This is a genomic window from Pantoea sp. S61, assembly GCF_016625145.1.
GTDB lineage: Bacteria > Pseudomonadota > Gammaproteobacteria > Enterobacterales > Enterobacteriaceae > Pantoea > Pantoea rwandensis_B.
This window is the reverse complement of record NZ_JACVUO010000024.1, coordinates 1-57,671: the sequence shown is the minus strand read 5'-3', so window position 1 is coordinate 57,671 and position 57,671 is coordinate 1. Positions and strand designations below refer to the sequence as shown.

The window sequence follows — 57,671 nt, the reverse complement described above, 5'->3', positions numbered from 1 at the left end:
TCTCTGCGTCTTTCCAGTAACCGCAGGAATACTGCATAAAGGGATCGAGCATCAGTGAAAAAAGATCGTTACCGAGGTCGTAATGCTCTTTCCCGACAATCCAGGCACGTTTTTTCGACTGTAAATTGGTTAAACGCGCGGCCGCAATACGCAAGGTATCTTTAAAATGACGCGGGAGTTGTTTATCCAGATGGTGTTGCAGAACGCGATGGAAAAAGACATCTAATTGTTCGCATTCCCACCAGCCATCCATATAACTTTCGCCCAGACCTAGCGATCCTTCCTGCAAAACACGTTTGAAAAAATCCGGATGCTTGACCTGAATATCCCAGGGGCGTGTGCCATTGACTGCAACATCAGCGCGTTCCAGTAATTCGTTGACGATGCGAAACCAGTGGTTTTCTTCAAGGCTCACTTCTTCTATACACGATGAACTCATAGCTTCTCCATCACCCTTCCGATTTGAACCTGTGGAAATAATAGTCAATTTCCTAAGGCCTGTGAGAGAACTCACGGAAAATCCGTGCGCCAGATATCCGACGTTTTACAGAGGTATGAATCTGAATAGAAATGTCTGTCATCAATCAGGAGAGGAAGATCGTGCAGACGCCATCCCAGCGACAGAGTCGCTTAAAATTAATGCAATTATGTTATTGATTTGTTGCAGAAATGCTGACCCACTGAGTATATGCTCACGTGGGTCAATATTCAACGGGTTATCGTTAGTTTGCTAACGATATTCGTTGCATCAGTGATTATCTTCGCAGGGACGGGAGGTGTGAGCAATATCACTTTGTGCGTTTAGGCTTCGTTGCCAGATGAAACCGGCCCATGCCAGAACTACCGTGGCGACCATCACCAGTGTGGTGTTGTAAAGCGCTTGTTGTAATCCGGCCGAGACCAGCAGGCTGGCAATAAAGCATAAGCCCAGTTGCAGCAGGTTTTGGAGGCCTGCCGCCTTACCTGTGGCATGTGGGAAGGGCGCTAATGCAGTGGCCACCACAATCGGATAGATGGCGCCATTAGCCAGTGCCATGCCGCAGAAGGGCAGCAGCAGTGCAATCAAAGAGGGCGCGGGCATCATCGCGACGACAAACAGACTCAAAATGCTCAGGCTGTAGAGCACCAACAGCCATGGCAGCAGTTGTGACCCTTGATAACGGCTCAGCATCGCACGGCAACCAAAGCCACCAATCAGAAACGCAATGGTCTGCGGAATATAGCTCAGACCAATATCGGCGGGGGTTAAACCCGCTGACGCCAGGATGAAGGGCGAACCGGTTAACCAGGCAAAGAAACTGGCAGAACACGCCGAGTAAATCAGCACGTTGCCGCTGTAAACACGCGTGGTGAGCAGATTCAGCCAGCCGGGTTGCGGGGTATGATCGGCTTTGGTTTTTTTAGGCGCGGCAAGTGGCAAGGTTCCGATGATCAGCAGCACGGTGATGATCGTCAGCGCGATAAAGATGCTGCGCCAGTGGAAATGGCCCATCAGCCACGCTCCCAGTAAAGGGGCCAGCGCGGGGGAAAGGGCAACCAGCGGCATAATGGTGGCGAACACTTTGTTAGCCTGGGCTTTAGGATAGCGATCGACCACCAGTGCCTGCCAACTGACGGCAGCGGCGCACACACCAACTGCCTGCACAAAGCGCAGTGCCAGCATCATGTTGACGTCCGTCACCCATAACATCCCCAGGCAACCCAGGGCAAAAATCGTCAAACCTGCCAGTAAAATCGGTTTACGTCCAAAACGATCTGACAGCGGTCCCCAGAATACCTGCGCGCAGGCAAATCCACCGAGAAACAGACTGAGGCTGGCGCTGATGGTGCCCGGTGCGGTGGCGAAGTCGCGTTGCATGTCCCCAAAGGCGGGCAGATACATATCCGTAGCGAGGAAGCCGAGCATACTGAGCACAGCAAGGTAGGGAATAAATCCTTTTGACGACAACATAGTGATTCTCATTGGCAGACTGAACGCCGGGGAGTGTAAAAGAGTGCGTCATTCTTTGTGAAACGCTAATATTTGCGCAGTGCTGTTAAAATTTTTGAAGGCAAAAATATGTGGTCTGAATATGCGCTGGAAGTGGTGGACGCTGTCGCGCGCAATGGCAGTTTTAGTGCTGCGGCCCAGGAGTTGCATCGCGTGCCCTCTGCCGTCAGCTACACGGTGCGTCAGCTGGAAACCTGGTTGGCCGTGCCGTTGTTTGAGCGTCAGCACCGTGAGGTGGTTTTAACCCCTGCAGGCGAGCATTTTGTGCGGGAAGGGCGATCTGTTATCAAAAAAATGCTGGCAACCCGCAGGCAGTGCCAGCAACTGGCGAATGGCTGGCGCGGACAACTCAGTATTGCCGTGGATTGCATTGTAAAACCACAGCGTACCCGGCAACTGGTAAAGGACTTTTACCGTCATTTCCCTGATATGGAATTGATTATCAGCTACGAGGTATTTAACGGTGTATGGGATGCCTTAGCGGACGGGCGGGTCGATGTGGCGATTGGCGCCACTCAGGCGATCCCTGTAGGCGGACGTTTTGCGTTTCAGGACATGGGTGCCCTTAACTGGCGTTGTGTGGTCAGTCCCGACCATCCTCTGGCCGCGCATGCTGAACTCAATGAAGAAGCGCTGCGTGCCTGGCCATCGCTGGTATTGGAAGATACCTCTCGCGCATTACCACGACGCATGACCTGGACATTGGATAATCAGCGGCGTTTGGTGGTGCCAGAGTGGGAAACGGGAATGGACTGTTTGCAGGCGGGATTGTGCGTGGGCATGGTGCCAGGCCACCTCGCGCGACCTTTACTCGACAATGGCGCGCTGGTGGAGTTATCACTGCCGCAGCCGTTTCCGGAAAGCCCCTGCTGCGTCAGCTGGTCAGAACAGCGTGCGTCACCCGCGCTGGAGTGGTTACTCGCCTATCTCGGCGATGCTGAAACGCTGAACCACGAATGGCTCAGCGAAAATCAGCATTAACGGCGGTAATCGCGGAATGGACCGTCCGCCACAGAGCGGCGCTCAATCAATGTTGGCTGCACTTCTATGGTTTGCGGCTCTTCGCGTTTGCTGGTGATACGATCCAGTAACATTTCCAGTGCTTTCTCGCCCAACTGAGCCTTCGGCTGGTGGACCGTGGTCAGCGCCGGGGTGAAATAGCGCGCGTTGCGCACGTTATCATAGCCAATAACTGAGATATCCTGCGGCACGCGCAGCCCCATCTCATCGGCGGCACAAATCGCGCCCATCGCCATGATATCGCCACCACAGAACACGGCGGTCGGACGCTGTTTCTGATTAAGGATCTGCTGCATCGCCTGATAACCTGATTCTGGCTCGAAGTCGCCCTGAACCACCCATTCCGGCCGCACAGTCACACCGGCTTCGCTCATCGCCTGCAGGAAGCCCGCATGGCGCCCCCCGCCGGTGTTGCGCTCCATTTGGCCCGGAATGGCACCAATATCACGGTGACCGCGCTCAATCAGGTAACGACCCGCCAGATAACCGCCGTGGAAGGCGTTATCCTGCACGGTATCGGTGAAGTCGCCGCGTGAGGCGCCCCAGTCCATGACCACCATCGGGATATTGCGGTTCTCTTCCAGCATCTGCAGTAAATCGTCAGGATACTCGGAGCACATGACTAACAGACCATCCACACGCTTTTGCGCCATCATCGACAGATAAGCGCGCTGCTTTTGCAAATCGTTATGTGCGTTGCCCAGAATCAAGGTATAGCCGCGTTCGAAACAGTGGTTCTCAACGGCTTCAATAATTTCGGCAAAATAGGGCGCTTCACTGGAGGTGGCCAACAGTCCCAGCGTTTTGGTGTGATTCACCTTCAAACTGCGCGCAACGGCGCTCGGCGAATAGTGCAGCTCTTTGATCGCTTCCCATACGGCGTTACGCGTTTCCTCTGCGACAAAACGCGTTTTGTTGATGACATGCGAAACGGTGGTAGTAGATACACCGGCGCGTTTCGCTACATCTTTAATTGTTGCCATGAAAAAGGTACTCCCCGGCTTATCGCAACTTACTGATAAGTATATTGTTAAACGTTTGCGTCTGCGAAGGGTTTTACGCCCTAAAAAGGGGGCAAATCTGCCGTTTCAGGCAGGGAAAATCACTTCAGCAGGCTGTAAATACAGCATGCGCAAAATCAGTTGCGCAACGAAAGGCGGCGATTCTAGCAAGCCAACGCGGATAAGACGAGATTTTTGCCCACCGCTGTGCGAAAATTGTTTTAACCCTAATAAATGTGTGACTAAGGAGTAGTGATGAGTACAGATTTAAAGCTGGCGCTAATGACCACGGTTGGCGCACTTTTGATGATTATTGCGTTTAGCTTCACTGCCATTCTTCATTGATTCAAAACGCATCAATAAAAAAAGCCGGCACTGATTAAGCGTCCGGCTTTTTTTGTGGCGAGAGCCACAGGATGTTGTTGCGCAACAATTAGCGAATAGTTTTTGGTGTCATCATACGGCGCGCACCCACATAGTGTTTCTGCCAGTAGTCTTCGCCTAATGCACTAATTTGAATGTCTTTACCGGTGCGTGGAGACTGGATGAATTTACCGTTGCCGAGGTAAACGCCCACATGGTCGGCAGTCCCGCGATTATTGATGCGGAAGAATACCAAATCCCCTTTCTCCAGCATCTCACGCTTAATAGGTGCGGCATCGTGCAGGTGATACATCTCATTCGCCGTGCGCGGGAATTTGTATTTCACCAAATCCTTATACGCGTACCACACCAAACCACTGCAATCGAAACCGGTATGAGGTGAGGTGCCCCCCCACTGGTAAGGCTTGCCCAGTTGTCCCATCAACTTCGTCATCGCGGTTTCGCGTGCCTTTTGGTAGCGCAGGCGGTGGGATTTACTCATCTTGATACCGGTGAGTCCCTGAACGTCATCGTCCATATCAGGGGACTTTTTCGCGAGACGTTGATGGCCATACTTTTTCAATGGCAACTTCAGCAGGGATTTTTTGCGGCTGGATTTGTTTAAGGCGGTTTCGGTTTTACTCTGCTTTTTCAGCTTGAGCTTCTGCACGGTAGTCAGGCGAGACTTTTTAGCCGTTGTTTTAACCGGGCGTCGCTTGCGGCGCTCATCTTCGCGCGCACTTTTTTTCTCGGCGTTATGCAAACTGGCATTAATCGGGGCATGCTGGGAAGCAGAAGCCACGTTAAAGAACAGTTGGGCAAAGGCCAGTATGAAAAGCGTAATCAGTAAACGCATAGTCCGGTTACAGGTTAAGCAGTCTGGCAAAAAGCAGGCTGCGGCAGAGTAAGAGAAATCTGATCAACGATCAGCGCCGAAGCAATTCTAATCCACTTTTTTTCCAAAAGGTAAGGCCTTTTTCCATTAATCTGTTACCAGGCAGATAATGTCGCTAAATTGAGCGATTTCAGCTGTTTAACGCAGCGAAATTATTGCTAATTATTAATTTGTTCATGCTTATTAATGATAGGAAAATGTTATCTATCCTGTTTGCACTTAACAAACATGGCGATCAGCCGGTCGGTAACGCAAAATCCCGTTTTCAGTGTGGGGCTGAAGTCGCTACAATAAACAAACACGAAGTGAAGGATTAAGGAAGGCAATAATGAGTACTGTTGAAAAAATTCAGCGCCAGATCGCAGAAAACCCGATTCTGTTATACATGAAAGGTTCCCCGAAACTGCCAAGCTGCGGTTTCTCTGCACAGGCTGTGCAGGCGCTTTCTGCCTGTGGTGAGCGCTTCGCGTATGTTGATATCCTGCAGAACCCGGATATCCGCGCTGAAATGCCGAAATTCGCTAACTGGCCAACCTTCCCGCAGCTGTGGGTCGATGGTGAGCTGGTGGGCGGTTGCGACATCATCGTTGAGATGTTCCAGCGTGGCGAATTGCAGCCGCTGGTAAAAGAAACCGCTGAGAAATATAAAGAAGCGGAATAATTGCGAAGGCCGACAAATGTCGGCCTTTTCTTTGAAGATCTATCGTTCAATCAGCCCATCAGGCAGAGCCGTCGTCCTCCGTCTGTTCTTCACTGAAAGCCAGCGGCCAACCTCCCAAACGTTTCCAGCGATTGACCAGCTCACAGAACAGCGTGGCTGTTTGTTCAGTGTCGTAGAGCGCCGAGTGCGCCTGTGTGCTGTCAAACTCCATTCCTGCGGCTTTACAGGCTTTCGCCAGCACGGTTTGTCCCAATACTAAACCGCTCAGTGCTGCAGTATCAAAGGTCGCAAAAGGGTGGAAGGGATTTCGCTTCAGGCTGGCGCGTTCGGCCGCTGCCATCACAAAATTCAAATCGAAGGTGGCATTGTGCGCCACGATAATCGCGCGATTGCAGCCATGATCTTTGGTGCCTTTACGTACCATCTTGAAAATGGCATGCAGCGCCTCGTACTCGCTTACCGCACCACGTAAAGGGTTGGAGGGATCGATGCCCGTAAACGCCAGCGCCGCAGGATTGAGGATCGCGCCTTCGAACGGCTCAACGTGAAAGTGCAGGGTTTCATCACGGTGTAACCAACCGTCCTCATCCATCTTAAGCGTGGTCGCTGCAATTTCCAGCAGCGCATCGGTTTGCGCGTTAAAGCCGGCAGTTTCGACGTCAATAACCACAGGATAAAAACCACGGAAGCGTTGATGAAGAGCGTTTAAGGCGTTCGATTCAGACATCAGGATCTCATAGCAAGAAATGGGGCAGCGCGCATTATGGCAAAAATTACGGGAGGGTGCAGCAGGAGAGGGAAGTCAGCCTGCAAATTAGCAGACTGACTAACGGCATCAATGACCGAGGCCGTGACCAGCGTGTTTGTTTTCGATCAGCTCGATTTTGTAACCATCGGGATCTTCAACAAAAGCAATGATGGTGGTGCCGCCTTTAACCGGACCGGCTTCACGCGTTACGTTGCCACCGACACTGCGGATACGTTCACAGGTCTCTGCAACGTTATCGACGCCCAGCGCAATATGGCCATAAGCATTGCCGAGGTCATATTTATCAACGCCCCAGTTGTAGGTCAGTTCGATCACCGCGCCTTCACTCTCTTCGGTGTAACCAACGAAAGCCAGGGTGTATTTGTATTCGGTGTTTTCGCTTTGACGCAGGACGCGCATGCCCAGTACACGAGTATAAAAATCGATAGAACGTTGCAGATCGCCAACGCGTAACATGGTGTGAAGTAAACGCATAACATCCTCTTTTGAAAAGTCATCAGGGAATGACAAAGACTAGCAAGTATAGCCAGTTAATGCCCTGAAGAAACAGCACTGCCGCACATCCGGTGCGGCAGCCAGGTTCTTACAGGGTTGGGTAATCCGTATAGCCCTCAGCGCCGCCGCCGTAGAAGCTTTCCGGGCGCTGTGGATTCAGCGGTGCGTCTTGCTGCAGACGCTCAACCAGATCCGGGTTAGCAATAAAGTCGCGACCAAAGGCCACAGCATCGATCAAGCCGCGCGCAATCAGATCGTCGGCTTTTTCAACGGTGTATGCACCCGCACCGATGATCACGCCCGGGAACAGCGCACGAACTTTGGCACGGAAAGCATCGCTGTAAGGCTGGCCACCGGCCCAGTCTGGTTCGGAAAGGTGCAGATACGCCAGGCCACGCTGCCCCAGTTCGGAGATGTACCACAGCGCTGCTGCTTCTTCGTCTGCACCATTTTCCAGATTCTGGAAGGCACCAATTGGCGAAATACGGATGCCGATACGATCGGCAGACCAGTTCGCAATCGCCGCATCCACCACTTCCAGCGCAAAACGACCACGCTTCTCGATCGAGCCGCCGTATTCATCGGTACGCTGGTTAGAACCCGGCGCCAGGAACTGGTGCATCAGGTAGCCGTGGGCAGAATGCAGTTCCAGCAGGTCGAAATCGGCTTCACGCGCGTTCGCTGCCGCCTGGCCGAAATCTTTAACGATCTGCTGAATTTCTGCCACGCTCAGTTCACGTGGCAGTGAGGTGTCTTCACGGTAAACGGTGCCATCTTCAGCGCGCAGTGAAGTACGAGTACCGGCAGCAATAGCTGAAGGCGCTACGGGCGCTTTGCCTTCAGGCTGAACGCTGTTGTGCGAAATGCGGCCGGTGTGCCACAGTTGCACCGCGCTGTGCCCCTTCGCGGCGTGAATGCTTTCGTTGATCACTTTCCACGCGGCGATTTGCTGCTGAGTATGCAAACCCGGTGCGCCAGCATAACCTTTCGCCTGGAAAGAGATCTGCGTAGCTTCAGTAATGATCAGACCGGCGCTGGCGCGCTGCTGATAATATTCCGCCATCAGCGGAGTAGGAATGTCGCCAGGCTCGATGCTGCGCAGACGCGTCAGCGGTGCCATGAAGACACGGTTAGGTACGGTAATCGCGCCCACTTTAAGTGGGGAGAACAGCTGTTTACTCGCCATGATGACTCCTGTAAGTAGACCGGTCGTCTAGAAACTGCGGTTTTTAAAAATCAGTGGCCATTCAGCCACTGTTCAATGGTTTCAAGTGCCAGGCTTATCGGCCCTGGCTCTCGTGAAATTTTGCTTTGTAAACTGGCACCCAGCCATAATAAATAACAGCGCTGGGCCAGTTGCTCGGGCGTTTGTCCGTAAGGTAGCGCCTGTTCAGCAGCGACATCACTCAGACAACGGGCGTAAATTGCGATAGTTGCGCTGGCACCGTGTTGTAACGCATCGCGCATCGGCTCTGACAAATCACACACTTCCGCGGATAACTTGACGCCGAGGCAGCCTACTATATGACCCTGCTCGATAAACAGCGTTGCGCCATAGCGGAAGTGCGCCAGCAAACGTTCCCGTGCCGATAACCCCGGCTGACTTAACTGCTGTTCAATCTGTTGCAGATAGTGAACGAAATAGCGCTCCAGCAACGCGACGCCAAAAGCTTCTTTGGAGCGGAAGTAGTGATAAAACGAGCCTTTCGGCACTTCCGCCAGCGCCAGCATTTCGCTGAGCCCCATTCCGGTAAAACCGCGTTGCAGACAAACCCGCTCGCCAGTAGCGAGCAGATGTTCACGGGTTTCGTTGCGTTGCACAGTCTTGTTCATGGGCCACACAGTATTAGACCAGTCGGTCTAATGCAAACCTTATCCGGCATTTTGGCACGATCTGATCATGTCCAGTTGCGGTTGGTACTCTTGTGTCTGGATGTTGAACATGCCCAAAACCGTATGGAAAAGATTGTCTTGCGACACTTTCTCACTCGCAGCCTGCTGGCGTAAACAGGACTCATTAATGTGGAACGCCGACGCATAGCCGGGTGACATCCACATCAGCAGTGGGATGTGCGTCTGCTGTGAAGGGGCAAACAGATAGGGCGCACCGTGAAGATACATACCATGTTCACCCAATGATTCACCGTGATCCGAGAGATACACCAATGCGACGTTAAAGCGATCGCTTAATGCTTTGAGTTTATCAATGGTGCGGCTCACCATATCGTCGGTATACAGCAAAGAGTTGTCATAGGTGTTTACCAGCGCCTGATGATCGCAATCCTGAATCTGGTTGCTGTCGCAGGTAGGCGTGAAGCGACGAAATTCTGCCGGATAGCGCTGATTATAGGCCGGGCCATGGCTGCCCATTTGATGCAAAACGATAATCCCGTCATTGTGTAGGCTGTCCACGTAGTGATCAAAACGATGCAGCAGAACATCATCCAGACAGAAACCATCGTGACAATATTGCGACAAATTCCACTTCGTCATATCCGTGTGCGGCACGCGATCGCAGGCACCTTTACAACCGCCATCGTTTTCACGCCACAGCACGCTCACCCCGGCATGTGCCAGAATATCGAGTACGCCTTCCTGGTGATGGGCCAGATTGGCATCATAATGTTCACGCGGCATATTAGAGAACATGCAGGGTACGGAGATGGCCGTTTCCGTGCCACACGAACTGGCATCGGGATAGTAGATAACCTGCTGCTTTTTCAGCTCAGGGTTGGTTTCACGTGCATAGCCGCCAAGAGAAAAGTTCTCAGCACGTCCGGTTTCGCCTACCACCAATACCACCAGCGTTTTCTTCGGTTCAGCCGCGATCAGCGGGCCTTTTTTGGCATCCTGGCCAATTTTGACCAGCGCCTGGCTGCCTTGCAGATAACGCTGATCGACGTAATGGCCGGTACCGCTGACGATATTGGCTGGGGTGATCATCTTCACCAGCCCTTTATTGTTACGAATGAGCGAGGCGTAATCTTTGTAGAACAGCACCGCCATCAGCAGAATCAGCAGAATGGCGCCCAACGCCCCGGCCAAACGTTGCAGCAGGCTCCACCACCAGCGTTGTCCGGTTTTAATCCGCACCATGCAGATGGCGGCGACGGGCACCAATCCCATCAAAATCATCCACACCACGTAGCTGCTGCTGATCAGCGCACCGGCCTCCTGAGCATCTGATTCAAACACGTTTTCAATCATGTTGGTGTCGATCACCGTGCCGAAACTGTGCATAAAGTAGTTGGCGGCGGCGCTGACCAGCACCAAAAGAATCAGCAGCGGCTTGCGCACATAGGGCCATGCCAGCAGTGAGAAAATCAGATAGAAAGCCGAGGCCAAAACCACCGGAATGCTGGCCGCAAACAGATAATCGTGCAGGCGATCGTAAGGGATAATTTCCCATGCGCGTAGCAGAAACAGGGCGTTGAGCACGAAGGTAAAAAACAGGGCGGCAATCAGATTAAAACTGCTGGTGTGGCACTGTAACTTGTTAGGGAATTTCATGAAAACTCAATGGCTGGATGGAATGTGACAATCGTATGAATTCAACATGAGGAAAACCTTAACGCTTATTAAACAGTACCCAACCAAAGGTTTCTGCGCTGGCTTCAATGGTAAATATCCGTTTCCGTGGCAATAGCTGGATGAAATGTGGGCGAACTGCGTATACGCTTTGCACAATGTCACTATGCTGTTATCAATATGAAGCTTGTTGTTAAACCGGAGTGGATGTGGCCGAGCAATTAGAGTTCTTCCCTGTTCCCAGCCCGTGTCGCGGCATATGCCAGAGTGACGCACGGGGCTACTGTCGTGGCTGCCTGCGAAGCCGTGAGGAGCGTTTTAACTGGATGAAGTTTACCGATGCGCAAAAACGCGATGTGCTACGGCTTTGTCGCCAGCGTTGGTTGCGCCTGCACCGACAACAAAAAGTCGATGAAAATCATGATCCGGAACAACCCTCCCTGTTTTAAGAAAACGATGATTTGCCTTTCCGTTATACTCCCAGATTCGCTTTCGTGTTCAAGGGAGTTAACCGATGTTACAACCGCAAACTATCGCCCCGCAGGGACCTCAATTCTCACCGTTGATCATCGGATACTGGCGTCTGCTGGAGTGGGGCATGACGCCGCAGCAGTTGGTCGCTTTTATCGAGCATCATCTGTCGTTGGGCATCACCACGGTCGATCACGCTGATATCTATGGTAACTATGGTTGTGAAGCCGCCTTTGGTGATGCGCTGCGCCTGGCGCCCGGGCTGCGTGAAAAACTGCAGATTGTCACCAAGTGCGGCATTGCGACGCGTGCTAAGCCTGAACATAAAATCGGCCATTACATCACCGAGGCCAGCCACATCTTGCACAGCGCAGAAAATTCGCTGCGTTACGTCAACACCGATTATCTCGATTTGCTGCTGATCCATCGTCCGGATCCATTAATGGATGCAGATGAAATTGCCGAAGCCTTTATGGCACTGCATCAGAGCGGCAAAGTGCGTCATTTTGGGGTATCGAACTTTACCGCCTCCCAGTTCACGCTGTTGCAATCACGTTTGCCGTTCAGCCTGGTCACTAACCAACTGGAAATCTCGCCATTGGAGCAATCAACGTTGCTCGATGGCACGCTCGATCAATGCCAGCAGGTGCGTATCCGTCCAATGGCCTGGTCATGTTTAGGGGGCGGGCGCCTGTTTAACGATGCGCAATATCAGCCGCTGCGTGATGAGCTTGAGCGGGTAAAACAGGAAATCGGCGCGAGTAGCATCGAACAGGTGGTGTATGCGTGGGTGATGAAATTGCCAAGCCGGCCATTGCCCATCATTGGATCCGGTAAAACCACGCGCGTCAGCGAAGCGGCAGGTGCTGGCCAACTCGCGCTTGACCGTCAGCAGTGGTTCCGCATTCGCAAAGCGGCGATCGGTTTTGATGTGCCCTGAAGCGTAAAACTACGTCAAATTACGGCAGCCTGGTCCATTCCGGTCCAGGCTTACAAAGCATTTCAACCGTAAGGAGACGTTATGAAGAAAATCCTCATCGCCACGCTGGCGTTGGTTTGTGCTGCTGGGGCACAGGCCGCCTCTGAAGAGGTGACCTTGCATGAGGTCACCGCACAGGGTATCGGGGCAGCCATTGGTAAAGTCACTATCAGTGAAACGCCGTATGGTTTGCAGTTTGCTCCCGCGCTGACGGGCCTTAAACCGGGTATCCACGGTTTCCATGTGCATGCCAAAGGCAGCTGTGAGCCCGGGCAGTCGGATGGCAAAACCGTTGCGGCCGGCGCAGCGGGTGGGCATCTGGATCCACAAAATACCGGTAAACATCTTGGACCTTACGCCGATGGCCATTTGGGCGATCTGCCTGCCCTGTATGTCACTGATGATGGCAAGGCCGATTATCCCGTGGTTGCGCCACGAATTAAATCGCTGAGCGAAGTCAAAGGTAAGGCATTGATGGTCCATGTGGGTGGCGATAATCATGCTGACCATCCACAACCGTTAGGCGGAGGCGGTGCCCGATTTGCCTGCGGTGTGATTTAACGTTATGGACGGCAGGCCATCTGCCGTCTGCCTCTTTTCAATGCCGGAAAAATTCTGACCCACTTTCCCGCTTCACTCCGCGCGATATCCGTCCTAGGATGTTGATTCAGGAATAGAACCTCTCAGGGGCAGGAATGAAAACGCGTGGGATTTTGCTGTTATGTGTATTACTCGCGGGATGTGATCAACCCAACGAAACGCAGTTGAGATTAGATACCAGCCGCCAGTTACAGCGCACCATTGACACCAACCCACTGCGTGCAAGTTGCGAAGATATCGCCCGCGGTCGGGAATGGCTGACCCCGCACACGCTTGAGCGTTTACAGGCGCAGGGTTGTCAGAATGTGCTGCGCAGTGCCACTGAAACCAATTTCCTGCACACCGAATTTTTTCATCGTTCGTTAACCACCGTGTGTGGCTCAATCCGCGGCAAAAGCTTCACCGGTACGTTTCTCGATCGTCGCTTTATCTATTCGTATGAAGAGCGATACCTGGTGATTGAGCCGATGACCGAGCAAGATAAAACTCGTTTTGAAGGGCACAAAACCTTGCAGCAGCTGCAGGACGATTTCAACCGTCAGACCACGCAGTATTGCCAGTAATCAATCCGGCACCGCCTGACTCAGTTGCGCCAATGAGCAGCGCAGACGCCATAAAATGCCCGCCAGTGTATTGGCCTCGCTATCAGGCTGCTGCTCAAGTTGCGCAATCATACCCTCCAGCTCATCGAGCGTGGCCTGCAACGAGGTGTGGCGCACGCCGCGCAGGCTCATAATCCGTTGTAAATCCTGCAAGCTACTATCGCGCATTTGCGCCAGAGTGCCTGAAGCGGGTCGCCATTCGCGTAATTGCCAAACGATGTGAGAACAGTTGAGCAGTACCACGCCCCAGCGCAGCAGCCAGACACGCGCCTGTTCATCACGACTATTGCTCAGCTGACTGATGTGATGATAAATCTGCGATTCAAAGTGGCTTTCGCTCCTGCGGGGATGTCGTCGCAGCTGGTCCAGAAACGCATCACGTAACGCGCGAATATGTCGACGGCTGCGGCGTGCATCGGAGCTGGGACGCAGTATCTGAAAAGCCATCCATGCCAGCAGTACGCCACACACTTTTGCCAGGTTATCATTGAGGAAGCTTTGATAATCCCAGTCTGGCGGATTGGTGACGGCAATAAAGGAACCCATAAAAACAATAAATTGCCCCCACATTCCCGCGCGTTTTTTCTGCTGTAGCTTAAATAGTTGCAAGGTCATCAGCAGCGGAAACAGCACCAGCAGAAATTGCCACAGAGCGCTGATCTGCACCATCAACCCGTATTGTAATAAAAAACTGAACAGCGACAGCCACAACAGGGTTTTCAGCAGCAGTGATACGCTGCCGCTGGGAGAGGGTGCGGAAGAGTAAAGCACGCAGGCAATGGCCGTCAGCGTTAACGCTGCCGCGCCTGCATCCCATTGCGTGCCAATCCAGAATGCGCAGCCCAGCATGATGACGCTGAAAGTGCGCAACGCACTCCAGCCGGCCTCGGCGCTGTCACTTTCACGTGCCAGTGAGGGCACTTTCGGGGGTTGAAAGCGTGTATCGGCATCAGCGCGTTCAATCAAACGTATCCAGCGATTGACGTTGAGGTAAACCCAACAGAAGTAGCGCAGACGCTGAACAAAGGCGCGCTGACGATAATCGCCGGTGGCTTCTGGTGTCACGCTGCGCAATATCCGCGCCAGGCGATATTTATCACACTGCGGTAATGCCAGTTCATGTAACAACTGCTGAATGGCGGTGTAGAGTTCCGGGGGCGCGTCCGGCCAGTTAAGCAGCATGCGGCGCAGACTGGAGAGGACACTGGTCAACCGTAACTGCTGGTGCAAAACGTAATTAAGCACGTTGTTCTGACGGCGATAGCGGTAGTGACTCCAGAATGCCTGAATACGCAAAAGGTTCATGGTGAGAATCTGGCTGATGACATTCTCATGTGCGGTGCGTACGTTGTCAGTACTGCTTTGCTGCAACAGTAATATCGCATGATCGAGCAGACGGGCGTGCATTTGCCGCAGTGAAGTCATCAAGGTGTTGCCATCTGATGTACTGGGCAACACCATCATCATCAGCCCGGCACAAAGAATCCCTGAAATCACCTCGCAAACGCGCGCCTGAGTGATATCCCACAACTGGGTGACATCGGTAATGTTCACGCTGCTGAAGGCGATAATTGCAGCCGTGTACCCGGCCAGTGAGAAGGCGTACGCGACGTTGTTTTGATAGTGGTTGGCGATCCAGGTACAAAACGCCAGCCAGCCGGCCATGAAAAAGGCAAACAACCAGGGCTCGTTGAGCGTATGCCCGGCAATCAGCAGTGCGGCGGTGGCACCGAGCAGGCTGCCCACAATTCGGCCCAGACTTTTACTGATCGCCCCGCCCACGGTCGGGAAACTCACCACGGCAGCGGATGTCATCGCCCAATAAGGTTCATCCAGTTGCAGCGCGTACGCGATCGTCAGTGCCAGGCACATCGCAATCGCATTACGCAAGGCATAACGCCATTGGCCGCCGGTTGCTTTAATCCACGGCAGATTTTGCCAGGCCAGCCATTGCAAATTCATGAGGGCCTCAATGCGCGATGGAAATCGTGCAGGTGGTACCCGCCACCAGCGGAACATCATCCGGTATGGCTGCTAATCGAATGCGCACCGGCACGCGCTGTGCCAGACGCACCCACGGCACATTGGGTTTAATGTCCGGTACTAATCCGCTGTCCGTCGCAACGCTCTGATCGTAGATGGCGCGCCCGATGCTCTCGACTTTGCCCTGTAAGCGAGCACCGTTGCTGTAGAGCACGATTTGCGCGTCTGCGCCGGGCTGAATGTGACGCAGTTTGGTCTCTTCGAAGTAGCCCATCACATAGTAGGAGTGACTATCTACCAGTGCGAACAGCGGCGTTCCGGCAGTGGCGTAGTTACCGGGACGCAGCGTCAGGTTGCTGATCCAACCGTCGGTGGGCGCAGTCAGGGTGGTTTGTTGCAGATTCCAGCGCGCCTGATCCAGACTCGCCTGCGCAGCTTTAGCGGTGGCTGCGGCGGCGTTCGCCGTCAGTCGCGCCGCGTCCATATCTTCTGCTGAGATTACATTACGTGGCAGGCTGGCACGGCGATTGGCCTCATGTTGAGCTTTAGCCAAATCGGATTGGGCCTTCGCCAACTGGGCATCCGCATTATCGAGGGCGATTTGCCAGGGAACGGGATCAATCTTCAGTAAGGTGTCACCTTTATGTACAAACTGGTTGTCTTGTACCTTTAGATCAATGATGCGTCCTGAGACTTCAGGAGTGATATCCACCAGCTCCGCGCGTACTTTGCCATCACGCGTCCACGGTGATTGCATGTAGTAGTTCCACATCCACCAGCCGGCAATCAGGGCCAGGGCAAACACCACCAACGTTGAAAAATATTTAAAAGGGTTGAATTTCATGGTGATTTATCCGAGGCTCAGTATCCACAGTGCGCCCGTGACGCACAAAACAAACAGGGAAAGATCCATCAAGGTGGGATGCCAGATGTCGCCGGAATACATCCAGCCGCGCAGCAAGGGGTGAATCAGTAACCAGAAAAAGAATCCCAGCAGCACAGCTTTAAACAGCGGCGGAAAGAACAGCGAGGCACCGAATACCAGGTCGGTTAGCGGAGCAGTGGCGGAAAGTGCGGTAATGGACACGTGTCTTCATCCTTCATTGTCCCAGGTTCTCTCTCAAACTAGCGTAGAAGAGAGCGTGCCGTCTGGCCTGGGATTTGTAATTTGTCCTGTAAACTCGCAGAATAGTGTAAAATCTGGCTTGATAGCTAGCAAGCTAATTATAAGGAGATGAAATGGATACGCCCCTCGGTACAGACCTGTCTCGGCTGGTACGCATCTGGCGTGCCTTGATTGACCAGCGTTTGAAGCCGCTTGAGTTGACACAAACGCATTGGGTGACGTTACACAATATTCATCAACTTCCGCCAGAGCAGTCGCAAATCCAGCTGGCAAAAGCCATTGGTATTGAACAACCTTCATTAGTGCGTACGCTGGATCAGTTGGAAGAGAAGGGATTAATTACGCGTGCCACCTGCGCTAACGACCGTCGTGCCAAACGCATTAAGCTGACAAAGCAGGCCGAGCCGATTATCGAGCAGGTTGAAAATGTGATTGATGCTACCCGCGATGACATCCTTTCGGGCATCAGCCTCGAAGAGATTAATCAAATGGTCACGCTGATTGCTCGACTGGAAAAAAACATTCTCGAGTTCCAGAACCGCGAGAAATAAAAAAACCGACGCGCTGGCGTCGGTTTTTTTTATCTGTTCGCTTAGCGTGGTGAAACGGTCACCTGGCTGCCATTCGACGCCATGACGACGCGCTGACCCACTGAGTAACGGGTTGCGGCCTGCTTCTGCACCACCATGATGGTGTTGCCATCGTCTTTACGGATTTCCAGCTCAACACCGTCAGACTTGTTGACCGCACCCTGCACGCCCTGGCCTGCTACGCCGCCGAGTACTGCACCACCTGCCGTAGCCAGACTACGACCGGTACCGCCACCAATGGTGTTACCGAGGAAACCACCCAGTACCGCACCACCAATTGCGCCAATCACGTTATTTTCATCGCCACCCTGGATTTTAACCGGGCGAACCGACACCAGAGTACCGTATGAGACACTTTGTACTTGTTTGGCTTCATTGGCGCTATACACATCACCGGAAAGGGTGTCATTGCTGACACAACCTGCCAGCGTTAGGCCGGTCAGTGCCACGGCTACAAAACGCTTAATCATCAGAAAGCTCCTTAATGCAAAAAAACGCCATGTTCTCGTCCTCTACAGCAAGAGTATAAGACAGAAAGCTGGCAATTGACTCTATGTCCAAATAATACGCGGCTGAGGCGAAGGATAGACCATTGCCCCTCAACAAAAATTCAATTTCGTGCTGAAAATATTTTATCGCTGAAATGCCGTGTGCTGTGCGGTTGAAAAGCGGAATTTTATCATAGAATTAGCCGCTGATATTTGCCAGGCTAAACAGAATCATATTGCAGACTCGCGCGTGGGTAAGGAACCGCTATGAAATCAGGACGCTATATTGGTGTGATGTCCGGCACCAGCCTCGACGGGGTAGATGTCGTACTGGCGGTCATTGATGAGCATATGGTGGCGCAGCAGGCCAGCTATTGCCACCCGATGCCGCAGGAAATTCGTCAACAGGTGCTGGCGATCTGTCAGGGTCAATCGCTGACCCTGTCGCAACTGGGTCAGTTGGATACCCGGCTAGGTAAACTGTTTGCAGAAGCGGTGTTAACGCTGATGCAGCAGCAATCGCTGGAAGCCAATGACATCATGGCCATCGGTTGCCATGGTCAGACCGTGTGGCATGAGCCGCAAAGCGACGCCCCGAATACGCTACAGATTGGGGACAGCAATCAAATCGCCGCAGCCACGGGGATTACCGTGGTGGCCGATTTTCGTCGTCGCGACATGGCCTTAGGCGGACAAGGCGCGCCACTGGTTCCCGCGTTCCATCAGGCGTTACTAATGGACAGCGTTGAACGGCGTATGGTGCTCAATATTGGCGGTATTGCCAATCTGTCATTGTTGATTCCCGGCCAGCCGGTGCGTGGGTTTGATACCGGGCCTGGCAATATGCTGATTGATGCCTGGATTTGGCGCCATCAGGGCTTGCCCTATGATAAAGATGCCAACTGGGCGCGCAGTGGTCAGATCGTGCCTGCACTGCTGGATGAAATGCTTAACGATCCTTGGTTCGCGCTGCCGCCACCGAAAAGTACCGGTCGTGAATATTTCAATCTCGGCTGGGTTGAACGTCAATTGCAACGTTTCCCGGCGCTGGCACCGCAGGATGTGCAGGCCACACTCAGTGAACTCACCGCCCTGACCATTGCCCAGCAAGTTCAGCTCAATGATGGTTGCGATCGCCTGCTGGTGTGTGGTGGCGGCAGTCGCAACCCATTGCTGATGGCGCGGCTGGCGGCCCATTTGCCGGGAACAGAAGTGGGGACGACGGATGACGCCGGGATCAGTGGTGATGATATGGAAGCGTTGGCCTTCGCCTGGCTGGCGTTTCGCACCTTGTCCGGTTTGCCAGGCAATTTGCCTGCCGTCACCGGTGCACGGGAAATGAGTGTATTGGGTGCCATTTATCCGGCGAATGCCCGATTGACACGTTAAGGAGTGAAAGATGAAAAAAATCGTTATCCTGTTGAGCTGTGTCGTCACGATGAGTGGCTGCGGCATGATGCACAAAGAGCAGCCGACACCACAGACATTGCGCTATCAGTGCGGCACGTTACCGTTAACGGTGACACTGGACAATCCGAAGCAGCAGGTTAGCTTTATTCTGGATGGTAAACCGCTCACCTTAACCCAAACCGTATCGGCCTCGGGCGCGCGTTACAGCGACGGCACTTATGTCTTCTGGTCTAAAGGCAATGGCGCTTTTGTTGAGCGTAATGACAAAATCGTGATTAATGACTGTGAATTGCAAAATGCGGATGCGTCCGCCCAGTAACCAAGAGAATCAGCATGAGCGACAGTGACAGCTTGCAAAACATTGCCCATTTACGTCGTGAGTACACGCGCGGCGGGCTTAGACGTAACGATTTGCCAGACAATCCGCTGGCATTGTTTGAACATTGGCTCAAGCAGGCGTGCGATGCCCAACTGCCCGATCCAACAGCAATGACCGTCGCCACCGTTGACAGCAGCGGCCAGCCTTATCAGCGTATTGTGTTGCTGAAACATTACGATGAACAAGGCATGGTGTTTTACACCAATCTGGGCAGCCGCAAAGCGCTGCAGTTGGCGGACAATCCGCGCATCTCGCTGCATTTTCCATGGCACTTCCTTGAACGCCAGGTGATGGTGTTAGGGGAAGTGGAAAAACTGTCGCCACTGGAAGTGCTGAAATACTTTAGCAGCCGTCCGCGTGACAGCCAGATCGGCGCCTGGGTGTCGAAGCAGTCGAGCCGAATTTCGGCGCGCGGCGTGCTGGAAGGCAAATTCCTCGAGCTGAAGCAGAAATTCCAGCAGGGTGAGGTGCCTTTACCCAGTTTCTGGGGCGGATATCGCGTTAAATTCCACACCGTGGAGTTCTGGCAGGGCGGCGAACATCGCCTGCACGATCGCTTCCTCTACCAGCGTGAAGCCGATGGCTGGACTATTGACCGTTTAGCCCCGTAAAACTGCGTTTTACCCCCTTTCAACGCTGGCGCAGTTGGCGTCAGCGCTTTATGCTATAGCCCTCATTTTTTTCGTATCCGCATCTCAGCGGAAAGCTGTGTACCAGCCTAGGTGCAGTCTGATCAATTTGGAGTCAGTGATGACCAGCAGTAACCTGATACAACAATTGCAAGAAAGGGGCTTAGTCGCCCAGGTAACGGACGAGGAAGCGTTAGCAGAGCGACTGGCGCAAGGGCCAATTGCACTCTATTGCGGCTTCGATCCGACCGCTGATAGCTTGCATTTGGGCCATCTGGTGCCGCTGCTCTGCCTGAAACGGTTTCAGGACGCCGGACACAAGCCGGTCGCGCTGGTGGGTGGTGCCACCGGTCTGATTGGCGATCCCAGCTTTAAAGCAGCAGAACGTAAACTCAACACCGCGGATACCGTGGGCGAATGGGTTGAGAAAATCCGCAACCAGGTTGCGCCTTTCCTCAGCTTCGACTGCGGTGATAACAGTGCCATCGCAGCGAATAACTACGACTGGTTTGGTGGCATGAACGTGCTGACCTTCCTGCGTGACATCGGTAAGCACTTCTCGGTGAACCAGATGATCAACCGCGAAGCGGTGAAACAGCGTCTGAACCGTGAAGATCAGGGCATTTCTTACACCGAATTCTCCTACAACCTGCTGCAGGGTTACGACTTTGCGGAACTGAACAAGCGTCACGATGTGGTGCTGCAGATTGGCGGTTCCGATCAGTGGGGCAACATCACGTCAGGTATCGATCTGACGCGCCGTCTGCATCAGCAGCAGGCATGGGGCTTGACCGTTCCGCTGATCACCAAATCTGATGGCACCAAATTCGGTAAAACCGAAGGTGGCGCAGTGTGGCTCGATGCGAAGAAAACCAGCCCATACAAGTTCTACCAGTTCTGGATTAATACCGCAGATGCTGACGTCTATCGCTTCCTGAAGTTCTTCACCTTTATGAGCATTGAAGAGATCAATGCGCTGGAAGAAGAAGATAAGAACAGCGGTAAAGCGCCACGCGCGCAGTATGTGCTGGCAGAGCAGGTGACGCGTCTGGTGCACGGTGAAGCCGGTCTGACAGCCGCTAAGCGTATTACCGACAGCCTGTTCTCCGGCAGCCTGACCGAGATGACTGAAGCGGACTTCGAACAGCTGGCGCAGGACGGTATGCCGGTGATCAATCTGAATGCAGAAGATGACCTGCAACAGGCGTTGGTGGCGGCAGAGCTGGTGCCTTCGCGCGGTCAGGCTCGTACCATGATCGGTTCCAACGCCGTTTCTCTCAACGGTGAAAAACAATCTGACGCCGAGTATCGTTTCAGCGACAGCGACAAACTGTTTGGTCGCTTCACGCTGTTGCGTCGCGGTAAAAAACACTACTGCCTGATTAACTGGCAGTAAGGTTCGAGGGCCGGTTTCCGGCCCTTTTTTATGGCAAGGCAGTACAGGGCAATAATGAAAAATATCCTCGCAATCCAATCACATGTGGTTTACGGCCACGCCGGTAACAGCGCCGCCGAATTCCCGATGCGTCGTATGGGCGCAAACGTTTGGCCGTTGAACACCGTACAGTTCTCTAACCACACGCAGTATGGTCACTGGACCGGTACTGTGATGCCTGCCACGCATCTCACCGACATCGTCAAAGGCATTGCGGCGATTGACCGTCTGAAGACCTGTGATGCAGTGCTGAGCGGTTATTTAGGGTCTGCGGAGCAGGGCGAGCAGATTCTGGAGATCGTGCGTCAGGTAAAAGCCGCCAACCCGAACGCCTGGTTCTTCTGCGATCCGGTGATGGGCCATCCCGAGAAGGGCTGCATCGTGGCGCCTGGCGTCGCGGAATTCCATTGCAAGATGGCGATGCCGGCCAGCGATATCATCGCACCGAATCTGCTGGAGCTGGAAATGCTCAGTGGCCATGAAGTGGCAAATGTTGAGCAGGCGGTAGTGGCGGCACGCGCGTTAGTGGCGCAAGGGCCGAAAGTGGTGCTGGTGAAGCATCTGGCGCGTGCTGGTCGTCGCAGCGATCGGTTTGAAATGCTGCTGGTCACCGCTGATGAGTGCTGGCACATCAGCCGTCCGCTGGTGGACTTTGGCGTCCGTCAGCCGGTGGGCGTGGGCGATTTGACCAGTGGTTTACTGCTGGTCGATCTGTTGCACGGCAAATCGTTGCAGGATGCGCTGGAGCACGTTACCGCAGCGGTTTATGAAGTGATGCTGAAAACCCATGAGATGGGCGAGTACGAGTTGCAACTGGTCGCGGCACAGGACGCGATTGCGCAACCGACTCAGCACTTTGCCGCCGAGAAGCTGTAAAGCTTACACCGCGCAGATCAAGCGGGCGACCCTCCGGTTGCCTGCTGACAGCATGAATAACAGGCGCACAGGGTGCGCCTGTCTATTGTTAAACCAAACCTTCCGCTTTCAACGCCGCTTGCACCGCTGGACGTTCTGCCACACGGTTGAACCAGGCTTCCAGCGCGGCTAACCCGCTCAGATCCAGCTTGATGGCTTTTGCCCAACGTGTAACCACAAACAGATAGACATCGGCCACGGTATAACGCAGACCCATCAACCACTGCTTGTCTTGTAGCGCTTCATTCACAACCTGATATTTCTTCTCTAACTGCGCCCGCACAATGGCTTTGTACTCTTCCGGGGTATCCGGACGGAACAGCGGTGAGAAGGTTTTATGCAGTTCACTGCTGACAAAGCTCAGCCATTCAATGGTGTGGTAGCGCGTCAGGCTGCCGGTGGGTGCCAGCAGATTGCGGTCTGGCTTCAGATCCGCCAGATACTGCACAATAGCAACGCCTTCGGTTAACAAACTGCCGTCATCAAATTGCAGCGCAGGAACCTGTCCTTTGGGGTTAATCTGCCAGTAATCGTCTCCCTGCTCTGTGACCTTTTTCTGCAGGTCAACATTGACCTGGGTAAAGTCCAACCCGCATTCACGCGCAACAATATGCGGTGACAGCGAACAGGCACCGGGCTTGCAATAGAGTTTCATCATGGCTTCTCCTGGAAGTGTGGTTGTGATCGAAACAGCATAAAACTGCTAAATAAAAATACCAGTGACAGTGATCAGGAATCCGGCGCTGCCTTTGGCTTTTCTGCAACGAAGCAGGGTAGCGAAGGCAGCTGTTCAAGCGCAAATTCCCAGAACTGTCGTACTTTTGGCGTCATATTTTTTACCCGCTGAGTCACCAGTTGCACCGGTAGCGGCGCAGGTTCCCACTCAGGTAATAAGTGGATCAGTCTGCCCTCGCGCAGATCTCCCAGCACCTGATATGACAGCAAACGGCCAATCCCCTGGCCGCCGCGCAGCGTTTCCAGCTGGCTTTCAATGTCGTTGACGCGCAATCGAGGCAGGATCCGCACGCGCAAGTCCTGGGCAAAGCGCCATTCTCGCGTGTGCCGCAGGCTGGTGATCACTGCATGCTGAGTGAGTTCACTGGGATGTGAGGGGGCCCCGGCGCGTTGTAAATAATCGGGACTGGCCACCAGGGTAGAACGTACGCTGCCCACCTTACGTGCCACCATCGAGGAGTCCTGCAGTTCGCCGATGCGCAGGGCGATATCCAGGCCATTTTCAATTAAATCCTGATAGCTGTCGCTCAACACCACTTCAATCTGCATCTCGGGATGTTGCTGTAAGAAGGCATTTACCAGCGGCATGATGTGAAGGCGGCCGAATGGCACGGGGGCGGTAATGCGCAGGAGTCCTTGTAAGCCGCTGTGATGCGCGCTGTCCAGTGCGCTGTGGTAATCACTTAATAACTGTCGCGCCTGTTCGAACAGGCGCCAGCCCGCTTCTGTGGGTGCCAGTTGTCGTGTCGTGCGCTCTATCAGGGTGGTGCCGAGACGGGATTCAAGTGCGCTTAATGTGCGGGTAATCACCGGTGGGGATCGCTGTAGCAGACGTGCGGCGCCCGCCAGGCTGCCTTGCTGAATTACTGCGACAAACACCTGAAGTTCTTCGAATCGATCCATGACGATGACCGCTTGCTTAACAAGAAGCCGTCATCATGCGGGTTATGGGATGAAAAGCGAAGCACTGACCGCAGGAAACGTTAAAGCGAGGGAAAGAAATGCGTTACAGGAAATAAAAAAGCCGGGCGTTGGCCCGGCTTCGTGACATCACATCCATTACTGATTCGCGTTGGCGCTTTTCAGTTCAGGCTGTGTAGCATCATTCTGCGTCATGCGGTTGAGCAGTGGCGCGGTGATCAGCATCAGGATGGCGATCACACCGGTAGCAATACCAATCTGCTGGAACACATGGCTGTAAACCTCCAGCGAAGCATGCGGATCGGTCACATCATTTGGCACGGCCATCAGATTAGCCACTTTACCGGCAATCATTGCGGCACCCGCCGTGGTCAGGAACCACGAGCCCATGATGAAGCCCATCAGACGCTGTGGGACTAACTGTGCCACCATCGCCAGGCCAAGACCGGAAATCATCAATTCGCCCACGCTCTGCAGTGCATAGCTGATGATCAACCAGTTCACCGAAACAATACCGGCATCGTTAGCGAATTTGGCACCAAACGGCAGCACCAGGAAGGCTGCAGAGCAGAGCACCATACCAATCGCGAACTTATGCGGCATCGGCAGTTTGTCGCCCAGCTTGTTATATACCGCCGCCAGAATCGGGCTGGCCAGCATGATCCAGAACGGATTCAGCGCCTGGAACTGTTCAGGTTCGAAGGTAATGCCCAGAATGGCATGCTCAACGTTACGAATGGCGAAGAAGTTCAGTGAAGTCGGCATCTGCATGTACAGCACGAAGAACACAATCGCTTCGAGCATTAACAGGAAGGCGACGATCATCTTACGGCGAGCCGCGCCCTGCAGCGCAAAGGCTTCTTTCGCGAACACCAGCACGATGCCAATGGCAATCACGCCCAGCGCCATGCGTGCAATGCTTTGGTGGTGCAACAGCCAGGCCGCAATGGCAACCAGCGCCACCACACCCACCAGCGTCATCAGCAGTTTGCTGACGTTCAGTGGAGCAAAGTCCGGTTTAGAACCGTAGTTTTTCACCAGGCGCTGGCAGAACAGGAAGTTCAGTAAGGTAATCACCAGACCCACCACGGAGAGCGAGAACGCTGCGCCCCAGCCGTAATGTGCAGCCAACCACGGTGTCAGCATCATCGAGAACAGAGAACCGATGTTGATCGACATATAGAACATGGTGAATGCACCGTCGATGCGCGGATCATCTTTCTCGTAGCAGGTAGACAGCAAAGAAGAAGGGTTGGCTTTGAACAGACCACTACCTACGGCAATGGTCGCCATACCTACATACACCATCGCGGTATCATGGCCTGAGAAGGCGATCAGCGCATAGCCGAGTGCCAGCACGATAACGCCGAGCACAATCACACGTTTGGTGCCCAAGACTTTATCGCCCAGCCAGCCGCCAATCGCGACCATGCCGTAAACCAGGGCGCTGAACGAGGTAAACAGGGTAATAGAGTCCGCTTCGGACATCCCCAACTGTTTCACCAGGTAAACGGCCATGATGGCTTGCAGACCGTAGTAGCCGAAACGCTCCCACAGTTCGATGGAGAAGATTAGATAAAACGCTTTCGGCTGTTTGAACGCGTTGAGGCTTACTGCCTCGTCAGTGTGTTTGTTTGCAGTTGACACTTGTACCTCAGTTTATACATAGCCTGTTTTGCGACAGGAATTAAGTCTGCGTCGGGCTGAGTAATCCCGCGCAACATTGTTATTAGAAAGGAAAAACGGCGCCTAATTTGGCTGAATCAGACCAACAGGGCAAGCATTTTTTGCACGCTGAAATACTTGTAACAGGTAGGGTTAATGCCGTTATAAGAAGTTGTAAATCAGTGTTAAATATTGCTGTGTGGCATTATATCAGAATAAACGTGTTAACTGGAGATCCTTTGGATCATTTTCCTGATATAAACCGCTTAAGGTCTCTTTTGCAGGATATAACGCTGTAGATGATAATTTATACCAAAATAAAGACCGCATATGCGCACTTACTAAGCACAATTGCTTGATTGTTGAGCGTAATAGGCTGGCTAAAGTTTCCAAATGGCTAATTTGTTGATCCTGCGCACAAAATTACGATTTAATTAAAACCGTAAAAGAAGTAAACGATTGCGTGGTCAACATCCGTCGAGTTAATCACCATAAAAAAGAACATTTAACCGTATAAAAAGCAGGCATTAACCTAAATGCGCGTTAACGAAAGTGAGTGATACCTCGCTAAAATGCGCTTAGACAGCTCTGGATGTTTGCTGTAACCTCGTTTTTTCCCTGAAAGGACGTAACCATGACGCAGTCAGTTCGTGTCGCCCTTGTTGGCGATTACCGTGCCAATGCCGTTGCACATCAAGCCATTCCTCCTGCTGTTCAGTTTGCCGCAAAATCTCTCTCGCTCGACGTCACCGCCGACTGGATCGCCACTCCTGACATCAATCAACATCACTGGAACGATTACGATGCCATTTGGGTGGTGCCGGGCAGCCCGTATCTCAACGACGAAGGTGTCTTTGCAACGATCCGCTGGGCGCGTGAAAACCACAAACCGTTCCTCGGTTCATGTGGCGGTTTTCAGTATGCGGTGGTGGAGTACGCCCGTAACGTGCTGGGCTGGGAAGATGCCGGGCATGCGGAAACCGATGAGGGTGGACGCTGGGTGATTGCCCCGCTGGCCTGTTGGCTGGTGGAACAGCGCGGCACGGTGGCTTTCGAGCCCGGCTCAAGGATTGCGCAAGCTTACGGCGCGCTGGAAAGTGATGAAGGGTATCACTGTAATTTCGGCGTGAACCCGGAATTCAGTGACGCGCTGGCGACCCATAATCTGAAGATTACGTCGTGGGATTTGGATCGGGATGTACGCGGTGTTGAACTGACCGATCATCCGTTCTTTGTCGCAACGCTGTTCCAGTCAGAACGGGCGGCGCTGCAAAATCGACTATCACCGCTGGTGGTTGCCTGGCTGCAGGCTGCGGCAAAATAATCGATTAAACTGAGAGGCCGCATAGCCTCTCTTCACCGGTCCAGACACAGCATAGGCTTGCGTGACCGCCCTGACTGGTGATAACTCTCGATGGCCGCGCGCCACTCGCTCAACGGGAAAATCTCCACTTCGCCGCATTCGCTGTTGTGCAGCAGCGGCCAGAGCGCGAAGAAAAGCTGCTGCCACTGCGCCGCGCCAATATCGCCCAGGGTGTGCCGCACATGAAACCAGTGCAGCGCCGGACGGTTGGCATTCACTTTTACCGGCGTGCCGCTTAACACTCCGTAAGCCACAAAGTGTGCGTGCTCAGGTAGTGCTTGCCAGATGAGCTGTCCCACATCGCCACCCACTGCATCAAAAACGATATCTGTTTGTGCACTCACCGCTTTCAGTGTTTCCTGCGCAGTATCCTGCAACGCAGTCAGGCCCAGTGTATGCAACCTTTCTGCATGTGCTGACGCGCGATACACCACCACAACCTGATGTGCACCATGCAGTTGAGCCCACTGAGCCAGCAAAAGTGCGCAGGCGGATCCACCCGCCGTGATCAGTACGTTTTTACCGCTGACCGGCCATTGCTGCAACATCAGCAAAGCGGCAAGCGGATTGATATAGGCGCGAGCCGCCAGCGTGCTGGGGATGTCCTCTGGCACCGGAATAGCGAGCTGCGGATCGATATCCACATAATGTTGCCAGCAGCCGACACCGCGCAGCGGCAGCACACGTTGGCCAACCCGATGTTGAAAAGAGGGGGGCGCGGCGATCACCGTACCCACACCTTCGTAACCGGCTACCTGTGGCGGCGCGACACGGTGACGATAAGCACCGGTTATAGGGATCAGGTCAGACGCGTTAATCGGCGCATAGTGCATTTGTACACGCAACAAGTCAGCGGGACGTGGGGCTAAAGGGGAGGATTCCAGCGTCAGTACATCAATAGGATCGCCAAACTGCCGATACCACAGCGCAAGATTGCACTCGGTCATCGGCATAGGCTCAGACTTGGGTTTTGGCGTCAAATTGGGATGGTGAAGTCCCAAATAACCATTATTTAATGCCATGAGGTTTTAGCTTAAGGACGATTTCTTTTAATTCTACATGACCACTTTTGTTTTTTTCCATTAATAGCAACCCGTTAATGCATTGGATTATACCCTTTCGGTTAAAGCCCAGACCTGCCGGCATCTCTGATAGAAAGGAAAATGTGTCCCAAACTGAGTGCTATTTGTGAAACAGAGATAGCGGCGGCGCATTTCCCCCTCAACCTCGGCAATGTGTACCGAGCGCAATGTTCACTGCAATCTCCCCCAAAGTAATCCCCAGATGAAAATTGTTAGATCTGCTTACTGGTTTTCTCTCATTTAAACGAAATGACCGCCTGAAAATAAATTTTCTTAAAAAAATTTTTCAGATATTCCTGATTAAGTTATGAGCTATCTAACAATGACTTAAAGTCAAATTTAAGAATTTCCTTATACAAATCAGCGATAAACGGTCGTGGTAGAGTGTTGATTTAGGTCCGTTAATTACTTTATATTCGCGCACGAACTCACAGGAAAAGTCGGGTCTTAATGCTGTTCTTCACTATTTATACGATTGAATCATGAGTAGGGCTTATCAAGCTGGTGCTTTGAAAGTTCGTTCCAATTTACGCCAGTACCTGCACACCGCAGGGGCGCATAAGTCAATCGAGCTTCCCCTCACGTTCATAAGGAGAACGTAAGGGTGGCGAAGATTAACCCTTGATGCACGACATCAAGGGCACTTATAAAAAGAAGCACAACTACCTGGAGCAGATTGAACTGCGCAGCGAATAAAAACCTGGACTTACAAGGATGTCAAAATCATTCATTCCAATTCCTTGAACGAACGCGCCTTCGCGTAAGCCCGCGTGGGTGGTTCACTGTCCGCTTTTTCAGAGGTTCGCCTGCGCGCAAATACGCCTCTGAAAAATACACCGATTTACAGATGCCTCAGACCTTATAGGCCTCGGTTAACGGCCAGGGGCGGTAGCGTGCCTGAAACAGAGTGTGAATTTATCAATTTTAGTCGTCGCAGCAGTCGTATGACAATCACTGGTGGCGGTTTTTCCTTGTGGAAAAGTATGCGATATCGGTGACGTTAATCCCTGATAGCTTGATAAAGAAGTCAATATCGGCAATCAAGAAATAAAAATATTACTGACGTTATTCTCTCTGCAATTAGTGGGAGACATAACAATTCGTCATCAAGGAGAGAATGACAATGATCCCCTCTGGCCTAATAGAAAAAACAGCATCGGCAATTTCCTCTACGCTCAATCGTTATTCTTTATTGATTCCAGCCTGCAATTCACCGATTGATGTGGAAAATCTTACGGGCATGGAAGCGCTGAGCGAGAATTACCTTTACAGCGTGATGTTCACCAGCCCGGATAATGACATTTCGCCAGACCGGATGCTGCGCAAAGCGGTCACGCTGACTATGGGCATTGGACCTCTGCAGAAATTCGAATCGCAGAAGATTGTTCACGGTTATATTACCGATTTCCGCCGCCTGACGGGTTCCGCCGACCAGGTCAGTTATCTCATTATTATTGAGCCCCGCTTTGCGCTTCTGGATAAGCAATACCGCACACATCGCTTCTTTGTGAATAAATCCGTGCCGGAAGTCGTCAGTCAGATACTGGATGAACATGGTTTTCACGGATGGGAATATGAGTTCAGCCTGAAGCATGACTATCCCAGAAGGGAACAGATTAACCAGTATCAGGAAAGTGACCTGAAGTTTGTTCAGCGTCTGCTGTCTGAAATCGGCATCTTCTACTACTTCACGCTTCAGCCCGACACACAGACTGAAGTCATCCGGTTTGGCGACACGCAGAGCGCTTATTCTGAGCAGAAATCGCTGCCGCTGAACAGCCCATCGGGTCTGGAAGACAACGCTCGGGAATCCATCTGGAATCTGAATCTGAGCCACAGCGTGGTTGAAGCGGGTGTGGTAGCCAGGGATTACAACCACCGTGAGGCGCAGCGTGTGCTGCGGTCGGTGAAGGCAGATATGACGCGGGGTGATGGTGACAACATCTCTTACGGGGAGGTGTATCACTATCGTCCGCGCCATCCCTACAGCGGTGATAAGTATGTTCCGGAGGCCGAGACCGCAAACTTTTATGCCCGTCTCGACCATGAACGTTTTCTTGCCCGACAGACGCTGATAACGGGTATATGCAACGACGCCTTTATCAGCCCGGGCCACGTTTTGTCAGTTACCGAGAAAGGCATACCCACGCTGCCTGCGCAGTTGCAGACGCCCTTTTTCATCACCCGAATCAATGTCAGTGCGAGCCGGCGCTCCGCATTCCAGGCCAGTCTGAATGCCGTGCCTTACAGTGAGACGCTTTGCTGGCGTCCCGCTCTGCTTGCCCGGCCTAAAGTCAGCGGCACCATGACGGCTCGTGTGACCAGCGCGAAAGACAACGACATCTACGCCTGGCAGGATGCATCCGGGTTATACCGTGTGGTGTTTGATGCGGACGAGGAGGGCAAGGATCGCGGTCTTGAAAGTATGCCCGTTCGTCTTGCTAAACCTTACGGTGGGGATATGTATGGCTTCCATTTCCCACTGATACAGGGGACGGAGGTGGCCATAGCGTTTCGTGAGGGAGATCCGGACCAGCCCTATATTGCTCATGCACTGCATGATTCACGTCATGTTGATCACGTTACTGAGAAAAACAGTACCCGCAACGTTATCCGCACGGCTGGCCTGAACAAGCTGCGCATGGAGGACAAGCGTGGTGAGGAGCATATCAAGCTCAGCACGGAGTATGGGGGGAAGACGCAGCTTAATTTAGGTCACAATGTTGATGCGCGGCGTGAGATTCGTGGCGAAGGAGCAGAGCTGCGGACTGATAATCATATCGCCATCCGTGGTGGCAAAGGCGTGTTTATCAGTGCGGATATTCAGCCTCAGGCACATGGGAAGATGTTGTCGATGCAGGATGCTCTTAGCGAACTTCAAAAGGCGCAGCAGTTAACTGAGTCCTTGCGAAGTGCAGCAGAGATGGCAAAAGCCGAATTGGCGGATTTACAAACCCAGAAGTCGCTTTTGAGTGATGCCATCACAGAGCTGAAGCAGTCTGCACTACTGCTCTCAGCGCCAGGCGGCATCGCGCAAGCCACGACTAAAAGCCTGCAACTGTCAGCAGGTGAAAACCTCATTGCAACCAGCTGTAAAAACACTGACTTCAGCGTAATGAAAGCTTTCACGGTGGCAGCGGGCGAAAGAATCAGCCTGTTTGCACAGAAGCTGGGACTGAAGTTACTAGCAGCGAAGGGGAAAGTCGAAATTCAGTCTCAGAGTGATGAGATGTTGCTGGATGCCTTCCAGGATGTACGTATCAGTAGTAGCGAAGGTAAAGTTTTCATTCGTGCCAAACAGGATATTTTGCTGGTAGGTAGCGGTGGTGCTTATCTGAGAATAGGAAACGGTGAAGTAGAGAGCGGTGCCCCGGATAAAATTATTCAGCGCGCAGCGGTATGGCAAAAATTCGCTGGTCAAAGCGCAAGCGAAATGTTTAATACCTGGCAACAGGGTAATTATGAACTCAACACGCAACTCATCCGGGCAGGAACCAAAGAAGCGGTAAAAAGTCATCAGGGGAATGTGAGTAGTGATCTCGGGAAGACATCAGCTAATTCAGATGCTGCAGGGAAAATAGCCCCTCAAAGCTTTCCTGACATTGCCAGCATCAATTTAAACTTGAACAAGGAGCGTTAGTCATGTCTGAGGAAAAAACGACACCAAAAATTGAGCCGACATTTGATGAAGATGGTAATGCTTGTTATCAGTTGTTTAGCACGCCTAAAGAAAAAAACATTGTTCAGCAATGTGTCGTGTATCCAGACCGGGTTATTCCAGTCATTTTTATTCCGGGTGTAATGGGCAGCAATTTAAAAAGTGATGCTGAAGACGGATTAAAGATCTGGCGCCTGGATAGCAATGATCAGATTGCTGGTGACTGGTTTGGCACAAATGCTGAGACTAGAAAGAAAAAGTTGGATCCAAAAAAAGTCGTTGTCGATGATGGTGGGAAAATAGACGAAAAATCAGAGCTCTACCTTCTTAAAACTCGTCGGGAACGCGGCTGGGGAACCGTAGGTTATACCAGTTATGCTACTTTCCTTAACTGGCTACAAAATACGCTCAACGACTTTAATGATGGTGACTCTAATGAACGTGCAAGTTTGCTACAGACTACGCTGAAAACGGAGAAGGGTGATGTATCACTAAGTAAGGAAGAGGTGGATTTGACATACCGCTATCTCTTTCCTGTCTTTGCTTTGGGGTATAACTGGCTGCAATCAAACTCTGATTCAGCAACAGCGCTGGCTAAATACATAGATAAGCAAATTCAGTTTTACCGGCAATATGAACGGCAGTGTGAGAAGGTTATTTTGATTACCCACTCTATGGGGGGCCTGGTTGCAAGACACTATACGCAGCACCTCGGAGGAGCAGATAGGGTACTAGGGGTAATACATGGCGTGATGCCAGCGCTGGGAGCTGCGGCGACTTACCGCAGAATGAAAGCAGGAACAGAAAACGGTTCAGGGAACGCAAAGGGATGGGTTGCTGCTCAGGTGCTGGGAGGAAATGCCAAAGCCATGACTGCAGTCCTCTCACAGTCTTCCGGCCCTTTGCAGTTGTTACCTGGGAAAGCCTACGGACAGCACTGGTTGAAGATAACGGATGATAAAACTACTCATGCATTTCCGGAAGAAGATCCTTATAGCGAAATTTATTTGCAGCGGGATAAGTGGTGGGGATTGTGTGAAGACCAATTTATAAATCCCAGCAAAAGCTTAAATCAAGCAGGTTTGGACAGGGACTGGGAAACATTCTCAAAAATAATACAACGTGAAGTTAAGCCTTTTATTGAGGAGCTTTCTGGGAAGTATCACCCCCAAAGTTGGGCCTTCTACAGTGCAGATAAGACCTATCGATCATACGGCGACGTCTGCTGGCGAGCCAATACACCGCGTGTAGATGCATGGCTGAATCGTAATCGTCAGCGTGACGTGCTGGCAGGTCGCGCGGTTGATAAAACCGAGATGCTTGATAAGCGAAGTATTTCATCGCCCTTGTCCGGAAACGGGTGGGCAAAAGGCATTCATCAGACTTTTCAATTGTTGTCTGCAGAAGAAGCGGGGGACGGTACGGTGCCAGTTCGCTCCGGATGTATTGCTGAACACTATTTACAGGCAAGGTTTCAGGTTTCGGTCGAACATGAGCCTGCCTTCCAGAACCAGTTGGCGCAGCAGTTTACCTTGCGGGCGCTTGTGAAAATTGTTCAGAACATAAAACAGACAACGCTGAGGGATGAGTGAAAATTAATAAAACTATTCTCGCGCTAGTACTTTTATTTGCCGTTTTTTTCGGATGGTACGGTTATAGCTGGCTGCCGCCACGAATCAATTTAAGTTCTGAGGAGCGTAAAAACGTGACACATTTTTTACAAGAAGCGGTCACTCGCTGTTTTGGTCGTTACATGATTGACCTTCCTGAAACATATACTATTACACACGATAATGTTATGGCGTTTATTGATGGAATGCCGATTAAATATAAGCGTATATATCACCCGGCATTTAAGCAAAAAATTCGCTTGAGGGAGGCCGAACTATCCGCAACGAAAACGTTGAGGCCTCTGGATATGCCTTATCTTAAGGGAGTTTATTCCTTACCTGACGGTATGGAAGGGATCATATTTGAAAGAAATAAAAGTACACAGGTTGTTGACGCATCACGTATACTTGAAGCGCACCTTTATACCAATGGCGTTGCAATAGAAATAACTTTAGAAGCCGATAATGGATTGTCATCACGTTATGATGAAGAACGAAAGTTGACCCCTGAAATCTACGGTGATACTGTTCCGAAAAAACTGGTTGAGCTAATAGATTTTCTCACGCGTATTTCCGGTAAGCAGGAGAATGAAATCCCTCAAGAACCAGGGTTTTGCCTGCCAGAATTATTTATTAAAGATGGAAATGCTCAACCTAAAGAGGAAGTTAGTGCGAATTACACTTCTTTAGAATACCCCGCTATAAAATTTCATTTTGACAGTGATAATTATAGCGCCTCTGAAGATTCTCTACTGGAAAGAAGCACCATGATGGAGCGCAACATTAAAAAGGCGGGAGGCTATACTATCCTCAGTGGTCGTCGCGAAATAAATGGATTATACGCAGAGCAGTGGTTAGCGCAGGGACAGTTAAGTAATACCAATGGTGAGCAAGCCCTGCGATTTGTCATTAATATCAATGAAAAAACGGCATCTCCCAAGCATCCAATGTTATCTCTGACGTTCCTGCAGCAGGGCCTGGAGGGCGAGCGACGTCTTACAGAGGCCGAAGCTGTAAGTATCTGGCAGCAGATTACCGACACTATCCGTATCCGCCCAAATGCGATAGCAAAATAGCCTGCTTCAACTAATTATTAGTGCATCGTATGACATATAGATTTTTTTGCACTGAATGTCGCCTGTCTATTGCCAGACATTCTTTCATGCAATGTAAATTGTCATTCCATCCAAATATTTTTTGCTGTTTTTAATCAAAGGCTAGTACCCACAATGTTATCCGCACGGCAGGGCTGAACAAGCTGCGCATGGAGGACAAGCGGGGTGAGGAGTACATCAAGCTCAGCACGGAGTATGGGGGTAAGACGCAGCTTAATTTAGGTCACAATGTTGATGCGCGGCGTGAGATTCGTGGCGAAGGAGCAGAGCTGCGGACTGATAATCATATCGCCATCCGTGGTGGCAAAGGCGTGTTTATCAGTGCGGATATTCAGCCCCAGGCACATGGGAAGATGTTGTCGATGCAGGATGCTCTTAGCGAACTTCAAAAGGCGCAGCAGTTAACTGAGTCCTTGCGAAGTGCAGCAGAGATGGCAAAAGCCGAATTGGCGGATTTACAAACCCAGAAGTCGCTTTTGAGTGATGCCATCACAGAGCTGAAGCAGTCTGCACTACTGCTCTCAGCGCCAGGCGGCATCGCGCAAGCCACGACTAAAAGCCTGCAACTGTCAGCAGGTGAAAACCTCATTGCAACCAGCTGTAAAAACACTGACTTCAGCGTAATGAAAGCTTTCACGGTGGCAGCGGGCGAAAGAATCAGCCTGTTTGCACAGAAGCTGGGACTGAAGTTACTAGCGGCGAAGGGGAAAGTCGAAATTCAGTCTCAGAGTGATGAGATGTTGCTGGATGCATTCCAGGATGTACGTATGAGTAGTAGCGAAGGTAAAGTTTTCATTCGTGCCAAACAGGATATTTTGCTGGTAGGTAGCGGTGGTGCTTATCTGAGAATAGGAAACGGTGAAGTAGAGAGCGGTGCCCCGGATAAAATTATTCAGCGCGCAGCGGTATGGCAAAAATTCGGTGGTCAAAGCGCAAGCGAAATGTTTAATACCTGGCAACAGGGTAATTATGAACTCAACACGCAACTCATCCGGGCAGGAACCAAAGAAGCGGTAAAAAGTCATCAGGGGAATGTAAGTAGTGATCTCGGGAAGACATTAGCTACTTCAGATGCTGCAGGGAAAATAGCCCCTCAAAGCTTTCCTGACATTGCCAGCATCAATTTAAACTTGAACAAGGAGCGTTAGTCATGTCTGAGGAAAAAACGACACCAAAAATTGAACCGACATTTGATGAAGATGGTAATGCTTGTTATCAGTTATTTAGCACGCCTAAAGAAAAAAATATTGTTCAGCAATGTGTCGTGTATCCAGACCGGGTTATTCCAGTCATTTTTATTCCGGGTGTAATGGGCAGCAATTTAAAAGATAAAAAAGGTAAAAAAATCTGGAGGCTTGATAGTAACCTCCAAATTTTAGGCGACTGGTTTAAAGAAAATGCGGCAGTCCGAAAAAAGAAATTAGACCCTAATGAAACAATAGTTGATGATGGCGGCAATATTACCGAAAAATCAGAATCCCATTTACTCAAAACTCGCCGGCAGCGAGGTTGGGGAACTGTGGGATACACCAGCTATGCCACTTTTCTTGACTGGTTGCAGAACACTCTTAACGACTTTGATAACACCCTCTCTAATGAGCGCGTAATTCTACTGAAATCTATGCTGAAAACAGAAACAGGGGATGTCTCACTGAGTAAAGGTGAGGTGGATTTGACTTACCGTTACCTTTTTCCGGTATTTGCCATGGGGTATAACTGGCTGCAGTCAAACGGTGATTCAGCAATTGCATTGGGTAAATTCATTGACAAGCAAATTCAGTTTTATCAGCAGAAGGGCCGGATGTGCGAGAAGGTGATTCTGATTACGCATTCCATGGGGGGCCTCGTTGCCCGGCATTATACGCAGAATCTTGGGGGGGCAGCCAAGGTTCTGGGAGTGGTACACGGTGTAATGCCGGCACTCGGAGCCGCAGCAACTTACCGCAGAATGAAAGCCGGGACGGAAAACGGATCAGGCAACGTAGTTGATTGGTTTGGTGCACAGGTACTTGGCCCAAGTGCGGAAGCCATGACCGCCGTGCTATCTCAGTCTCCCGGCCCTCTTCAACTGTTGCCGGGAAAAGCTTACGGGCAGCGCTGGCTGAAGATTAGGGATGACAAAACCACCCATGCGTTACCGGTAGCCGACCCTTACAGCGAAATATATCTGCAGCGGGATAGATGGTGGGGGCTATGTGAGGATCAGTTTATAAACCCTGGCAAAAGCACTGACCCGGCAGACAGGGATAAAGACTGGCAAACATTCTCAAAAACAATTCAACGAGAAGTTAAGCCTTTTATCGAGGATCTCTGCGGAAAGTATCATCCAAATAGTTGGGCATTCTACAGTGCAGATATGACGTACCGGGCCTACGGCGACGTCTGCTGGCGCGCAAATACTCCTCGTGCAGAAGCGTGGCTGAATCGCAACCGTCAGCGTGACGGGCTTGCAGCTCGCGCGCTTGATAAAACGGAGATGTATGAGAAACGAACCGTTTCTTCCCCCCTCTTAGGTAGCGGCTGGGCAAAGGGCATTCATCAGACTTATCAGCTTTTGCCAGCAGAAGAGGCTGGGGACGGGACGGTTCCGGTACGATCTGGGCGTATTGCTGAACATCATTTGCAGGCGCGTTTTCAGGTTTCCGTTTCACATGAGCCAGCCTTCCAGAACAGACAGGCGCAGAAGTTTACCTTGAGGGCGCTGGTGAAAATCGTTCAGCAGATAGAGCAGACCGCGCAGAGGTATGAATGAGCATAAAAAAACTAATCATAACGCTGGTGCTGCTGGCCACCAGTTTTGCCGGCTGGTATGGCTACAGATGGATGCCGCCGAGAGTAAGTCTGACCACTGAGGAGCACAATAACGTGACGCACTTTTTACAGGGAATGACCACCCGATGTCTTGGACGTTATCTCATAGACCTACCCGATACATTCGCCACTTCATCAGATCAGGTTATTGCGTATGTTAACAAATCACCGCTGAATTATAAACGCATCTATCCTCCGGCTTTTAAACAGAAGATTCGTTTGAGAGAAATTGAATTATCTGCCACAAAAACATTACGCCCACAGGATATGCCATTTTTGAAGGCTATCCATTCTTTACCTGATGGCATACAGGGCGTTATATTTGAACGAAATGAAAGCACCCAGATTCCTGATGCTTCACGTATCCTTGAGGCGCACCTTTATACCAATGGTGTTGCAGTAGAAATAACCATGGAAGCCGATAATGGATTATCGTCACGCTATGATGAAGAGCGAAAACAGACCCCCGAAATCTACGGTAATACCGTTCCGCAAAAACTGATTGAGCTGACTAAGCTGCTAAAGCGCATTTCCGGCAGGAAAGAAAATGACATACCCAACATCCCCGGTTTTTGCCTGCCAGAATTGTTTATTAAGGATGATGATAGCAAGCAAAAAGAACGCTATGGTTTCCTTTACAAATCACCAGAATTTCCCGCATTAGATTTTGATTTTGATAGCGATAACTACATTGCATCTGATGATTCTCTGCTGGAGAGAAGTGCCATGATGGAGCGCAACATCAAGCGAGCCGAAGGCAATACCATCGCCAGTGGACGCTGTAACATCAATGGATTGTATGCAGAACAGTGGCTGGCAAAAGGATTACTTAGTGACACCTACGGTGAAAAAGCCCTGCGATTTGTCATTAATTTCAATGAAAAAACGGCATCTCCCAAGCATCCAATGTTATCTCTGACGTTCCTGCAGCAGGGGCTTGAGGGCGAGGGACGTCTTACAGAGGCCGAAGCTGTAAGTATCTGGCAGCAGATTACCGACACTATCCGTATCCGCCCAAATGCGATAGCAAAATAGCCTGCTTTACCTAATCATTAGTGCAACCGTATGACATATATTTTTTTATGCACTGAATGCCGCCTGCATATTGCCAGGCATTCTCCCATGCAATATCAATCGCCTATTCAAGTCGAATATTTTTTACAGTTTTTAGTCCACGGCTTTTGAAGAATATACGCAGTGCGCAATGCCCTGGTGCATTGGTCTGTATTTATTCCGGCGGCAGCTCTTTTTAACATTTTAACTTATTTTCAATAACCTAAAGGAAATACTATGAAAACGCAGAATATCCCTGTTTCACCCGCATTTGTCGCAATTTCCTGGATTGCCATGATCGGCGGCAGTGTGGTTTATTTGGCCGGTTTGTGGCAGGCAGGGATGGAGCTAAATGAAAAAGGCTACTACTTTTCTGTGCTGATTCTAGCGCTGTTTGCTGCGGTTTCATTGCAAAAAACGGTTCGCGATCGCCAGGAAAATATTCCCACAACTCGCCTTTATCACGGAGTGTGCCTGTTGGCATTTGGTCTTTCAGTTGCGCTGCTGGTCCTCGGATTGGTGAATGCAACACTGATGCCTAGCGAAAAAGGGTTTTACGGTGTGTCATTCTTCATGGCGCTATTTGGTGCAGTAGCCGTGCAGAAGAATACCCGTGATAACCAATTCACAGAACAAAGGGCACTGGTTAATAATAACGCTGAGAATACTATGGAATAATGGCTATCGGGCGGTGATGCGCCCGATTCGAATTATACAATTAAAGATTGTTCATATTTATTTTTATTTGGACTTTTACACCTTTTGTTGAGAGTATGCTCATCTAATAGAGTATGCGATTATGATTGACAGGGATGCAGTGGTTCAACTTTTATGCGATCACGTTTTGTATACTATCGATATAATGAATCTATAAGTTTAAACCAGTCAACCTTTGGTCGTTATTACGCAATAAAATATGTTTCGCGGTTATTTATCATTTATTATTTTAAACTATTAATTTTGATGTTTCATGATTTATTAATTTCCGTTAATGATGTATCTCACCATTTAAAATAGAAGGAAAAGTATATGCCAGCACTGACTTGCTTAGGCGATGCAACAACACACGGCGGTAAGGTTATATCGGCCTCATCAACAATTTATGTGGAGGGTGTGCCCGTTGCATTAGTTGGAGATAGCGTTTCATGCCCACTGCATGGTTTTAATCATATTAGACAAGGGGATCCTACAATGTTCGATCATGGCGTACAGGTGGTTGTACACGACTGCATATGTGAATGTGGTTGCAAAGTTATCAGCTTCCGAAATGAGATGGTTGAATAAAAATGAATTGGCCGATTCCAGACATCCCACATAAGAAAAGCTTAAAGAAACCATCTATTAAATTCTTGACGATTGTTTTTATTCTTTTGATTTGCTTAGGTGCATTGACTTCTATTTTTCTGCTAAAAGTTCATGGTTACAGAGATGTAATAATCAATGGCTTGCTACCTTCAGGTTTGATATGGCTATGTCTCGTAGGGATTGTTTGGTTTCGGTATGATCAAGCATCTAATGCAGCTATATTATGGGAAGTTCAGACCCAAATTACTAAATCACACTGGCAGCGCTGGACTATGTGGCAAAGACCGATTGTGGCCAATATAATCTTGTGTCCTGAGAAAAATGGAAGTGAAGCTTTAATTGGAGAGCCTTCTTATATTCCAGCATATCCGGTTAAATGTAGACGTCTACACCATAATTTTTTGACTTTAAGTTCTAAGTTGAGTTTTTTAGATAAAAATCTGGAAGAACAGTGCCCGGGTTATAGAAATGATCTTCATGACATCATTGTGCTTATTACAGAAAAACATGATGTATCTTCCATTTCTCAGGCTGTATTTAAACAATGGGATATGATCCCTGATATTGTATCTGAAATAGACCAATACTTTGCAGGTTCTGAATCCTGTTCGATTAAAGGAAATGCGCTGATTATTACCTTACAGGATTGGCCTAACTCTATTGAACGTGAATATAGTGAGTTTATCAACGCAAATCTCATCTGTTCATCAGAGATGAACGAGAGTGATTCATTGCTTGTCAAGGCTGGCGTAGGACGATTTTTGCATTCAGACTCTCTGACGAAATCACTTGATGTTCTTACTGAGTATAACAGGTTGGTGGCTTCAGAAATGAAGCATGTTTGGCTTTCGGGAATTGGGGAGGCTGATATGATTACAATCGTACGCTATGCTGAAGAAAAAAAATGGGCACTTCCTTCCCGCCATCCTTTTTTGATTGTTAATCATTCATTTGGCCCTCCAGGACCACTATCTTTTCCTGTTTCGATTTCATTATTAGTGGATGCTGCAATTAGAACTGGAGAAACTCAATTATTAATATCAGGTGGCAAGGATAAAGCCTATTCATTTTGTCTGATTACAAGGAGGTTGTTTTTATGACATCAATAGCTTCGCCGGTCATTCGGCGTTTTAGTGTGACAGGATATTCAATATTAGTCGTGGCGCTTGCATGCGTAAGTGCATTCCTGATCACTACTTTCAGAAGTGGTATGGATATTTTAGGGGTAAGTGTTGAATATGTTTGGTTAATCTGGTGTGTGTGTGTAATAACTTTAATAATAGCTGTCTTTACTCTTCATTTTTCTCAGAAAAAGTCAATTGGCCAAGAGCAGGAACAATATTTACCTCGAAAGATAATTGGGCACCACAAGCAATTAGATAAGAAAAAAACGACTTCTACTGAAAATCACCGGATTATTCTCCAGCATCTCCGTTATGCTCTCCGCCAACAACACGGCCGTCTTTGGAATTACAAAGTTCACATCCTTCTCATCACGGGCAGCGTGTCAGACGTTGAACGCCTGACACCGGGCCTGACCAATCAACTCTGGCAAGAAGACAGTGGCACGCTGTTGTTGTGGGGCGGCGATCCCGCCTCTCAAACTGACGAAAACTGGCTGATGGCTTTAAAGCGCCTGTGTCGCCGTCCTGCAGACGCGATTATATGGGTGACTTCTGCAACTGACCAGCTTACCGACATTGCCGGGTTGCCCACTGCTGCGCGACCTTCCAGTGCCGCGATGGACGCCACCGCACATGCCTTATCGGCTCGCTGCAATACGCTCGGCTGGCGACTGCCGCTGTTCGTCTGGTCATTGCATCCACGCGCTGGGGGGCAGGCTGGCCGTATAACTCAGGCCGTGGGGTTCCAGACTTCCACAACCAATAAACACGATGCATTGCTCGCGGCACTGGCGGCGGACCTCATCGCGCAGGGGACCCAGCAGGTGGCGGGCTCGCCGCAGCATCACTTTTTGCTGAGCCTCGCGGACCAGCTGGCGCGTGTGCCGGAATCAATAACTGCGCTGCTTTTTCCGCTGCAGAAGGTTCATGGGTCTCTGCCGCTGGCGGGTATGGTGTTCAGCCCGCAGTCGGAAGATACGGCAGGTACGATACCGCACCACTGGAGGCGTGATAACCGCTGGGATGCGCTGCCTGCGTCTTCAAATGAACTGCCTGCCCATCTTCGCCCGCTCCGCTCTGGCCTGCACTGGAGCCGGATTTCCGCTGCTGCTGCCTGTGCGCTGGTTGTTCTGTGGGGAGCCGGAATGCTGGTCTCTTTCGCCGCCAGTCGCACCGTTATCAGTGATGCCGTTACGGTGGCTGAAAACGCTTCAGACAGCAGTCAGTCTTTAAAACAGCGGCTTGCTGCACTGGGCGTGTTTCAAAACACTATCGGACAATTACAGTATCGGCAGGAACATGGTATGCCGTGGTACAGCCGCCTCGGACTGAGCCAGAACGAAGAACTGCTGTCCGCCCTGTGGCCGCGCTACCGTGAAGCAGCACAGCCTCTGCTGCGCGACGCCGCAGCCTTACAGCTCACTGACGCACTGAAAGCCTATGCGACACTCCCGCCCGACAGCCCGCTGCGCGAAACGCAGTCAAAGCAGGCCTACACGCAGCTCAGGCTGTATCTGATGATGACGCACCCGGAACGCATGGACGCCGGCTGGTTCAGCCAGACGCTGATGCAGAACTGGGTGCAGCGGCAGGGCCTGGATAACGCGTACTGGCAGGGCGCCGGGAGTCCTCTACTGGCCTTCTATGCAGAGAATCTCATCTCTCACCCCGAATGGGCGCTGAAAGCAGACCCGGAGCTGGTCAGGCAGGTGCGCACCCTGCTGGTACGTCAGATGGGGGTGACCAACAGCGAAACCCGCCAGTACCAGCGGGTGCTCTCACAGGTCGCCCGACAGTATGCCGATATGCGCCTGGCAGACATGACCGGCGATACGGATGCGGGTCGCCTGTTTACCACCGATGAAGTTGTGCCCGGCATGTTCACCCGTCAGGCCTGGGAAGATGGCGTTAAACCCGCGATTGAAAAAGTGGCGCGGGAGCGGCGCGAGGAGATGGACTGGGTACTCAGCGATGCACCGCCGCCCGCCGGTGATGCATCCTCACCCGAAGCGCTGGAAGCGCGGCTCACCAGCCGTTACTTCTCTGACTACAGCGCAGCCTGGCTGAACTTCCTCAACAGCCTGCGCCTGCAGCCGGCACCGACGCTTTCCGACGCAATTGACCAGCTCACGCTGATGGCGGATGTGCGCCAGTCGCCGCTGGTGGCGCTGATGAACACCCTCAGCGTGCAGGGACGGACCGGGCAGAGTGGGGGTGCCATCGCCGACTCGCTGGTGAAGTCTGCGCAGAACCTGCTCAGTCGGGAAAAGCGCCCGGCCATCGACCAGAACAGCGGCCCGGGCGGCCCCCTTGATGCCACCTTCGGCCCGCTGCTGGCGCTGATGGATAATCAGGGCAGCAGCAGTATGAGCCTGCGCACCTTCCTGACGCGCGTGACGCAGGTGCGTCTGCGCCTGCAGCAGGTCACCAACGCGGCAGACCCGCAGGCGATGACGCAGACGCTGGCGCAGACGGTGTTTCAGGGGAAAACCGTTGACCTCACAGACACCCGCGACTACGGCAGCCTGGTCGCCGCCGGACTCGGGCAGGAGTGGAGCGGTTTTGGTCAGACGGTGTTTGTGCGTCCGATGGAGCAGGCCTGGCAGCAGGTGCTGAGGCCGGCAGCGGAAAGCCTGAACGCCCGGTGGCAGCAGGCGGTGGTGAACGAGTGGAACAGCGCGTTTGGCGGGCGTTATCCCTTTAAGAATGTCAGCAGCGAGGTGTCACTGCCGCTGCTGGCGAAATACCTGAATGCGGACAACGGCCGCATCAACCGCTTCCTGCAGTCGCGTCTGAGCGGCGTACTGCACCGCGAAGGCACCCGCTGGGTACCGGACAGCATCAACGCGCAGGGACTGACGTTCAATCCCGCATTCCTGAAAGCGATGAACCAGCTGAGCCGGATTTCCGACGTGGTGTTCACCCGCGGAGAGGCCGGGCTGCACTTTGAGCTGCGTCCCGGTACGGCCGCAGACGTGATGCAGACTGACCTGATTATCGACAGCCAGAAGCTCACGTACATGAATCAGCAGCCGGTGTGGAAACGCTTCACCTGGCCTGCCGACACCGAAGCGCCGGGCGCATCGCTGAGCTGGATAAGCACGAAGGCCGGCACCCGCCAGTACGGCGACATGCCGGGCAGCTGGGGCTGGATTCGCCTGCTGGATAAAGCCCAGGTCAGCGCCAATCCGGGCATCAGCAGCAGCTGGCAGCTCACCTGGCGGGCTGCCGACGGTCGCCCGCTGAACTACATTCTGCGCACCGAAGCGGGTGAGGGGCCGCTGGCGCTGCTGAAGCTGCGCAACTTCACGCTCCCGACCGATATTTTCATTATCAGTGACACACCGGACGTGCCGGAGGAAACCATTGTCAGCGAGGAAGACTTATGACCCTGCAATCCCTGATTAACGCCTGCGGTGCGGATGAGAACCATCTTCGCGCGCTGGCGACGGAGTCAGTCTCTCTGTGGAAGCCGTGGCTGAAGCCCCTGGCAGACACTAAGACTCTTTAGCGTCAAACTCACACAAATCTTCGATCAGGCAAGATCCACAGCGCGGTTTGCGTGCCACGCAGGTGTAGCGGCCGTGCAGGATCAACCAATGGTGGCAATCGACTTTAAAAGCGGATGGCACCACTTTAATCAGCTTGTCTTCGACTTCTTCGACATTTTTGCCGGGCGCAAAACGGGTGCGATTGCTGACGCGGAAAATATGGGTATCCACCGCAATGGTTGGCCAGCCAAAGGCGGTATTCAGCACTACGTTAGCGGTTTTGCGACCGACGCCAGGCAGGGCTTCTAATGCCGCGCGATCTTCCGGGACTTCGCCAGCATGCTGTTCGATGAGAATGCGGCAGGTTTTGATCACATTCTCCGCTTTACTGTTAAACAGGCCGATAGTTTTGATGTATTCCTTTACGCCATCCACGCCTAGCGCCAGCACCGCTGCAGGGGTATTGGCCACCGGATAGAGCTTTGCGGTGGCCTTATTGACGCTGACATCCGTCGCTTGTGCCGAGAGCAGGACCGCAATCAACAGCTCAAACGGTGAACTGAAATTCAGTTCCGTGGTGGGATGGGGGTTATCATCACGCAGGCGCGTGAGAATTTGCAGCCGCTTGTCCTTGTTCACACGGCCTTCCCGGTTTCGCCTTGCGGCGCGATTTCAGGTTCCGATGCTCGCAAGGCGGCGCGCTGCTTCATTTTCTGATCGATCAGGTATTTACCCGCCAGCAGCATACCTAACCCGATAAACGCACCTGGCGGCAACATCGCCAGCAACATCGGTGAATCAAAATGAAAGACTTCAATGCGCAGCGCTTTGGCCCACGGCCCCAGCAGTTGGTCCGCACCATTAAACAGCGTGCCACTGCCGATCAACTCACGAATCGAACCTAACGTCACCATCGCGCAGGTCGCGCCCATCCCAATGGCAAATCCATCCAGCGCGGAGAGCGGGATGCTACTTTTCGACGCCACCGCTTCAGCGCGGCCCACCACAATACAGTTGGTCACGATCAGAGGAATAAAGATGCCCAATGACTGATACAGACCATAAGCGTAAGCATTAATCAGCATTTGTACGCAGCTCACCACCGAAGCGATGATCATCACGTAAATGGGGATGCGGATTTCAGCCGGCACCCAACGACGCGAAGCCGAAATAGCGCTATTGGTGATGGTCAGCACCAAGGTGGTGGCCAGGCCAAGGCCGAGGGCGTTAGTGGCGGTTGAGGTCACGGCCAGCAATGGGCACAGACCCAGCAACTGCACTAATGCGGAGTTATTTTTCCACAGGCCACCAACCAGCAGGTTTTTCGCTTCACTCATGGTGCATCTCCACATTCAGGCAGCGAAGAGAGCTTCGCTGGCAACGTTTCAATCAGTAGTGCGGTGCGTTTGGTGGCATTGACCACCGCGCGCGGAGTAATGGTGGCACCGGTAAATTGATCAAATTCACCGCCATCTTTTTTCACCGCAAAGTTTTTGTCGTCGGCACCGTGCACCACTTTGCCGTTAAAGCTATTGATCCAGTCGGAAATACGCAGTTCGATCTTATCGCCCAGGCCAGGTGTTTCATGGTGTTCAACCACACGGACGCCCAATACTTTGCCGTGAAAATCAGCACCGACCAGCATCTGAATTGCACCAGAATAGCCGTCTGGCGCGGTGGTCTCAAGCGCCGCCGCGACAGGCTGGTCACCTTTACGTGCCAGATAGAGATGATGCGGCTGGTTATTGCCTAATGCCGCCGCATCGGTGAACAGAAAACACTCTTGCTGAATATGGTTGTCATACAAATCGGTGGGCACCACCTGATCGAGCAGGTTCTTTTGCTGCAGTGCCGTCTGATGCTCAACCGTGGGCTTGGTGACATAGTTCACCACGGCAGTCACACCGGTGGTGATCACCGCAAACGCCGCCAGCGTTACAGCATTTTTTCGAATAGCATCGAACATCTTTAATCCTTGCGATGGCCGTAAACGCGCGGCTGGGTGTAGTAATCAATCAGCGGCACGCAAATATTCGCCAACAGAACCGCGAAGGCCACACCGTCCGGATAACCACCAAAACTGCGAATCAGCCAGACCAGCAAACCAATCAGTGCACCATAAACCAGGCGTCCACGGTTAGTCGTGGAGGCGGTGACCGGATCGGTGGCGATAAAGAACGCGCCGAGCATGGTCGCGCCGGAGAACAAATGAATCAGTGGCGAGTTGAGCGATTCCGGCGAGAACAACCAGCCAAGAGTGGCGCAGAACGCCAGCGATACGAGGAAACTGACGGGGATGTGCCAGCGAATGGCATTCTTCGCCAGTAGCAGCATGCCACCCAGCAAATAGCCGAGGTTAATCCACTGCCAGCCTAATCCCGCCAGCACGCCGGTATAAATCGGCTCAGCCAGTAACTGCTCAGCACTGTGCCCGGCACGCAGGCCGGTTTTAAAGGTATCCAGCGGTGTGGCCTGACTGATGCCATCCACGCCGATTTGTAGCTGCTGCATGGTCTCACCGGCCAGCGTATGGTTGGTGAAAATCATGCTCAGAGAATCGAGCAAACCGGGTTTGATGGATTGTAAGGAATCCGGTGGCAACCAACTGGTCATCTGCACCGGGAAGGAGATCAGCAAGACCACATAACCGACCATCGCTGGGTTGAAAGGGTTTTGACCCAGACCGCCATACAGTTGTTTCGCGATGACAATGGCAAATACGGTGCCAATCACCACCAGCCACCAGGGCGCCAGCGGCGGCAGGCTGATGCCGAGCAGCAGCGCGGTGAGCAGGGCGGAGTTATCTGAGAGTGTCGGCACCACTGGCGTTTTGCGCAGACGCAAAATGGTGCCTTCGGTGATCCACGCAGTGGCGGTGGCGAGCAATACCTGAATCAGAAAACCCACGCCAAAGAAATACCACTGCGCGGCCATGCCCGGCAGCGCAGCCAGCACCACCAGCAGCATGATGTTGCCAGTGCTGCGGCGGTTGTGGGTATAAGGAGAACTTGCAATACGAAAAGCCATTTATTCCTCAGTCGTCGAAGGCTGCTGCTGCGCTTTACGCGCTTTGGCACGGGCGACCGCGGCAGCAATTGCCGCTTTACGTGGGTCGGCGGAGTCAGGAGAGGCAGCAGCCTCCACTTCAGAAGATGATTCAGGCGCGTCTTCAGCAGATGCAGAATCTTGCTCAGTAGCTGCCGCAGCTTTCTTCGCTTTAGCGCGCGCAATGGCGGCTTCAACCGCTGCTTTACGTGGATCGATTTCAGCAGCAGGTGCTGCGTGAGTACGTTCAGATGCTTGTGCTGCATCAGCAGATTCAGGAATCTGCTCAGCTGCCGCCGCAGCCTTCTTCGCTTTGGCTCGGGCAATGGCCGCTTCAACTGCCGCTTTACGCGGGTCCACTTCTGCAGCAGTTGCTGCATCATAAGGCTCCGGTGCTTGTGGTGCGTCAGCAGATTCAGAAGTCGACTCAGCTGCCGCAGCCGCTTTTTTCGCTTTAGCTCGAGCAATGGCGGCTTCAACCGCTGCTTTACGTGGGTCCACTTCTGCAGCTGCTGCGTCAGCAGATTCAGAAGTCGACTCAGCTGCCGCAGCCGCTTTCTTCGCTTTGGCCCGGGCAATGGCTGCTTCAACCGCAGCTTTGCGTGGATCGACTTCAGCGGCAGGTGCTGCATCAGCAGATTCAGAAATCTGCTCAGCTGCTGCCGCTGCCTTCTTAGCTTTGGCTCGGGCAATGGCCGCTTCTACTGCCGCTTTACGCGGGTCCACTTCTGCCGCAGTTGCTGCATCAGAAGGCTCAGGTGTTTGTGGTACGTCAGCAGATTCAGAAGTCGGCACAGCTGCTGCAGCCGCTTTTTTCGCCTTAGCGCGCACAATGGCGGCTTCAACCGCCGCTTTACGGGGATCAACTTCAGCGGCTGTGGCTGCATCAGCAAGCTCAGACACTTGTTCACCAGCCGCAGCCGCTTTCTTCGCTTTAGCACGCGCAATGGCGGCTTCAACTGCTGCTTTACGTGGATCAGCCTCAGCAACAGGTGTTTCAGCAACGTCGCCTACCGGTTGCTCAGTCACACCAGACTTCTTCGCTTTAGCACGCGCAATCGCGGCTTCAACCGCTGCTTTACGTGGATCGCCAGACTGGCGACTCAGCGCCTGCGTCTCTGACTGTTTTTCCGCCTGCTGAGCTAACGCCTGCGCATGGCGAGCCTCACGCTCGGCAGTTTCCTGTTCTGGTGTTTTGGCGGCACGCGCCTTCACGCGAGCAATCGCTGCGTCACGTTCACCCTGATCGCTACGTGCCACACGCTGTTTTGCTTCTTCATGACGCGCTTCACGCGCCAGTTTTTCCCGCTCTAAACGCGCCTGACGCGCTTCAAAGCGCGCTTTAGCTTCAGCGGTGCGCTTAGCTTCGAGATCAATGGCGCGCAACTCGGCCTTCTCCTGGCGATAATATTGCACCAGCGGGATATTGCTGGGGCAAACGTATGCACAGGCACCGCACTCAATACAGTCATCGATGTTATGGGCGCGCGCTTTCTCATGATCGCCGCCCTGGCTATACCAGAACAACTGTTGCGGCAACAGCTTCGCCGGGCAGGCATCCGCACAGGCACTGCAACGAATACAGGACTGTTCTTCTTCGTTATTACCCATCTCACTAGCAGACGGTGCCAGAATACAGTTGGAGATTTTCACCAGCGGCACATTAAGTGACGGCAGCGTAAAGCCCATCAGCGGGCCGCCCATAATCACCATCTGCCGCGAACCTGGCGCAAAACCTACATGATGCAACAGATGACTTACCGGTGTGCCCAAACGTCCCCAAACGTTACGTGGTTGCGCAATGGCTTCGCCGGTCAGCGTGACGACACGTTCGGTAATCGGCTCGCCATCAATAATGGCGCGCTTTACCGCCCATGCGGTACCCACGTTCTGCATCAGCACGCCTGTATCGGTGGAACGGCCGCCGTGCGGCACTTCGACACCGGTAAGAATCTGCGTCAGCTGTTTGGCGCCACCAGACGGATATTTGGTTGGTATCACGCGCAGCTGCAACTCGCGATCACCGCCCAAAGCCTGCTTCAGCGCCGCAATCGCTTCGGGTTTATTATCTTCGATACCAATCAGCACGCGCTCTGCCTGCAATACCCAGGCGAGGATGCGACATCCCTCCAGCACTTCAGCCGCGCAGTCCTGCATCAGACGGTCATCGGCAGTGATGTAAGGTTCACACTCGGCGGCGTTGATAATCAGGGTTTTGACCCCGCGCAATCCGCCGCGCAGTTTAGTGGCGGTCGGGAAGCCTGCACCACCTAAACCGGCCACGCCGGCCTCATGAATGCGCTTGACGACCTCTTCACGCGGCAGCGCGCGGAAGTCAGGTTGCGGGTCGAGCGTAGTCCAGCGGTCTTCACCATCGGCGCGCAGGAAAATACACAGCTCGGAAAGACCCGAAGGGTGCGCGGTCATATGTGGCGCAATCGCTTCGATGGTGCCGGAAGTCGGCGCGTGCACTGGCAGCATGCGTCCGCTGCCAAACGTCAGCGCTTGACCACGCAGAACGTGATCGCCAGGCGACACACAAATCTCGCCTTCATGGCCGATATGCTGTTTTAACGGAATGATGAATTGTTCAGGCAGCGGTAACTGACTTAGCGGCGTGCCGTTTGACTGGGTTTTCATCTCAGGCGGATGAATACCGCCCTGAAAATCCCACAGTTTCTCTTTGCGGAAAATTTTTAGCAAATTAAGCATGAGTTTCTACCGGGATCACCCGTACAGGAATGGTTTCGAGATCCCATTTCCAGTTGGCCGTGGTTGTGGCAACCGGACGCATTTCAATACAGTCAGTCGGGCAGGGAGCGACACACAAATCACAGCCGGTACAGACATCGCTCAACACGGTATGCATGGCGCGGGTGGCGCCGACAATGGCATCCACTGGGCAAGCCTGAATACATTTGGTGCAGCCGATGCAATTGGCTTCATCAATCCAGGCCACGGTGCGGATCGGTTCCTGCACTTCCTCACCGCCATCCAGCGGTTGCGGTTCAACGTTAAGCAGCGCAGCCAGCTTGAGCATGGTTTGCTCGCCACCGGGGGCGCATTTATTAATGGCTTCACCGTTATTCCCCACGGCATCGGCGTACGGGCGGCAGCCGGGATAACCACATTGGCCGCACTGACTCTGCGGCAGAATACTGTCGATCTGTTCAACGATCGGATCTTCTTCTACCTCGAATCGGCGCGAGGCGTAGCCGAGCAGGGCGCCAAAAACCAGGCCCAGCGCAGCAATCGCCACAATAGCAATCCAAATCGCGGTCATTAGAATTTCACCAGCCCGGTAAAGCCCATAAAGGCCAGCGCCATCAAACCTGCGGTGACTAAGGCAATTGAGTTGCCCTTGAACGGCGCAGGGACGTTGGCCAATACCAGACGTTCACGCATACCGGCGAACAGCACCATTACCAGGGAGAAGCCGAGCGAGGCACTGAAGCCATAGACCGCAGCCTGCATAAAGGTATGGTTGAGATTGACGCTCAGTAAAGGGACACCCAGCACCGCACAGTTAGTGGTAATCAGCGGCAGGAAAATGCCCAGCAAGCGATAGAGTGACGGACTGGTTTTGCGCACCACCATTTCGGTGAATTGCACCACCACGGCGATCACCAGGATGTACGCCAGGGTTCGCAGGTACACCAGATCGAGCGGCACCAGAATCAGATGGTTCACCAGCCAGGCGCAAATCGACGCCAGGGTGATCACGAAAGTGGTGGCGAGTCCCATGCCGATGGCGGTTTCCAATTTTTTTGACACGCCCATAAAGGGGCATAGGCCGAGAAACTTCACTAACACGAAGTTGTTCACCAGCACAGTGCCAATAAAGAGAAGTAAGTAATCGGTCATTTTTTAACCTGGGAAGCCGAAAGGCGTCTATTATCCGGAATTGAGAGGTGCATCTCAACCTCTACACAAAATGTGTGGGTGTTGAGAGCACTCAGAATTAAATTCCTGACGAAACTCGCGCCGTTATGGCTGGATAAACGTCTCTTTAACACGTTGAGAGCGTTTGAAGTAGGGCACAAATACCGCCGCCGCCAGCAGTGACAACAGCAGCGTTTGAATGGCTTTGTTATCCGCCACCGGGGTGAACGCGAAGGTTTTCAACGCCAGTAACACGGTCATCAGTAACCACAGGATGTAATGACGCGGTAAACGGCGCGAACGTTTACAGAACATCCAGCAAACCCAAATACTGTAGACCCAAACCACGCCTGCGGTGAGCAGGGAAATCGCCCATTGCGTGAACAATTGGCTGGCATGAGTGAACAACGTGGTACGCAATTCAGTATCAAACAACGGGCTCAGATACATGGCCACAACCAGCGCACTGGTCAGCATCGTCATAATCAACCAGGCCAGCGGCAATAACAGCCAGCCAGCAATACGCGGCGGGTTTACCGATTCGGTCATCTTGCGGATCCTGTAGCGAAATTAAGAAGGCGTTGAATGTCCAAACGGGGCACGCCCGACATGGACAACGCTATAGTGCAGAAAAAGGTGGGGAAAACCCATTACATTACGTAGCGCCAGACTGATTTTGGCACGCGGCCCATATCGAAGAGGCGGCCGCCGGAAACCAGTTCAGCACGACGGTGATCGGCAGCGCGATACATATTGATGATGTCATTATCATCGGTCAGCGAATAATTGAGATGGTCGTAGAGTTTTTCCAGACTCTCAAGATTATTCACTTTGCGGAATTTCAACAGGTAATCTAGCGCAGTCATGATTGCCATTTAAAAATAAAGTGCTCGGAAGTGCCCAAGTATAGGGAGCACACTGACAGAGTCCATACGCCAGCGTTAAAAAAATTCAAAAATCAGACAACGTGAGCTAATTCGCTCATCAAAAGACATTTTTTCTTCATTTTGCCGTTTTAAACGCGCATTTCCAGACGGGATTAAGACAAATTCTATCCTGACGGACGGCATAATGTGAAAAAAGCTCACACCCTTAACGCAAATGAAAGTTGTCATTTTTTATCAGGCTTAATGCACTGACTTTCATTCATATAAGACGTTTATTAGGCCGATTTATGTCGAACAGTTAAGCAATGGCATCTACAGGCTTTGAAACTTTAAATCATGTAGTGTGCGAATAATCACAAAACTGATCATTGCTTGTGCCCGCAGTCGATAACCATTCTTTACGCAGCGTCTGTAATCGTTTCCAGTAGCCACCATCCTAACCGATTCTGTTTATTACATTTATTTAACCGCCACTGAAATAAATATCAGGCAAATTGTCCATATGGCTAGTATGACTTCTTACATGCATAATTTCGTAACTCCTTTAATTCATTCTATTTTGTGAGGCATGTCGCGCTTGTTTTCTCGCTTTTGCGCCAGGCTTAATCTGCGTTTTGTACCCCTACAGCACACTCCCTTCAGAGGAATGAAATTATGTGGAAACGTTTACTCTTAACCGCCATGGTCAGTTCAGCACTCAGTGCTTCGGTACTTGCCGCGGATATGACGGTGGGCTTCTCACAGGTTGGTTCGGAATCAGGCTGGCGTTCAGCGGAAACCAACGTGGCGAAAAGCGAAGCGCAAAAGCGCGGTATCACGTTGAAAATCGCCGATGGTCAGCAGAAGCAGGAAAACCAAATCAAAGCGGTGCGCTCGTTTATCGCGCAGGGCGTTGACGCCATCTTCATCGCGCCGGTAGTGCAGACTGGTTGGGAACCGGTGCTGGAAGAAGCCAAAGATGCCAAAATTCCGGTGTTCCTGTTAGACCGCGCCATTGTGGTGAAAGATAAGTCGCTTTACATGGCGGTGGTGACCGCAGACAACGTGTTAGAAGGCAAGTTGATCGGTGACTGGCTGGTGAAAACTGTCGGTGACAAGCAGTGCAACGTGGTTGAGTTACAAGGCACCGTGGGTGCCAGCGTAGCCATCGATCGTAAGAAAGGATTTGCCGACGCCATCGCGGGCCATAACAACATTAAAGTGATCCGTTCTCAGTCCGGCGACTTTACGCGTAGTAAAGGTAAAGAGGTGATGGAGAGCTTCATCAAAGCGGAAAACAACGGCAAGAACATCTGCATGGTGTATGCGCATAACGATGATATGGCAATCGGTGCCATTCAGGCCATTAAAGAAGCGGGTCTGAAGCCAGGCAAAGATATTCTGACCGGATCCATCGACGGTGTGCCGGATATTTATAAAGCGATGCTGGCGGGTGAAGCCAATGCCAACGTCGAGCTGACGCCAAATATGGCAGGTCCGGCTTTTGATGCGCTGGAGAAATTCAAAAAAGACGGCACGATGCCACCAAAAATCATCAAAACCGAATCGAAACTGTATCTGCCAGATTCCGCGCAGGCACAGCTCGACACCAAAAAAGGCATGGGTTACTGATCCCCGCAACCGCCCTTCGGGGCGGTTTTTCATGACGTAAGGCGAGGTAGAACCTGATGAGCACCTCAGATGCATCCGCACTCCTGACACTCAACGGTATCAGCAAAGGTTTCCCCGGCGTGAAAGCGCTGGATAATGTCTCATTTAGCATTCGCAAAGGCGAGATCATGGCGCTGCTGGGCGAAAACGGTGCCGGAAAATCCACGCTGATTAAAGTGCTGACCGGTGTTTACACCCGGGATGCCGGCACCATCACCCTGAATGGCAGTACTATTTCACCGCACAATACTGCCGATGCGCAGCAAATGGGCATCGGTACGGTTTATCAGGAGGTGAATCTCCTGCCAAATATGTCGGTGGCAGATAATCTCTACATCGGCCGCGAGCCGCGCCGCTTTGGCATGATCGACCGCAAGCGTATGGTGCGTGATGCCGATGCGCTGATGCGCAACTACGGTTTTGCGCTCGACGTGACGCGTCCCCTGGGCCATTACTCAGTCGCGATGCAGCAGATCATTGCGATTTGTCGCGCCGTGGATCTCTCCGCACAGGTGTTAATCCTCGACGAACCTACCGCCAGCCTCGATGCCAGCGAAGTTGAAATGCTGTTCACCCTGATGGCGCAGTTGAAAGCCAGAGGAATGAGCCTGATTTTTGTCACTCATTTTCTCGACCAGGTGTATCGCATCACCGATCGTATTACCGTTTTGCGCAACGGCCAGTTTATTGCCACGCGTGATACGGCATCATTGCCGCAAATCGAATTGATCAAACTGATGCTGGGGCGCGAACTGCTGGAGACTGCCTTGCAGCGTCAGGGCAGCACGCTGAAGAGCAATCAACCGGTTGTGTCATTTAAAGATTACGGCAAGAAGGGCACCATTGAACCTTTCGACCTCGAGGTGCGTCCGGGAGAAGTGGTGGGCTTAGCCGGCTTGCTGGGATCGGGGCGCACCGAAACCGCCGAGGTGCTGTTTGGTATCCGTCGTGCGGATCGGGGCACTGCCACCATCAAAGGCAAAGTGCAGCATATTCGGACTCCGGCCAAAGCCTCCCATCTGGGCATGGGGTTCTGCCCGGAGGATCGTAAAACCGACGGCATCATCGGTGCGGCTTCGGTGCGTGAAAATATTATTTTAGCGCTGCAGGCACAACGCGGCTGGCTGCGTCCGATTAAACGGCGTGAACAACAGGCAATCGCAGAACGCTTTATCAAAAGCCTGGGAATTCGCACGCCACATGCCGATCAGCCAGTGGAATTACTCTCCGGCGGTAATCAGCAAAAGGTGCTGCTGTCACGCTGGCTGGTGACGAAGCCGCAATTCTTAATTCTCGACGAACCGACGCGCGGCATTGATGTTGGTGCACATGCCGAGATCATTCGTTTGATTGAAACCCTGTGCGCCGATGGACTGGCGTTACTGGTTATCTCCTCTGAACTCGAAGAGCTGGTGGGCTATGCCGATCGCGTGTTGATCATGCGCGATCTGAAGCAGGTAGCTGAAATCCCGCTGGAGCAGCTGTCGGTGGCGTCGATTGTGAATGCCATCGCCGATGCAGGAGCACAACATGCTTGAATCCCCTATGACACATCCAAAACCTGAACGGCGTAAGCCGAAGTTACCGCCAGGCATGCCGCAAATTGTTGCGCTGATTCTGGTGCTGTTGGTGGATAGCCTGATCGCAAACAATTTTTTTGCGGTGCATATCCAGGACGGTCGCCTGTTTGGCAGCCCGATTGATATCCTCAACCGCGCTGCCCCCGTTGCCCTACTGGCAATCGGTATGACGCTGGTGATTGCCACCGGCGGGATTGATTTGTCGGTAGGTGCGGTGATGGCGATTGCGGGGGCGACGGCGGCCACGTTGACCGTTGCGGGGCACAGCCTGAGTTTTATTATCCTCGCCACCCTTGGCACTGGCCTTGCCTGTGGCTTATGGAATGGCGTGCTGGTGGCGCTGCTGAAGATTCAGCCGTTTGTTGCCACGTTGATATTGATGGTGGCCGGGCGCGGTATTGCACAGCTGATTACTCAGGGTCAGATTGTGACTTTTAACAGCGACAGCCTCGGTTGGTTTGGCAGCGGCTCGCTGTGGATGCTGCCGGTTCCGGTGTGGATCACGCTGCTGGTGGCACTGTTAGTGTGGCTGCTGACGCGAAAAACCGCGCTGGGCCTGTTTATCGAAGCGGTGGGGATTAACCTGCGCGCCGCACGTAATGCCGGTGTAAATGGCTGGTTAGTGGTGATGTCCACCTATGCGATCAGCGGTGTGTGTGCAGCAGTCGCGGGCCTGATCGTGGCAGCGGATATACGTGGCGCCGATGCCAACAATGCCGGTTTGTGGCTGGAGTTGGATGCCATTCTTGCCGTTGTGATTGGCGGCGCATCGCTGATGGGCGGGCGTTTTAATCTGGTGTTGTCGCTGGTTGGCGCGCTGATTATTCAGTCGATGAATACCGGTATTTTGTTGTCTGGCTTCCCGCCGGAACTGAATCAGGTGGTGAAAGCGGTGGTGGTGATGTGTGTGCTGTTGCTGCAATCGCCGCGCTTTATCGCCATGCTGAAAGGGAGACGTCCAAAATGATTAAACGCCATCTGCCATTGATGATTACGCTGCTGGTGTTTGTCGCCGGTTATCTGTTCTGTCTGAGTCAGTTCCCTGGCTTCGCCTCGACACGCGTGATCTGCAATATCCTGACTGATAACGCATTTCTCGGCATTATCGCCGTGGGCATGACGTTTGTGATTTTGTCAGGCGGTATCGATCTGTCAGTGGGGGCCGTTATCGCCTTTAGCGGCGTATTTTTGGCGAAAATCATCGGTGATTATCACGTTGATCCGATTCTAGCCTTCGCGATTGTGCTAGCAATGGGGGCACTGTTCGGCGCCATGATGGGTTGGCTGATTGATGCACTGAAGATCCCGGCCTTTATTATTACGCTGGCGGGGATGTTTTTCCTGCGCGGCTGCAGCTATCTGGTTTCCGAAAACTCGATTCCCATCGATCATCCGCTCTATTCCACACTGTCGAGTCTGGCATGGAAGATCCCCGGTGGCGGGCGTCTTAGTTTGCTGGCGGTGATTATGCTGGTGGTAGTGATCGGCGGGATTATCCTCGCGCATCGCACGCGTTTTGGTAATCAGGTGTATGCCATCGGCGGTAATCTGACGTCGGCGCAGTTGATGGGTGTTTCGACACGCGCCACGACCATCAAGATTTATATGCTTTCCACCACCCTGGCGACACTGGCGGGGATTGTGTTCTCGATTTATACCTCAGCAGGCTATGCCCTGGCAGGATTGGGCGTGGAACTGGACGCGATTGCCTCGGTGGTGATCGGCGGCACCTTGTTGTCCGGCGGTGTGGGCACGGTGCTCGGCACGTTGTTTGGGGTGTTGATCCAGGGTCTGATTCAGACATGGATTAACTTCGATGGCACGCTGAGTTCCTGGTGGACAAAGATCGCCATCGGTATTCTGTTGTTTGCATTTATCGCTTTGCAACGTCTGCTAACGGTAATGTGGGATCGTCAGAAGAATGCGCCGGTTAAGCGTTTAACTTCGTAGTTGTCAGCGTCATGTTTGTTTTGAGAGGTGCGCAAATTTGCGCACCTTTTTTGTTTTGGGGCTTAGATTCGGGGATGCGGTTTTTGGTGTTCAGATTTGTGGATGTTGGGTAGGGGTTACAGGTTTTAACGCTCATATTTTTGAATGTTAAGTGAAGTTGCTGATGGTTCGGTGCTCGGCCCCATAAAGGCCAGCCCGATTGCAAAGGAACCCCGCATCCTTGCAGATCGACCGCGCCATCCCTGGCGCGAACGCTTTGCTCTTCGGGCTGGCCTTTATGGGGCAATTGAGACTGTTATTGCTGTAGTCCGCGCAAACATGAAAATTCTGTTCAGTCCTGGATTAAAAAATATCGCGGCAAGCCTGCATAAAGGAGACAAAGGTGGGCAGTGGAGTAAAGCGTACGCCGCAGGGA

General features: G+C 52.2%; 55 protein-coding genes and 2 pseudogenes (1 of these 57 running past the window's edge). 31 read left to right on the top strand and 26 right to left on the bottom strand.

The window, feature by feature from the left end:
* Positions 1–439: the 5' portion of a cyclopropane fatty acyl phospholipid synthase gene (gene cfa, locus IAE30_RS26995; RefSeq protein ID WP_200537319.1), read on the bottom strand. The gene continues 710 nt to the left of window position 1, outside the view; 439 of the gene's 1,149 nt are visible here — the first part of the coding sequence; its start codon is at positions 437–439; its stop codon lies off the left edge, out of view.
* Positions 440–748: 309 nt separating this feature from the next.
* Positions 749–1,951: a purine nucleoside transporter PunC gene (gene punC, locus IAE30_RS26990; RefSeq protein WP_200537320.1), complete on the bottom strand. Its 1,203-nt coding sequence runs from the start codon at positions 1,949–1,951 to the stop codon at positions 749–751.
* 108 nt (positions 1,952–2,059) lie between these two features.
* On the opposite strand from punC, the gene punR reads away from it, so the two are divergent.
* Positions 2,060–2,971, top strand: a complete 912-nt coding sequence (punR, locus tag IAE30_RS26985) for a DNA-binding transcriptional activator PunR (RefSeq protein ID WP_045813978.1) — start codon at positions 2,060–2,062, stop codon at positions 2,969–2,971.
* On the opposite strand, the gene purR is transcribed toward punR, so the two are convergent.
* On the bottom strand, positions 2,968–3,993 hold the full coding sequence (purR, locus tag IAE30_RS26980) for an HTH-type transcriptional repressor PurR (RefSeq protein WP_038647288.1): 1,026 nt from the start codon (positions 3,991–3,993) through the stop codon (positions 2,968–2,970). The genes punR and purR overlap by 4 nt on opposite strands.
* A 273-nt stretch (positions 3,994–4,266) precedes the next feature.
* On the opposite strand from purR, the gene IAE30_RS26975 reads away from it, so the two are divergent.
* Positions 4,267–4,356 carry a YnhF family membrane protein gene (locus IAE30_RS26975; protein WP_097119278.1) on the top strand — a complete coding sequence of 30 codons (90 nt, stop codon included), beginning with the start codon at positions 4,267–4,269 and terminating at the stop codon, positions 4,354–4,356.
* Positions 4,357–4,444: 88 nt separating this feature from the next.
* Here IAE30_RS26975 and IAE30_RS26970 read toward each other — a convergent pair whose 3' ends face one another.
* Complete coding sequence (locus IAE30_RS26970) at positions 4,445–5,230, bottom strand: C40 family peptidase (protein ID WP_200681315.1); 786 nt, start codon at positions 5,228–5,230, stop codon at positions 4,445–4,447.
* 364 nt (positions 5,231–5,594) lie between these two features.
* On the opposite strand from IAE30_RS26970, the gene IAE30_RS26965 reads away from it, so the two are divergent.
* Positions 5,595–5,930: a Grx4 family monothiol glutaredoxin gene (locus IAE30_RS26965; protein WP_197079559.1), complete on the top strand. Its 336-nt coding sequence runs from the start codon at positions 5,595–5,597 to the stop codon at positions 5,928–5,930.
* 58 nt (positions 5,931–5,988) lie between these two features.
* Here the strand turns inward: IAE30_RS26965 and rnt are convergent, their stop codons facing one another.
* The 5 genes from rnt to eptA all read right to left on the bottom strand — a co-directional run bounded on the left by rnt (position 5,989) and on the right by eptA (position 10,704).
* The gene (gene rnt / locus IAE30_RS26960) at positions 5,989–6,657 is read right to left on the bottom strand and encodes a ribonuclease T (RefSeq protein WP_200537321.1); all 669 of its coding nucleotides are present in this window, start codon (positions 6,655–6,657) and stop codon (positions 5,989–5,991) included.
* Between the two features lie 108 nt (positions 6,658–6,765).
* Positions 6,766–7,173 (bottom strand): lactoylglutathione lyase, encoded by a 408-nt coding sequence (gene gloA, locus IAE30_RS26955; protein WP_034821634.1) that lies wholly within the window; start codon positions 7,171–7,173, stop codon positions 6,766–6,768.
* A 109-nt stretch (positions 7,174–7,282) separates the two neighbouring features.
* Positions 7,283–8,380 (bottom strand): alkene reductase, encoded by a 1,098-nt coding sequence (locus tag IAE30_RS26950; protein ID WP_038647280.1) that lies wholly within the window; start codon positions 8,378–8,380, stop codon positions 7,283–7,285.
* 50 nt (positions 8,381–8,430) lie between these two features.
* Positions 8,431–9,027: a TetR/AcrR family transcriptional regulator gene (locus tag IAE30_RS26945; protein ID WP_200681314.1), complete on the bottom strand. Its 597-nt coding sequence runs from the start codon at positions 9,025–9,027 to the stop codon at positions 8,431–8,433.
* Positions 9,028–9,066: 39 nt separating this feature from the next.
* Positions 9,067–10,704, bottom strand: a complete 1,638-nt coding sequence (eptA, locus tag IAE30_RS26940; protein WP_200681313.1) for a phosphoethanolamine transferase EptA — start codon at positions 10,702–10,704, stop codon at positions 9,067–9,069.
* 227 nt (positions 10,705–10,931) lie between these two features.
* Here eptA and IAE30_RS26935 point away from each other — a divergent pair, with 227 nt between their 5' ends.
* From IAE30_RS26935 to IAE30_RS26920, 4 genes are all read left to right on the top strand, one after another.
* Positions 10,932–11,171, top strand: coding sequence for a DUF1289 domain-containing protein (locus IAE30_RS26935; protein ID WP_034821614.1), 240 nt, complete (start codon positions 10,932–10,934; stop codon positions 11,169–11,171).
* A gap of 65 nt (positions 11,172–11,236) precedes the next feature.
* The gene (locus IAE30_RS26930; RefSeq protein WP_200681312.1) at positions 11,237–12,133 is read left to right on the top strand and encodes an aldo/keto reductase family oxidoreductase; all 897 of its coding nucleotides are present in this window, start codon (positions 11,237–11,239) and stop codon (positions 12,131–12,133) included.
* A gap of 81 nt (positions 12,134–12,214) precedes the next feature.
* Positions 12,215–12,733, top strand: coding sequence for a superoxide dismutase family protein (sodC, locus tag IAE30_RS26925; protein WP_034821608.1), 519 nt, complete (start codon positions 12,215–12,217; stop codon positions 12,731–12,733).
* A gap of 134 nt (positions 12,734–12,867) precedes the next feature.
* Positions 12,868–13,335, top strand: a complete 468-nt coding sequence (locus IAE30_RS26920) for a hypothetical protein (RefSeq protein ID WP_038647270.1) — start codon at positions 12,868–12,870, stop codon at positions 13,333–13,335.
* Here IAE30_RS26920 and IAE30_RS26915 read toward each other — a convergent pair whose 3' ends face one another.
* Genes IAE30_RS26915 through IAE30_RS26905 form a run of 3 tightly spaced genes read right to left on the bottom strand, consistent with a single transcriptional unit; the run spans position 13,336 to position 16,444 of the window.
* Positions 13,336–15,336 (bottom strand): FUSC family protein, encoded by a 2,001-nt coding sequence (locus tag IAE30_RS26915; protein ID WP_200681311.1) that lies wholly within the window; start codon positions 15,334–15,336, stop codon positions 13,336–13,338.
* Between the two features lie 7 nt (positions 15,337–15,343).
* The gene (locus tag IAE30_RS26910) at positions 15,344–16,201 is read right to left on the bottom strand and encodes an HlyD family secretion protein (protein WP_038647266.1); all 858 of its coding nucleotides are present in this window, start codon (positions 16,199–16,201) and stop codon (positions 15,344–15,346) included.
* 6 nt (positions 16,202–16,207) lie between these two features.
* Positions 16,208–16,444 (bottom strand): DUF1656 domain-containing protein, encoded by a 237-nt coding sequence (locus tag IAE30_RS26905; RefSeq protein WP_038647264.1) that lies wholly within the window; start codon positions 16,442–16,444, stop codon positions 16,208–16,210.
* Positions 16,445–16,596: 152 nt separating this feature from the next.
* On the opposite strand from IAE30_RS26905, the gene slyA reads away from it, so the two are divergent.
* Positions 16,597–17,034: a transcriptional regulator SlyA gene (slyA, locus tag IAE30_RS26900; RefSeq protein ID WP_034821588.1), complete on the top strand. Its 438-nt coding sequence runs from the start codon at positions 16,597–16,599 to the stop codon at positions 17,032–17,034.
* A 41-nt stretch (positions 17,035–17,075) separates the two neighbouring features.
* Here the strand turns inward: slyA and slyB are convergent, their stop codons facing one another.
* Positions 17,076–17,543, bottom strand: a complete 468-nt coding sequence (gene slyB / locus IAE30_RS26895) for an outer membrane lipoprotein SlyB (RefSeq protein WP_034821586.1) — start codon at positions 17,541–17,543, stop codon at positions 17,076–17,078.
* 285 nt (positions 17,544–17,828) lie between these two features.
* Here slyB and anmK point away from each other — a divergent pair, with 285 nt between their 5' ends.
* The 5 genes from anmK (at position 17,829) to pdxY (ending at position 22,290) form a co-directional block, all read left to right on the top strand.
* A complete protein-coding gene (gene anmK, locus IAE30_RS26890; RefSeq protein WP_045834199.1) occupies positions 17,829–18,950 on the top strand; it encodes an anhydro-N-acetylmuramic acid kinase in 1,122 nt (373 codons plus the stop codon).
* Positions 18,951–18,960: 10 nt separating this feature from the next.
* Entirely contained in the window at positions 18,961–19,290 is a 330-nt protein-coding gene (locus IAE30_RS26885) for an MliC family protein (RefSeq protein ID WP_038647260.1), read from the top strand.
* A 14-nt stretch (positions 19,291–19,304) separates the two neighbouring features.
* On the top strand, positions 19,305–19,961 hold the full coding sequence (gene pdxH, locus IAE30_RS26880) for a pyridoxamine 5'-phosphate oxidase (protein WP_045813987.1): 657 nt from the start codon (positions 19,305–19,307) through the stop codon (positions 19,959–19,961).
* Between the two features lie 139 nt (positions 19,962–20,100).
* Entirely contained in the window at positions 20,101–21,375 is a 1,275-nt protein-coding gene (gene tyrS / locus IAE30_RS26875) for a tyrosine--tRNA ligase (RefSeq protein WP_045813988.1), read from the top strand.
* A gap of 54 nt (positions 21,376–21,429) precedes the next feature.
* On the top strand, positions 21,430–22,290 hold the full coding sequence (gene pdxY / locus IAE30_RS26870) for a pyridoxal kinase PdxY (RefSeq protein WP_045813989.1): 861 nt from the start codon (positions 21,430–21,432) through the stop codon (positions 22,288–22,290).
* Positions 22,291–22,378: 88 nt separating this feature from the next.
* Here the strand turns inward: pdxY and gstA are convergent, their stop codons facing one another.
* The 3 genes from gstA to dtpA form a co-directional block, all read right to left on the bottom strand.
* The gene (gene gstA, locus IAE30_RS26865) at positions 22,379–22,984 is read right to left on the bottom strand and encodes a glutathione transferase GstA (RefSeq protein WP_197079560.1); all 606 of its coding nucleotides are present in this window, start codon (positions 22,982–22,984) and stop codon (positions 22,379–22,381) included.
* Between the two features lie 74 nt (positions 22,985–23,058).
* Positions 23,059–23,967: a LysR family transcriptional regulator gene (locus IAE30_RS26860; RefSeq protein WP_038647250.1), complete on the bottom strand. Its 909-nt coding sequence runs from the start codon at positions 23,965–23,967 to the stop codon at positions 23,059–23,061.
* A 156-nt stretch (positions 23,968–24,123) separates the two neighbouring features.
* Positions 24,124–25,632 carry a dipeptide/tripeptide permease DtpA gene (gene dtpA / locus IAE30_RS26855; RefSeq protein ID WP_045813990.1) on the bottom strand — a complete coding sequence of 503 codons (1,509 nt, stop codon included), beginning with the start codon at positions 25,630–25,632 and terminating at the stop codon, positions 24,124–24,126.
* A 652-nt stretch (positions 25,633–26,284) separates the two neighbouring features.
* On the opposite strand from dtpA, the gene IAE30_RS26850 reads away from it, so the two are divergent.
* Complete coding sequence (locus tag IAE30_RS26850) at positions 26,285–26,974, top strand: CTP synthase (protein WP_200681310.1); 690 nt, start codon at positions 26,285–26,287, stop codon at positions 26,972–26,974.
* Positions 26,975–27,006: 32 nt separating this feature from the next.
* On the opposite strand, the gene IAE30_RS26845 is transcribed toward IAE30_RS26850, so the two are convergent.
* A complete protein-coding gene (locus IAE30_RS26845; protein ID WP_370585639.1) occupies positions 27,007–28,035 on the bottom strand; it encodes a zinc-dependent alcohol dehydrogenase family protein in 1,029 nt (342 codons plus the stop codon).
* Between the two features lie 652 nt (positions 28,036–28,687).
* Here IAE30_RS26845 and IAE30_RS30160 point away from each other — a divergent pair.
* The 12 genes and pseudogenes from IAE30_RS30160 to IAE30_RS30310 all read left to right on the top strand — a co-directional run.
* Positions 28,688–28,859 (top strand): annotated as a pseudogene (locus tag IAE30_RS30160) (type VI secretion system tube protein Hcp); the annotation flags it as partial.
* Between the two features lie 353 nt (positions 28,860–29,212).
* Positions 29,213–31,735 (top strand): type VI secretion system Vgr family protein, encoded by a 2,523-nt coding sequence (locus IAE30_RS26840; RefSeq protein WP_200681309.1) that lies wholly within the window; start codon positions 29,213–29,215, stop codon positions 31,733–31,735.
* A 2-nt stretch (positions 31,736–31,737) separates the two neighbouring features.
* Positions 31,738–33,345 carry a triacylglycerol lipase gene (locus IAE30_RS26835; RefSeq protein WP_200681308.1) on the top strand — a complete coding sequence of 536 codons (1,608 nt, stop codon included), beginning with the start codon at positions 31,738–31,740 and terminating at the stop codon, positions 33,343–33,345.
* Positions 33,342–34,439, top strand: a complete 1,098-nt coding sequence (locus tag IAE30_RS26830; protein WP_200537332.1) for a T6SS immunity protein Tli4 family protein — start codon at positions 33,342–33,344, stop codon at positions 34,437–34,439. Before IAE30_RS26835 ends, IAE30_RS26830 begins: the two co-directional genes overlap by 4 nt.
* Positions 34,440–34,591: 152 nt before the next feature.
* Positions 34,592–35,626: pseudogene (locus IAE30_RS26825) on the top strand (DUF2345 domain-containing protein); the annotation flags it as partial.
* 2 nt (positions 35,627–35,628) lie between these two features.
* Positions 35,629–37,230 carry a triacylglycerol lipase gene (locus IAE30_RS26820; RefSeq protein ID WP_200681306.1) on the top strand — a complete coding sequence of 534 codons (1,602 nt, stop codon included), beginning with the start codon at positions 35,629–35,631 and terminating at the stop codon, positions 37,228–37,230.
* Complete coding sequence (locus IAE30_RS26815) at positions 37,227–38,324, top strand: T6SS immunity protein Tli4 family protein (protein WP_200681305.1); 1,098 nt, start codon at positions 37,227–37,229, stop codon at positions 38,322–38,324. The genes IAE30_RS26820 and IAE30_RS26815 overlap by 4 nt, the downstream gene beginning before the upstream one ends.
* A gap of 255 nt (positions 38,325–38,579) precedes the next feature.
* Complete coding sequence (yiaA, locus tag IAE30_RS26810; protein WP_200681304.1) at positions 38,580–39,020, top strand: inner membrane protein YiaA; 441 nt, start codon at positions 38,580–38,582, stop codon at positions 39,018–39,020.
* Positions 39,021–39,371: 351 nt separating this feature from the next.
* Positions 39,372–39,626, top strand: coding sequence for a PAAR domain-containing protein (locus IAE30_RS26805; RefSeq protein ID WP_200681303.1), 255 nt, complete (start codon positions 39,372–39,374; stop codon positions 39,624–39,626).
* Positions 39,627–39,628: 2 nt separating this feature from the next.
* A complete protein-coding gene (locus IAE30_RS26800) occupies positions 39,629–40,747 on the top strand; it encodes a hypothetical protein (RefSeq protein ID WP_200681302.1) in 1,119 nt (372 codons plus the stop codon).
* Between the two features lie 110 nt (positions 40,748–40,857).
* Entirely contained in the window at positions 40,858–44,160 is a 3,303-nt protein-coding gene (locus IAE30_RS26795; protein WP_200681301.1) for an ImcF-related family protein, read from the top strand.
* Positions 44,157–44,282, top strand: coding sequence for a hypothetical protein (locus IAE30_RS30310; RefSeq protein WP_255530345.1), 126 nt, complete (start codon positions 44,157–44,159; stop codon positions 44,280–44,282). The genes IAE30_RS26795 and IAE30_RS30310 overlap by 4 nt, the downstream gene beginning before the upstream one ends.
* Here the strand turns inward: IAE30_RS30310 and nth are convergent.
* From nth to ydgT, 9 genes are all read right to left on the bottom strand, one after another.
* Positions 44,269–44,901 carry an endonuclease III gene (nth, locus tag IAE30_RS26790; protein WP_038647237.1) on the bottom strand — a complete coding sequence of 211 codons (633 nt, stop codon included), beginning with the start codon at positions 44,899–44,901 and terminating at the stop codon, positions 44,269–44,271. The two genes, IAE30_RS30310 and nth, sit on opposite strands and share 14 nt — an antisense overlap.
* Positions 44,898–45,599 (bottom strand): electron transport complex subunit E, encoded by a 702-nt coding sequence (locus IAE30_RS26785; protein ID WP_038647235.1) that lies wholly within the window; start codon positions 45,597–45,599, stop codon positions 44,898–44,900. Before IAE30_RS26785 ends, nth begins: the two co-directional genes overlap by 4 nt.
* Complete coding sequence (gene rsxG / locus IAE30_RS26780; protein ID WP_200681300.1) at positions 45,596–46,228, bottom strand: electron transport complex subunit RsxG; 633 nt, start codon at positions 46,226–46,228, stop codon at positions 45,596–45,598. Before rsxG ends, IAE30_RS26785 begins: the two co-directional genes overlap by 4 nt.
* Positions 46,229–46,230: 2 nt before the next feature.
* Positions 46,231–47,289, bottom strand: a complete 1,059-nt coding sequence (gene rsxD / locus IAE30_RS26775) for an electron transport complex subunit RsxD (protein ID WP_200537340.1) — start codon at positions 47,287–47,289, stop codon at positions 46,231–46,233.
* Entirely contained in the window at positions 47,290–50,019 is a 2,730-nt protein-coding gene (gene rsxC, locus IAE30_RS26770; RefSeq protein ID WP_200681299.1) for an electron transport complex subunit RsxC, read from the bottom strand.
* Positions 50,012–50,590 carry an electron transport complex subunit RsxB gene (gene rsxB, locus IAE30_RS26765; RefSeq protein WP_034827415.1) on the bottom strand — a complete coding sequence of 193 codons (579 nt, stop codon included), beginning with the start codon at positions 50,588–50,590 and terminating at the stop codon, positions 50,012–50,014. Before rsxB ends, rsxC begins: the two co-directional genes overlap by 8 nt.
* Positions 50,590–51,171 carry an electron transport complex subunit RsxA gene (gene rsxA, locus IAE30_RS26760; RefSeq protein ID WP_034827413.1) on the bottom strand — a complete coding sequence of 194 codons (582 nt, stop codon included), beginning with the start codon at positions 51,169–51,171 and terminating at the stop codon, positions 50,590–50,592. Before rsxA ends, rsxB begins: the two co-directional genes overlap by 1 nt.
* A gap of 123 nt (positions 51,172–51,294) precedes the next feature.
* On the bottom strand, positions 51,295–51,738 hold the full coding sequence (locus IAE30_RS26755) for a DUF2569 domain-containing protein (RefSeq protein ID WP_034827411.1): 444 nt from the start codon (positions 51,736–51,738) through the stop codon (positions 51,295–51,297).
* Positions 51,739–51,839: 101 nt separating this feature from the next.
* Positions 51,840–52,055, bottom strand: a complete 216-nt coding sequence (gene ydgT / locus IAE30_RS26750) for a transcription modulator YdgT (protein ID WP_038647227.1) — start codon at positions 52,053–52,055, stop codon at positions 51,840–51,842.
* A 675-nt stretch (positions 52,056–52,730) separates the two neighbouring features.
* On the opposite strand from ydgT, the gene ytfQ reads away from it, so the two are divergent.
* The 5 genes from ytfQ to IAE30_RS30155 all read left to right on the top strand — a co-directional run.
* Positions 52,731–53,687 (top strand): galactofuranose ABC transporter, galactofuranose-binding protein YtfQ, encoded by a 957-nt coding sequence (gene ytfQ, locus IAE30_RS26745; protein WP_200537342.1) that lies wholly within the window; start codon positions 52,731–52,733, stop codon positions 53,685–53,687.
* A 56-nt stretch (positions 53,688–53,743) separates the two neighbouring features.
* On the top strand, positions 53,744–55,264 hold the full coding sequence (gene ytfR, locus IAE30_RS26740; RefSeq protein WP_200681298.1) for a galactofuranose ABC transporter, ATP-binding protein YtfR: 1,521 nt from the start codon (positions 53,744–53,746) through the stop codon (positions 55,262–55,264).
* Positions 55,257–56,273: a galactofuranose ABC transporter, ATP-binding protein YtfT gene (gene ytfT, locus IAE30_RS26735; protein ID WP_200681297.1), complete on the top strand. Its 1,017-nt coding sequence runs from the start codon at positions 55,257–55,259 to the stop codon at positions 56,271–56,273. Before ytfR ends, ytfT begins: the two co-directional genes overlap by 8 nt.
* Complete coding sequence (yjfF, locus tag IAE30_RS26730; protein WP_038647220.1) at positions 56,270–57,256, top strand: galactofuranose ABC transporter, permease protein YjfF; 987 nt, start codon at positions 56,270–56,272, stop codon at positions 57,254–57,256. Before ytfT ends, yjfF begins: the two co-directional genes overlap by 4 nt.
* Positions 57,257–57,400: 144 nt before the next feature.
* Positions 57,401–57,671 (top strand): hypothetical protein (locus IAE30_RS30155; RefSeq protein ID WP_234472872.1); only part of this gene is annotated, 271 nt, incomplete at its 3' end.

Coding starts and splice junctions, on each gene's coding strand:
- IAE30_RS26915 (WP_200681311.1), bottom strand. CDS start 15,336: ATGAATTTGCAATGGCTGGCCTGGCAAAATCTGCCGTGGATTAAAGCA.
- IAE30_RS26795 (WP_200681301.1), top strand. CDS start 40,858: ATGGATATTTTAGGGGTAAGTGTTGAATATGTTTGGTTAATCTGGTGT.
- IAE30_RS30310 (WP_255530345.1), top strand. CDS start 44,157: ATGACCCTGCAATCCCTGATTAACGCCTGCGGTGCGGATGAGAACCAT.
- ydgT (WP_038647227.1), bottom strand. CDS start 52,055: ATGACTGCGCTAGATTACCTGTTGAAATTCCGCAAAGTGAATAATCTT.
- IAE30_RS26860 (WP_038647250.1), bottom strand. CDS start 23,967: ATGGATCGATTCGAAGAACTTCAGGTGTTTGTCGCAGTAATTCAGCAA.
- IAE30_RS26785 (WP_038647235.1), bottom strand. CDS start 45,599: ATGAGTGAAGCGAAAAACCTGCTGGTTGGTGGCCTGTGGAAAAATAAC.
- IAE30_RS26755 (WP_034827411.1), bottom strand. CDS start 51,738: ATGACCGAATCGGTAAACCCGCCGCGTATTGCTGGCTGGCTGTTATTG.
- ytfT (WP_200681297.1), top strand. CDS start 55,257: ATGCTTGAATCCCCTATGACACATCCAAAACCTGAACGGCGTAAGCCG.
- gstA (WP_197079560.1), bottom strand. CDS start 22,984: ATGAAACTCTATTGCAAGCCCGGTGCCTGTTCGCTGTCACCGCATATT.
- gloA (WP_034821634.1), bottom strand. CDS start 7,173: ATGCGTTTACTTCACACCATGTTACGCGTTGGCGATCTGCAACGTTCT.
- rnt (WP_200537321.1), bottom strand. CDS start 6,657: ATGTCTGAATCGAACGCCTTAAACGCTCTTCATCAACGCTTCCGTGGT.
- pdxH (WP_045813987.1), top strand. CDS start 19,305: ATGAGCGACAGTGACAGCTTGCAAAACATTGCCCATTTACGTCGTGAG.
- rsxD (WP_200537340.1), bottom strand. CDS start 47,289: ATGGCTTTTCGTATTGCAAGTTCTCCTTATACCCACAACCGCCGCAGC.
- yiaA (WP_200681304.1), top strand. CDS start 38,580: ATGAAAACGCAGAATATCCCTGTTTCACCCGCATTTGTCGCAATTTCC.
- IAE30_RS26885 (WP_038647260.1), top strand. CDS start 18,961: ATGAAAAAAATCGTTATCCTGTTGAGCTGTGTCGTCACGATGAGTGGC.
- slyA (WP_034821588.1), top strand. CDS start 16,597: ATGGATACGCCCCTCGGTACAGACCTGTCTCGGCTGGTACGCATCTGG.
- sodC (WP_034821608.1), top strand. CDS start 12,215: ATGAAGAAAATCCTCATCGCCACGCTGGCGTTGGTTTGTGCTGCTGGG.
- purR (WP_038647288.1), bottom strand. CDS start 3,993: ATGGCAACAATTAAAGATGTAGCGAAACGCGCCGGTGTATCTACTACC.
- tyrS (WP_045813988.1), top strand. CDS start 20,101: ATGACCAGCAGTAACCTGATACAACAATTGCAAGAAAGGGGCTTAGTC.
- rsxA (WP_034827413.1), bottom strand. CDS start 51,171: ATGACCGATTACTTACTTCTCTTTATTGGCACTGTGCTGGTGAACAAC.
- IAE30_RS26845 (WP_370585639.1), bottom strand. CDS start 28,035: ATGGCATTAAATAATGGTTATTTGGGACTTCACCATCCCAATTTGACG.
- punC (WP_200537320.1), bottom strand. CDS start 1,951: ATGTTGTCGTCAAAAGGATTTATTCCCTACCTTGCTGTGCTCAGTATG.
- rsxB (WP_034827415.1), bottom strand. CDS start 50,590: ATGACCGCGATTTGGATTGCTATTGTGGCGATTGCTGCGCTGGGCCTG.
- IAE30_RS26970 (WP_200681315.1), bottom strand. CDS start 5,230: ATGCGTTTACTGATTACGCTTTTCATACTGGCCTTTGCCCAACTGTTC.
- IAE30_RS26805 (WP_200681303.1), top strand. CDS start 39,372: ATGCCAGCACTGACTTGCTTAGGCGATGCAACAACACACGGCGGTAAG.
- rsxG (WP_200681300.1), bottom strand. CDS start 46,228: ATGTTCGATGCTATTCGAAAAAATGCTGTAACGCTGGCGGCGTTTGCG.
- IAE30_RS26835 (WP_200681308.1), top strand. CDS start 31,738: ATGTCTGAGGAAAAAACGACACCAAAAATTGAGCCGACATTTGATGAA.
- IAE30_RS26930 (WP_200681312.1), top strand. CDS start 11,237: ATGTTACAACCGCAAACTATCGCCCCGCAGGGACCTCAATTCTCACCG.
- IAE30_RS26910 (WP_038647266.1), bottom strand. CDS start 16,201: ATGAAATTCAACCCTTTTAAATATTTTTCAACGTTGGTGGTGTTTGCC.
- IAE30_RS26815 (WP_200681305.1), top strand. CDS start 37,227: ATGAGCATAAAAAAACTAATCATAACGCTGGTGCTGCTGGCCACCAGT.
- IAE30_RS26920 (WP_038647270.1), top strand. CDS start 12,868: ATGAAAACGCGTGGGATTTTGCTGTTATGTGTATTACTCGCGGGATGT.
- punR (WP_045813978.1), top strand. CDS start 2,060: ATGTGGTCTGAATATGCGCTGGAAGTGGTGGACGCTGTCGCGCGCAAT.
- anmK (WP_045834199.1), top strand. CDS start 17,829: ATGAAATCAGGACGCTATATTGGTGTGATGTCCGGCACCAGCCTCGAC.
- rsxC (WP_200681299.1), bottom strand. CDS start 50,019: ATGCTTAATTTGCTAAAAATTTTCCGCAAAGAGAAACTGTGGGATTTT.
- ytfR (WP_200681298.1), top strand. CDS start 53,744: ATGAGCACCTCAGATGCATCCGCACTCCTGACACTCAACGGTATCAGC.
- IAE30_RS26950 (WP_038647280.1), bottom strand. CDS start 8,380: ATGGCGAGTAAACAGCTGTTCTCCCCACTTAAAGTGGGCGCGATTACC.
- ytfQ (WP_200537342.1), top strand. CDS start 52,731: ATGTGGAAACGTTTACTCTTAACCGCCATGGTCAGTTCAGCACTCAGT.
- pdxY (WP_045813989.1), top strand. CDS start 21,430: ATGAAAAATATCCTCGCAATCCAATCACATGTGGTTTACGGCCACGCC.
- slyB (WP_034821586.1), bottom strand. CDS start 17,543: ATGATTAAGCGTTTTGTAGCCGTGGCACTGACCGGCCTAACGCTGGCA.
- IAE30_RS26975 (WP_097119278.1), top strand. CDS start 4,267: ATGAGTACAGATTTAAAGCTGGCGCTAATGACCACGGTTGGCGCACTT.
- IAE30_RS26945 (WP_200681314.1), bottom strand. CDS start 9,027: ATGAACAAGACTGTGCAACGCAACGAAACCCGTGAACATCTGCTCGCT.
- eptA (WP_200681313.1), bottom strand. CDS start 10,704: ATGAAATTCCCTAACAAGTTACAGTGCCACACCAGCAGTTTTAATCTG.
- IAE30_RS26850 (WP_200681310.1), top strand. CDS start 26,285: ATGACGCAGTCAGTTCGTGTCGCCCTTGTTGGCGATTACCGTGCCAAT.
- IAE30_RS26820 (WP_200681306.1), top strand. CDS start 35,629: ATGTCTGAGGAAAAAACGACACCAAAAATTGAACCGACATTTGATGAA.
- IAE30_RS26840 (WP_200681309.1), top strand. CDS start 29,213: ATGACAATGATCCCCTCTGGCCTAATAGAAAAAACAGCATCGGCAATT.
- IAE30_RS26800 (WP_200681302.1), top strand. CDS start 39,629: ATGAATTGGCCGATTCCAGACATCCCACATAAGAAAAGCTTAAAGAAA.
- yjfF (WP_038647220.1), top strand. CDS start 56,270: ATGATTAAACGCCATCTGCCATTGATGATTACGCTGCTGGTGTTTGTC.